Source organism: Denitratisoma sp. DHT3 (assembly GCF_007833355.1).
Classification (GTDB): Bacteria; Pseudomonadota; Gammaproteobacteria; order Burkholderiales; family Rhodocyclaceae; genus Denitratisoma.
This window is the reverse complement of record NZ_CP020914.1, coordinates 400,040-456,792: the sequence shown is the minus strand read 5'-3', so window position 1 is coordinate 456,792 and position 56,753 is coordinate 400,040. Positions and strand designations below refer to the sequence as shown.

Here is a 56,753-nt window from a genome sequence, read left to right as displayed (position 1 = left end):
CTTCGTCTCCTTCAGCTTCCATGCCAACAAGAACCTCACCACCATCGAGGGCGGCGCCCTGGTGCTGCCGGCGGATGTTGACGTTGCCCTGTGCGAGCGCCTGCGCCTGCAGGGGGTGCGGCGCTTCCCCGACGGCGGCATGGACGTGGATGTGCTGGGCGGCAAGTTCAACCTCACCGACGTGGCCGCCGCCGTGGGACTGGGGCAGTTGAAGCACCTCGATGCCTTCACCGCGCGCCGTCGCCAGCTCGCCCGCCGCTACTTCGAGCGTCTGGCCGAACCCGACTGCGCCGCGCTGGGCCTGGAACTCCCGCCTGCCGATTTCGCCAACAGCAACTGGCACATGTTCCAGCCGCTGCTCCCCAAGGGCACCGACCGCGGCGCCTTCATCGCCGCCATGAAGGCGCAGGGCATCGGCGTCGGCGTCCATTACCCGGCCCTGCACCTGTTCAGCCTCTACCGGAACCTGGGCTTCAAGCCCGGCCAGTTCCCCCATGCCGAGGACGTGGGCGCGCGCACCGTCACCCTGCCCCTGTTCCCGGCGATGTCGGACGGCGACGTGGATCGCGTCGTCGTGGCGCTCGGCAAGTCGCTGGCCGAACTGCCGTAAAACGACCCACGCCATGTTCTACCTCGACCTTTTTGCCGCCCTGGACAAGCACCGGGTCGCCTATGTCCTGATCGGCGGTCTGGCGGTTTCCCTGCACGGAGTCGAACGGGCGACGATGGACATCGACATTTCCGTCGTCATGTCGCGCGAAAACCTCGCCGCCCTGATCGCCGCCAGCCGCGAACTCGGGTTGACGCCGGCGCTGCCGGTCGCCATCGAATCGCTCGGCGATCCGGAACTGCTGGCGCAGTGGCACGAGCAGCGCAACATGGAGGTCTTCGCCCTGCGCGCGCCAGGTCTGGCCGGGGTCACGGTGGACGTGCTGCTGCACCCGCCGCTCGGTGCCTCCGCCTTGATCGAGCGCGCCATCGCCTTCGACGTGGGCGGCGTATCCGTGCGGGTCGCCGCCATCGACGATCTGATCACCCTCAAAGCCGCGGTCGGCCGCCCCATCGATCTCGCCGACATCGAGCATCTACGGCGCGTGAAGGAGAGGCAAGCGTGAGTTTCGACCGCGGCCAGCGCACCTACCAAGTCAGCGACGAGCGCCTGCGCGCCTTTGCCGCCCTGACGCCCGCCGAACGTCTGCGCTGGGTCGAGGAGCTGGCCGCATTCCTTCGCCTCGCGCACGCCTCGCGCGAGAGCGCCGTCGCTCCAGCCACTTTGAACCCGCCGGCATCGCCATGAGCACACCCGAACTCTCCATCGTCATCCCCGTGTACAACGAGGAGGCCGGTCTCCCCAGCCTCTTCGACCGGCTCTACCCGGCGCTGGACAGGCTGGGCGAGTCCTACGAGGTGATCTTCATCAACGACGGCAGCCGCGACCGCTCCGCCGCCCTGCTGCGCCAGCAGTTCGAGCGCCGGCCGGAGGTGACGCGGGTCATCCTGCTGGCGGCCAACGCCGGCCAGCACATGGCGATCATGGCGGGCTTCGAGCACGCGCGCGGGCAGGTGGTCGTCACCCTCGACGCCGACCTGCAGAACCCGCCGGAGGAAATCGGCAAGCTGCTCGCCAAGGTTCGCGAAGGCCACGACTACGTCGGCAGCATCCGCAGGAAGCGTCAGGACAGCCTGTTCCGCACCTGGGCCTCGAAGGCGATGAACCGGCTGCGGGAAAGGATCACCCGCATCAAGATCACCGACCAGGGCAACATGCTGCGCGCCTACGGCCGCAACGTGATCGACGCGATCAACTCCTGCAAGGAAGTCAGCACCTTCATCCCGGCCCTGGCCTACACCTTCGCCATGCACCCGGCCGAAGTGACGGTGGAGCACGAGGAGCGGGCCGCGGGCGAATCCAAGTATTCGCTGTACAGCCTGATCCGGCTCAACTTCGACCTGATGACCGGCTTCTCCCTGGTGCCGCTGCAATGGTTCTCGATGCTGGGCATCGGCGTCTCCCTGGGCTCGGCGGCCCTGTTCGTGCTGCTGATCGCGCGCCGCCTGATCCACGGCCCGGAAGCCGAGGGCCTGTTCACTCTGTTCGCGCTGGCCTTCTTCCTGATCGGCCTCACCCTCTTCGGCATCGGCCTGCTGGGCGAATACATCGGCCGCGTCTACCTGCAGGTCCGTCATCGGCCGCGCTACCTGGTCGACGCCGTGCTCGAACGGGACGAGCGATGAGCCGTCCTGCCAAAGCCATCGTTTTCGCCTACCACAACGTCGGCGCCCGCTGCCTGCGGGTGCTGCTGGCGCACGGCGTGGACGTGGCGCTGGTGGTGACCCATCAGGACAACCCCGACGAGAACATCTGGTTCGAACGCGTCGCCGACGTGGCGCGGGACTACGGCATTCCAGTGGCGATGCCGGACGACCCCAACACACCCGAGTTCGTCGCCCGGCTGCAAGCCCTGGCGCCCGACTTCTTCTTCTCCTTCTACTATCGGCTGATGCTGAAGCCCGCCCTGCTGGCGGTCCCGACGCGCGGCGGCTACAACATGCACGGCTCGCTGCTGCCCAAGTACCGTGGCCGGGTGCCGGTGAATTGGGCGGTGATCCACGGCGAGACGGAAACCGGCGCCACCCTGCACCGCATGGTGGAAAAACCCGACGCCGGCGAGATCGTCGCCCAACAGGCGGTGCCGATCCTGCCCGACGACACGGCCGGCGAGGTCTTCAACAAGACCACCCTGGCCGCCGAAATGGCCCTCGACCGCGTCCTGCCCGCCCTGCTGTCCGGCACCGCGCCCCACGTCATGCCCGATCTCACCCAGGGCGGCTACTTCGGCGGACGCAGGCCCGAGGACGGCCGCATCGACTGGACCCGGCCGGCGCGCGAGGTGCACAACCTGATCCGCGCCGTGGCGCCGCCCTACCCCGGCGCCTTTTTCGAGCTGCGCGGCCACCGCATCAAGGTGCTGGGCAGCCACTCGCTGCGCCTGCCCGACCTGGAATGGCCGGGCGCCGCCGAGGGTTTCGGCGGTCCGGCCCTGATGTCCCGTGAAGGGCGCCTTTTCGCCCGTTGCGGCGACGGCGGCATTGTTAGAATCACGTCCCTTGAATTGGACAGTCGGCCCGCGCATCCGGGCGATTTGCCTTCCCGCCTCGGCGGCAACCCGATTTCCCTGCTTCCCTAGCCCACCATGAGCAAAAAGATTCTCATCCTCGGCGTCAATGGCTTCATCGGCCATCACCTGTCCAACCGCATCCTCGCCACCACCGACTGGGAGGTGTACGGCATGGACATGAATTCCGAGCGCGTCGCCGACCTGATGGCGGGTGAACATCGTGACCGCTTCCATTTCTTCGAGGGCGACATCACCATCAACAAGGAATGGATCGAGTACCACGTCCGGAAGTGCGACGTGATCCTGCCCCTGGTGGCCATCGCCACCCCCGCCACCTACGTGCAGCAGCCGCTGCGGGTGTTCGAGCTGGACTTCGAGGCCAACCTGCCCATCATCCGCCAGGCGGTGAAGTACCGGAAGCGGGTGATCTTCCCCTCCACCTCCGAGGTCTATGGCATGAGCCAGGACCCCGAGTTCGACCCCGAGAACTCCCCGCTGATCTACGGCCCGATCAACAAGCCGCGCTGGATCTACGCCTGCGCCAAGCAGATGATGGACCGCGTGATCCACGCCTACGGCCAGCAGGAGGGCCTGCAATACACCCTGTTCCGCCCCTTCAACTGGATCGGCCCGGGCCTGGATTCCATCCACACCCCGAAGGAAGGCTCGTCCCGCGTGATCACCCAGTTCCTCGGCCACATCGTGCGCGGCGAGCCGATCAAACTGGTGGACGGCGGCGCTCAGAAGCGCTCCTTCACCTACGTGACCGACGGCATCGACGCGCTGATGAAGATCATCGCCAACCAGGACAACATCGCCAACGGCAAGATCTACAACATCGGCAATCCCAAGAACAACTACTCGATCCGCGAACTGGCCAACCTGATGCTCAAGCTCGCCGGCGAGTATCCCGAATACGCCGAAGGCCTGGCCAAGGTGAAGGTGCTGGAGACCACCTCCGCCGAGTACTACGGCAGCGGCTACCAGGACACCCAGCACCGCGTGCCCAAGATCGCCAACACCATGGCCGATCTGGGCTGGGCGCCCCAGGTCACCTTCGAGGACGCCCTGCGCGGCATCTTCGAAGCCTATCGCGGCGATGTCGCCGAAGCCCGCAAGCTGATGGATTGAGGCACCCGCCCGGATGCCTCAACTCGCTCTCAAGATCGACGTCGATACCTACCGCGGCACCCTGATCGGCGTGCCGCGCCTGGTGGAGACCCTGCGTCGTTTCGGGGCCCAGGCCACGTTCCTGTTCTCCCTCGGCCCCGACCATACCGGCCGCGCCATCAAGCGGGCATTCCGCCGCGGCTTCATGAAAAAGGTGTCGCGCACCTCGGTGGTGTCGCACTACGGCCTGCGCACCCTGATGTACGGCACGCTGCTGCCGGGTCCCAACATCGGCCGGCGCTGCGGCGGGATTCTGCGCGGCGTGCGGAATTCCGGCTACGAAGTGGGCATCCACTGCTGGGACCACGTGGTCTGGCAGGACCGGGTGGCGCGGGCCGACATGGCCTGGACCGAAGGCGAACTGAAGAAGGCCGTGGAGCGGTTCCAGAAAATCTTCGGCGATGCGCCGCGCACCCACGGCGCCGCCGGCTGGCAGATGAACCCCCACGCCCTGCGCCTGACCCAGCGCCTGGGGTTCAGCCATGCCTCCGACAGCCGCGGCACGCATCCCTTCATGCCGGTCTGGAACGGCGAGGTGGTGCACTGCCCGCAACTGCCCACCACCCTGCCGACCCTCGACGAACTGATCGGCACCGACGGCCTCACCCCGGACAACGTCCATGAGCGCCTGCTGCAACTGACGCTCGCCCCCCCGGCCACGGGCCATGTCTTCACCCTGCACGCCGAACTCGAAGGCATGAAGCTGATGCCGGTATTCGACCGCCTGCTGGCCGGCTGGAAAGCCCAGGGCTACGACCTGGTCAGCCTCGACGCCATGCGCGGCGGCCTGGATCTGAAAAACTTGCCGCGTCACGAAGTGGCCCTGGGTGAAATTCCCGGCCGCTCGGGCACCCTGCTGGTCCAGGGACCGGAATTCCTGGCCGATGCATAGTCGCACCCCGTGGCTGCTTGGGTTGCTGCTCGCAGCCCTGGCTCTGGGCTGGGGCATCTGGGAAGCCACCGGCCTCACCGGCAAGGACGAATACCTGCTGGGCCTGCGCATTCCCCTGGAGATGATGGAACGGGACGCCTGGTGGGTGCCCTTCATCGACGGAGCGCCGCGTCTCAAGAAACCGCCCTTCCTCTACTGGCTGGGACGCCTCGGCTACGAGGGCTTCGGCCCGTCCCTGCTTGCCGCGCGCGGCATCACCGTCGCCTTCGCGCTGCTGCTGCTGGGCTGCACCGCCTGGCTGGGCAAGCGGCTTTCCGGCAGCCTGACCACGGGCCTGCTGGCCGCCGGGGCGCTGCTGGGCATGAGCGGCATGGCCTCCGAATCGCGCCGCCTGATGCTGGACGTGCCGGTGGCGGCCCTGTCCACCGCCGCCTTCTGCCTCTATCTGGCCTGGCTCGACCGCCCCCGCGCCATCCTGCTGGCCGGTGCCGCCACGCTGATCGGCGCGGCCCTGCTGACCAAGGGTCCGATCGCCCTGGTGGCCTGCGGCGGCGGTCTGCTGGCGCTCTGGCTCACTCGGCCCGAATCCCGCGCCGCCCTGCTGCGCCATTGGCCGTCCCACGGCCTGGCGCTGACGGCCGCGCTGGCCCTGCCGCTCGCCTGGTATCTGGACGTGCGCCAGCACTACGGCGCCCAACTGGCCGCCGCGGCCAAGGACGAACTGGAGGCGCGGCAAGTGATGGCGCTTTCGCCGGACGCCCTCATCGGCATCGTCACGCTGGCCCTGCCCTGGAGCTTCGTCGCCTTGCACGCCCTGTGGCGCCGCCGCGGCGAAGCGCCGGTCCGCTTCCTCGGTCTGTGGCTGCTGTTCACCCTGCTGCCGTTCTTTTTCATCCGCAGCTTCGAACGCTACCTGATCGGCTCCCTGCCGGCGCTGGCCCTGCTCGCCGCGCTGTCCCTGGCGTCCGGCGCCGTGCCGGCCTGGACCCGGCGCCTGGGCAGCGTGGTGCCGGCGCTGCTCGCCGGCGCCCTGGCGCTGCTGCTGTGGTGCTGGCGCACGGGTAGCGGGGACGGCTGGCTGCCCCCGCTGGCGCTGGCGGCGGCGCTGGCCGGCTTCCTGTTCTTCTGGTGGCGCCGCCGGACCTCTCCTCGCGGACTGATCCTCGGCGCCGTCCTGCTCTGGGCCGTCGGCTGGGGTCTGGCCTTTCCCCGCCTCGGCGTCAATGCCGTGCCCGCCGCCGTGGTCGACCTGGCGCGAGAGCGGCCGGTGATCCTGTTCGCCGGCCCGCAGCCGGCCATGCTGCCGATTCTCACCGGCCGCGCCCTGCGCCAGACCAGCCAGCTCGAAACGCTGCCGGCCGGCCAGCTCGTCGCCGGCACCCTGATCACCCTGCGCGCCGAAGACCGCCCGCAACTGGATCGCCAGTTGCGGACCCTGGGGCGCGAAGTCCGCGCCGTGCAGGAATTCCGCACCCTCAGCTCCGCCGGCTCCGGCATCCGCTTCGCCCGCCAGGGCGCGACGCGCGCCGACTGGCGCCAGGCCTGGCACGGACGCGACCCCACGCCGCTGATGTCCGCCATCCAGGTGCTGGAGTTGCTGCCGTGAAGCTGCCGGCCGTCCTCTTGCGTCAACGCGGACTATCCCGGTATCTCCCGCTCGGCCTGTTCCTGCTGGGCCTGGCCCTGGCGCTGCCGCGCTGGCTGACGCCGCCGGCCCCGGCGCGCTTCCTGCCCCCGCCGCAGACAGCCAGATTGCCCGCCATCCCCTTGCTGCCCGCGGAATCGCGCCTGCTGCCCAATCCACGGGCCAGCGCCCACAGCGTCAGCCTCGCGCCCCTGGGCGACGAGCGCATCGCCGCGGCCTGGTTCGCCGGCAGCCGCGAGGGCGCCGCGGACGTTTCCATCCTCTTCTCGATCTTCGACGGCCACGGCTGGAGCGAGCCGAGGGTGGCGGTCGAGCGCGCAGCCGCGCAGCGGGCGAGCGAGCGCCGCCTGCGCAAGCTGGGCAATCCGGTGCTCTGGCGCGATGCCGGCGGCACCCTGCATCTGTGGTTCGTCAGCGTCGGCTACGGCGGCTGGGCCGGCAGCGCCATCAACCATGTCCGGTCCGAGGATGGCGGCCGGCACTGGTCGCCGCCGCAGCGTCTGATCACCTCCCCGTTCTGGAACCTCTCCACCCTGGTGCGGGGTGTGCCCCTACCACTGGCCGACGGCGGCGCGGCCCTGCCGGTCTATCACGAGTTCATCGCCAAGCACGCCGAATGGCTCCGTCTCAACGCACAGGGCCGGATCGTGGACAAACTGCGCCTGCCGGGCTCGAACCGGCTGCTGCAACCCACGGCGGCCGCCCTGGATGAACGCCAGGCTCTGGTCCTGCTGCGCGACACGGGGCCGGCCCATCGCATCCACGCCAGCCGCACGGCCGACGGCGGCAATCACTGGCAGACCAGCCGCGCCACGGAGCTGCCCAATCCGAACGCCGGCATCGCCCTGCTGCGCCTGGACGACGGGCGCCTGCTGCTGGCCTACAACCCGCAGACCAGCGATCGCGACCGCCTGGCCCTGGCGCTCTCGGGCGACGACGGCAACACATGGTCGCCGCCCACCCTGGTCGAGCAGGGCGAGGCCGGCGCGGAGTTCTCCTACCCGGCCCTGGCCCAGGACGACAGCAGCATGATTCATCTGGCCTACACCTGGAAGCGCGAGCGCATCAAGCATCTGCGCTTTTCGCCCCAGGGGTTGAATGGGTTGCACGGATTGCGGGAGTTGCGCTGATGCTGCTCGGCCAGGCCCTCCTCATCGCCGCCCTGCTGGCGCTGCCATTCCGGGGCCGTCGGCGCTGGCTGGCGCTGCCGGCGGCGGCGCTCAGCCTGATCCCCCTGCAGGAAGGCGTTTCCGTCGCCATGATGCTGCGCGGGCTGTGGGGAGACTTCAGCATCACCGGCCTGCAACTGCTGGCCCTGAGCCTCGCCGGGCGGCCCGCCGCCGCGCTGGGCTGGCGCGGACCGGCCGTGATCGCCGCCGGCGGCCTCCTGTTCTATCCGCTGGCGCTGGGCCTGGGCGACTTCGATCCCTACCGCCTGGGCTACGCGGCCTGGCCGCTGCTGCTGCCGTGCGCCGTCCTCGCCCTGCTCGCCTGGTGGCGCGGCCAGGCCCTGTGGCTGTGGCTGCTGGCCGTCGACCTGATCGCCTATGCCGCCGGCTTGCCGGAATCCCCCAATCTCTGGGACACTCTGCTGGACCCGCTGCTGGTCCTTGCCATGCTCATCATCGCGCTGCGGAACGGCCGGCGCGCTTACCAGAACCGATCATGACCGACACCACCTCCGCCAAAGACGCCCAAGCCTGCGATGTCTCCATCGTCATCCCCGTGTACAACGAGGAGGAGAACCTGCCCGATCTGGTGGCCCGGGTCGGCGAGGCGATGGCGCCTTCCGGCTTCAGCTTCGAACTGATCTGCGTCGACGACGGCTCCCGCGACGACTCGGCAAGGGTGCTGCGCGACCTCGCGGCGGGGAACGACTGGCTCCAGCCGCGCTACCTGATGCGCAACTACGGCCAGACCGCCGCGCTCCAGGCCGGCTTCGACGCGGTGCGCGGCCGCTACACGGTGACTCTGGACGGCGATTTGCAGAACGACCCGCTCGACATCCCGGAACTGATCCGCACCCTGGAATCGCGCCCCGAGATCAACATGATCTCGGGCTGGCGCAAGGAGAGGCAGGACGCCGCGCTCAACCGCAAGATTCCGTCGATGATCGCCAACCGCATCATCGCCAAGGTGACCGGCGTCAAGCTCCACGACTACGGCTGCGCGCTGAAGGCCTATCGCACGGAGCTGGTGCGGCGCATCCGCCTCTACGGCGAACTGCACCGCTTCATCCCGGTGCTGGCCTTCGAGGCCGGCGCCAGGATCCTCGAAGTGCCGGTGCGCCACCACGCCCGCACCAAGGGCGTCAGCAAGTACGGCATCGACCGCACCTTCCGGGTGATCCTCGACCTCCTGCTGATGAAGTTCATGCTGCGCTACCTGCACCGGCCGCTTCACTTCTTCGGCGGCGCCGGCCTCTGGATGGGCGTGCCCGGCCTCCTCGTCTGCGGCTATCTGTCGGTGTTGAAACTCTTCGGCGAATCCATCGGCGGTCGCCCACTGCTGCTGCTGGGCATCATGCTGGTGCTGATGGGCGCCCAACTGATCGGCCTGGGCCTGCTGGGGGAAATCCTGATCCGCATCTATCACGAACCCGAGGGCCGCGACCAGTACCGCCTGCGGCCGCCGCCCCAGGATTGAGCAGGACAGACGCCAATGCCGACGCCGCCCCCTCACGACGACACCAAGCCGCCCGCCTTGCCATCGGCCGCCTACTCCAACTACGTGCTGGCGCTGCTGTCGCTGGTCTACGTCTTCAACTTCATCGACCGGCAGATCCTGTCGATGCTGATCGAGCCGATCAAGCAGGAGTTCGGCGTCTCCGACACGGCGATGGGCATTCTCACCGGCTTCGCCTTCGTCGTGTTCTACACCCTGGCCGGCATCCCGATCGCGCGCTGGGCCGATCGCGGTTCCCGCAAGTTCATCATCACCCTCTCGCTGACGATCTGGAGCGCGATGACCGCGGCCTGCGGGCTCGCCCGCAACTTCGCCGAGCTGGCGCTGCTGCGCGTCCTGGTGGGCATCGGCGAGGCGGGCGGCAACCCGCCGGCGCATTCGCTGATCGCCGACTATTTTCCGCCGGCACGCCGGGCCACGGCGTTGTCCATCTACGCCTGGGGCGTCTATATCGGCGCCGCCATCGCCTTTCTCGCCGGCGGCTACCTGATCAGCCATTACGACTGGCGCGTCGCCTTCTACGTGGTGGGGCTGCCGGGCATCCTGCTGGCGGCCGTGGTGGCGCTGACGGTGCGGGAAGTGCCACGCGGACTATCCGAGCAGCGCACGGCCCAGGCGCAAGCGCCGAGCGTTCCGCTGCGGGAAGTGATCCGCTACCTGCTGGGCCGCCGCGCCTTCGTCTTCATCGCGCTGGGCGCCTCGGTGCAGTCGCTCTCCGGCTACGGCGTGCTTACCTGGGGCCCGACCTTCCTGGCCCGGGTCCACGCCATGTCCTGGACCGACATCGGCGTCAGCCTGGGCTGGATCATCGGCCTGGCCGGCTGTCTCGGCACCCTCATCGGCGGCCGTCTGGCGGACCGCATGGGCGCCAGGGATGCCCGCTGGTACATGCGCCTGCCGGCCTTCCAGTCGGCGCTGGCGGTGCCCTTCGTCACCGGCTTCACCCTGCTGCCCGACCAGTCCATGGCCCTGCTCTGCTTCATTCCCTTCTACGCCCTGGGCGCCATGTACGTCGGGCCGATGTTCGCGATGGTGCAGGGCCTGGTGCAGTTGCGCATGCGCGCCACGGCCTCGGCCATCCTGCTGTTCGTGGTGAACATGGTGGGTCTGGGGCTCGGCCCGCTCACGGTGGGCCTGCTCAACGACCACTATTTCGGCCCCACCCACGGCCCCCTGGCGATCCGCTACTCGATGCTGGTGGTGGGCCTCCTGGGCGGCCTGGCCAGCCTGCTGTTCTGGCAGGCCGCGCGCACCCTGCGCGAAGACCTGGCCAGCAGCAACCCCAATCCCTGAGCGACTACAATTTATTACACTCGCTTACCGGAAGCGCCTATCGGCAGCGGCGCAATCGGGCTATCTTTATCCGGTCAATCACCAGAGAAGGAGCCTGTCATGAAATTGTCCCAAACCCTGCTGTCCCTCGGCCTGGCCGGCATGATCACGGCCGGTCTCTCCGCCCAGGCGGCCGAACCCGCCGCGGCCAGGAAAGACGCACCCGCCGGCTACGGCATGCCCTGCCACGAGGCGGACGGCCATTGGATGGCGCAGCGCTGGACCGAGCGACGCGCCGCGCGGCACCAGGCGCTGCACGACAAACTCAAACTGAATGCCCAGCAGGAGGAATCCTGGAAGGCCCTGCAGGCCGCCCACCAGCCGCCTGGTGCGGAGCAGCGCCCCAACCGGGCCGAGTTCGAGAAGCTGACCGCGCCGGAGCGCATGGAAAAAATGCTGGAGCACATGAAGCAGCGCCAGGAACACATGACCGCCGGCCTGCAGGCGCTGAAAACCTTTTACGCCAAGCTGACCCCGGAACAACAAAAGATTTTCGACAGCGAAACACGCATGATGCCGCAACGCGGCGGCAAGGACCGGATGGGGCCCAGTGGACCACGGGGTCCGCGCGCTGAGCGTGGTGAGCGCAGAGGGCCGGGCGCCGGCATGATGCCGCCGCAGTAGGCTCCCTCGATAAAAACTGCCTGGGAAAGCCCTGGCGCCAGGAGATGGCGCCAGGGCTTTTTGCCATTTTGCTGACCTCAAATGAGCCATCTTCGTCCCCACGGGATATCTCTGATGCGAAAACGCTGAATCACGGGAGATGTGGAACGGATTTACACTGACTTATACAAAACAACCGAGGAGACGCCGTGAAGATCGAAGCCACCATCACCGCCCCGCCTTCCATCCCGGCACTGGCCCGCCATGCCAGGGAGCTGGACGAACTGGGCTACGACAGCATTCTGGTGCCGGAAGCCGGCCATGATCCCTTCCTGCCGCAGATGATCCTGGCGGAACACACCCGGCGCGCCCGCATCGGCACCGGCATCGCCATCTCCTTTCCGCGCAGCCCCTTCGTCACCGCCCAGATGGCCTGGGACCTGCAACGCTTCTCCGGCGGACGCTTCGTCCTCGGCCTGGGCACCCAGGTCAAGGGCCATAACGAACGGCGCTACTCGACGCCCTGGCCCTCGCCTCCCGGGCCCCGGCTGCGGGAATACATCCTCTGCATGAAGGCCATCTTCCGCCACTTCAGCACCGGCGAGAAACCCGATTTCAAGGGCGAGCACTACCAGTTCACCCTGTGCAATTCGTTTTTCAATCCCGGTCCGATCGAGGGCGTCGACACGGTGCCGATCCATGTCGCGGCGGTCAATCAATACAACTGCCGGCTCGCCGGCGAACTGGGCGACGGCGTGCGCATGCATCCGCTCAACACGCCGGCCTACATCCGCGACGTGATCCGGCCCGCCGTGGCCGAGGGCGCGGCCCGCGCCGGCCGTGACATCGGCGCGGTGGAATTCGCGATCAATCCCTTTTTCATCACCGGCAGGACCGAGGAGGAGTTCGAGGAGTCCAAGCGGCTGATCCGCAAGCACATCTCCTTCTACGCCGCCACCCGCACCTACTCCGCGGTGATGGAGCACCATGGCTGGGGCGGGATCGGCGAGGAGCTGGTGAAGCTGTCCCAGGCCAACCGCTGGGAGGAGATGCCGGCCCTGGTCAGCGACGAAATGCTCGACACCTTCGCCATCATGGGGCTCCATGATGAATTGCCGGCCAAGCTGGCGGCCCGCTATTCCGGACTCGTCACGACCGTCAATGTGGTCTTCGGCCCGCCCTACGCCGAACTGCAGGAACGCCAGCGCCGCCAGTTCGTGGACCTGGGCCGGGTACTGCCAGCGCTGAAGCAGGTCGCTTAAATAAGAACGGCGCTCCCGGGTGGGGCGCCGTTTGGCTAAACGTACGGGTCGCGGGGACCCGCTGTTGAGTCTCAGATGACGCGATCGTTGCGGAGCTTCTGGAGGAGCTGCTGAGCGAGCTCGGCGGGGGAGGCGCCGGAGAGGAACTCGCAATTGCCCTGCACCTCGGGGACGAACTGCTGGGTCAGCACCACGGCCGGCTGCAACTGGTCGGCGGGCAGCAGCGCGGACGCGGCGAGCTCCGTCGGCGCCATCTTGCGCGCCGCCATCTTCGCCTTCGCCGACGGGAAACGCGGCGTGCCCAACTCGTTGCTCACCGTGATCACCGCCGGGGTGCTGCCTTCCACCACTTCGTCGCCGTCCGGCGTGGCGCGCGTCACCTTCAGCACGCCGCCGTTGTATTCCACCGCCCGCGCCAGCGGCGCCACCGCCATCCCCAGCTGTTCGGCGATCAGGATCGGCACCACGCCCTGGTCGTCGTCCGAGGCCTGGCGGCCGCACAGCACCAGGTCGGCGCCGCCGCTGCTCTTGATGTAGGCCGCCAGAAGGTTGGCGATCACCTGGCCGTCGATCTCGGCACCGCCGGCATCGATCGACACGATCTCGTCGGCGCCCAGCGCCGCGCAGTGCTTGAGCAGATCCTTCAGGTCCTGACCGATGGACACGGCCACGATCCTGCAATCCACGCCCGCATCCCTCAGGCGCAGCGCGGCTTCCATCGCCTGCTCGTCGAAGCCGTTGATCAGCCTCGGCACCGCCGCCACTTCCGGCGTCTTGCCGTCCGCCGCGAACTTCAGGTTGCCCGCCAGCACGTAGTTGTTCACCGCGTTGGGGTCCAGCACTTCCTTCACACACACCACGATACGCATACAGAGAATCTCCGGGATAAAAAGCGCTTCCGGGGAAGCAGTCAAAGTCGGGATCGATCGGTCATCCAGGGGCCAAGCTCATTCCAGGCCGGCATCCAGGGGGCGGCCGGTCTCGTCGATCAGGGTCAGGCTGTCGGCGTCGCACCAGACGGCATCGTAGGCAAAACCGGGAGGCTTGCGGGTCAGCTCGCCGAGCAGGTACCAGCGCCAGGGATAGGGACCGAAGTCCCGGTAGTCCCCGGTGAGGGTGCCGGTGAATTCCTGGCGGCCGGCGTACTTGGTGCCCTCCACGGGGCGCCCGCCGTCGCACTCGGCCCGCTGACCCTTCAGCGCCGGCGTGAAGCCGGCGACGAAGGGCTGGTCATCGACCGCCGGCTCAGGCGCCGGCGAAGCGGTCGAAGACATCGAGGGCTTCCTCGACGATGTCGGACAGGATCTGGCGCGCCGGCTTCATTTCCTTCACGTAGTGGATGCCCTGGCCCGCGGCTTCGGTCATCAGGTCCTTGCGCTGGTAGTCCAGCGAGCCCTGGATGTAGTTCGAGGACAGGATCATCTGCAGGGGCGGCTTCAGCGGCTCGGGGGCGCCCTCGGCGAGCCACTCGTTGTGCCACGGGCAGCGCGTGGTGCGCATGGTGTAGCCGGAGATGCAGTTGGAGTAGACGGTGTCGTCGGTCTCGGCCTCGATCAGGCGTTCCTTCAGCGGCAGATTGACGTCGGATTCGCGCGAGGCCAACCACAGGGAGCCGGTCCACACGCCGTCGGCGCCCAGCGCCAGGGCGGCGGCCAGGTGGCGGCCGGTGGTGACGCCGCCAGCGGCGATCACGGGCACGCCGGTGCCGCGGGCCTGGTCAACCACCTGGGGCACGATGGAGAAGGTGCCGATGTTGCCGGTGTGGCCGGCGGCATCGAAGCCCTGGGCGATGATGACGTCGGTGCCGGCCTCGATCTGCTTCTTGGCCTGGCGCGGCTTGCCCACCAGACCCCAGACCTGCATGCCCAGTTCATGGGCGCGCTTGAGCAGGAAGGCGGGGGAGCCCAGGCCGGAGGCGAAGACGGGAACGCGCTCGTCGAACACCACGTCCAGCTGGGCCAGGGCGCGCTTCTGGTCGAGGCCGCCCCAGTGGTGGATGTCGGGCGCGATCTTGGGATCGGGCACGTTGTACTTCTGCTTGATCATCTGCTCGAAGTCGCGATGGCCCGGGGGGATCATCGCCAGCAGTTCGTCGACGGTCTTCTCTTCCGGCACGGAGGACGGCAGCACCAGGTCGATGCCGAAGGGCTTGCCGCCGATGCGCTCCTTGATCCACTTGATGTCGGCCGCGATCTGGTCCGGGGTGTGCAGGGCTTCGCCCAGCACGGCGAAACCGCCGGCGTTGATCACGGCCACCGCCACGTCCTTGCAGTGGGTGAAGGCGACGACGGGATATTCGATGCCCAGTTTCTCGCACAGTTGGGTATGCAGCGGACCGCTCATGAAACACTCCTTACGGGTTCGGTGAATTCAGTGGCGCATGCTCTGCGACCGCGCCTCGATCAGCTCGACAATCTAGCGGCTCCCACCCAAAAAATGAAGCCCCTTCCCCCGCTCACAACCCCCACCCACGCCCCTCTGGCCCAAAATGAACCACGATAGGCCTGATCCGATTCGAGGCCGGTTTTCAGGGGAGGGCCTGCGGCCTGGGCTGCACGGTGGCGACTCTGTTGCGCCCCTCCTGCTTGGCCTGGTAGGCGCCTTCATCGGCGCGCTTGAGCAAATCCTTGGGTTCGGCCATGTCCTGCTCTCTGACGGCTACGCCAATGCTGACGCTGATCGTTCGGTTCACACTCTCAATCGTGCCGGACAACGCAGCCACCCGCTGGCGCACCCGTTCGGCACAGACCAGCGCCGCCTCCAGACTGGTGTCCGGGCAGATGACGATGAATTCATCGCCTCCCAGGCGGCAGATCACGTCGGGCGCACGGATCGCGCTGTGAATCGCGCTCGATATCCGTTGCAAAACCAAGTCGCCAACGTCGTGACCCAGCGTATCGTTGATGGGTTTGAAATCATCCGAGTCCAGGATCATGCAGGACAAGGAACGCCCGCTACGCTTGGCAAGTGACCATTCCTGGTCCAGGCGGTCCATGGCATAACGCAAATTGGGAAAACCGGTCAGTGCGTCAGTCATCGCCATCTCATGCAGGCGCCTGTTCGCCAGCGACAGTTCTTCTGCAAAACGCCGCAACTCGGCCTGGTCCCGTTCATTATCCCGTTGCAGGGCGATCATGCGCTGCCCGGCGGTCAGGCGGGCCGAGATCGTCTTTGGCCGCAGCGGCTTGCTGATGAAGTCGTCCGCGCCGGCCTCGAAGGCTTGCACCAGGTCGTCTTCGTTCTCCTTGGTGGTCAACAGGATGATATAGATCCCTCGCCCATCCTTGGTCTTGCGCAGGGCGCGGGTCAATTCCAAACCGTTCATGCCCGCCATCATCCAGTCGGTGATGACGATGTCCGGCCTTTGCTCGATCGCGATTGCAAAGCCCTCTTCACCATCAGCGGCAAGCAGGACCTGATGGCCGTCATTTTCGATGATCGCCTTGAGCAGCAAGCGGGACGACTTGTCATCTTCAACGATCAGTAACCGCAGCGGTTTGCGCTTCTCGGCGCCATCCATGACGCCATCCGGCGCTTGACTGGCCAGGGTGCCGAACGAGGGCAACGGAATCGACTTGAGATTCAGCATTTCCGCCCACTCGGGCCAGGCGGCGGTCACCTGATCGCACAATTCATTGAGTGTGCCGGCATCGATGGAAAGCCATGCCCCCATGCGATAGAGCTGAGGCAGCTTGGCCTTGCGTTCTGTCGCGGGACTCAGGCATATATCGGCAATGTGGCGAGCCAACGCCAGTGCATGACAAAGAACGTAAGACCGGCTCCCCTCGGGAAATGGGGACATCTCGGATTGATCGTGGAAAAAGACGGCATCCACATATATCTGAGGAATGCCCCATTCATGGAGCAGAGCGGACGATAGCTCTGCATGGTTGAGCAGGAATACCGACCGTTCTAGAGCGATGAGCGATTGATTCCTCTCGTTCTGCGCTCGCGTCAACAGCTCGTCGTACTGTTCCGGGTAGAGGATGGCGAGCGCCAGTTCGCCGACCCGACAGAGCAGGCCGATGCTGAACGCCTCATCCAATTGAGCAGCACGGGTGTGTTGGTTGATGGCCTGGAAGGCGAGGGCTGTGACCAGACTGTGGGACCAGAACGCCGGAAAATCGAAATGCCGGCAGCGCCCCTGCTGAAAATTGGAAATCAGGGAGAAACCCAGGGACAGGTTCCGCACCGAAGAAATGCCGAGGATCATCAATGCTTCGCGTACCGAAACGATCGCCCGAGCCGCGGGGCCGTTGACCAGATTGGCCGCTTTGATCAAACGGCCCACGAAAGCCGGATCGGTGCGGATTACCCGCTCCAGTTCGAGCAGAGTGACATCGTTTTTCTGAGTCAACCGGATGATGTTGAGCGCCGCTCCCTTGGGTGAAGGAAGCTGGCCGGCGCCTTTGACCTTCTCATACTTGGCGGGATCGAAATTGGCCATGTTGTTTTGCTGCATTCAATGGGAAGTGCCGATGAAATCGATCAGGGCCTGATCCAAGGCCTGCAGCGCCTGATTGAGTGCAGCCAGACACGGTGTGGCCTGCTCGAAGTCGCCCTGGGTGGCCAGAAGCTCCAACTTCTGGGCCAGGGCTTCCGCCGGTTCCGCGCCGAAGTTGCCCAGCAGGCCTTTTATCGTGTGAGCGTTGCGTAAAAGCTGCTCCCGGTCCTTACGGGCCAAGGCATCGTGCATGGCATGAATCTGGCGAGGCCAATCGTCACGAAAGGCCTCGCTGATGATATCGATCACCCAGCGGTCCGCCTGTTCCAGCGCCAACCGGTAGTCGAAGGCGGTTGAAGCCGGCGGCGGCGCCACTTCTTCGGTTGAAATCGACGATGCTCCATCCAGCAGGCGATCGAGCAGTGCCTTGAGAGAATCCTGCCTGAGAGGCTTGGACAAATAGTCGTCCATTCCGCCGGCAAGGCAGGCCTCGCGGTCTCCGGCCATGGCGTTGGCCGTCATGGCGACGATGGTCACATGTCCACCCCGCTGCCGCTCCTGTTCGCGAATTCGTTGTGTCGCCTCCATGCCACCCATTTCCGGCATTTGCACGTCCATCAGGATCAGGTCGAAGGTTTCGTGCGAAGCCAGGGCACACGCCTCCCGGCCGTTGTTTGCCACTTGTACGCGATGTCCCCATTTTTCCAACAGGGTCACCGCCAGCTTCTGGTTGACCGGGTTGTCCTCCGCCAGAAGGATGGACAGGGAGCGGGAACAGATGGCGGGTTCGGTCAGGGACGGACGCGGGGGAGGCGCTGAATCCTCCTGCCTGTTGAGACCAGCCGAGATGCGCAAGGCGCCTAGCAGTTCATCGGGGTTGATCGGCTTGCTCAGGTAAGCGTTCAACTCGATCTGCCGCAATTGCTCACTATTATCCCCACGCATGCCGCTGGAAGCCAGCATGATGATTCCAAGCTCCTGGGACCGCTTGTCCGAACGAAGGCGGCGTGCCACTTCAAATCCATCCATGCCGGGCATCATGACATCGAGCAGCACGATGTGATAAGGCTGACCTTCCGCGTCGGCCTGGGAAATTGCCGCCAGAGCGCCTAGACCGCTGGTGGCCAATGTCGGCTGGAGCCCCCATTTACCGAGAAGACTGGTCAGCAATTTGCGATTTGTCTCATTGTCGTCCACGACCAGGATTCGGCTACCCGCCAATTCCGTCAGGAAAGCGGGTTGGCTGGCCTTCTGTTTGCCAGTCCCGAGGCGGACGGTGAAATGGAAGGTGCTGCCTTTGCCCTCGACGCTTTCGACGCCGATCTCGCCGTCCATGATATGCACCAATCGGGCGCAGATCGCCAAGCCGAGGCCAGTGCCACCGAAGTGGCGGGTCGTGGACGTGTCGGCCTGGGTGAAGGGGTCGAAAATGACTTGCTGCTTGTCGAGCGGAATGCCGATGCCCTGGTCGCGCACGGCAAAACGCAAAACGACTTCATTTCTTTGACACCCCACCAGACCGACCGTGACGCGCACCTCGCCATTGCTGCTGAACTTGATGGCGTTGCCAACCAGATTTACGAGGATCTGACGCAGCCGCCCCGGATCGCCCACCAAACTGTCGGGAATCTCCGGGTCCGCGTTGTAGGTCAACTCCAGGTCATGCTGTGTAGCGCGCAGACCAAGCGGACGCAGGGTGGTGCTCATCAATTCGTGCAGCTGGAAGGGAATGTTTTCCAGTTGCACGTGGCCCGCCTCGATCTTGGAAAAGTCGAGAATGTCGTTAATGATCTGCAACAGGCTATTGGCGGAACTTTTGACCAGGGACAGGTATTCGCGCTGTTCAGGAGTGAGGTCGGTATCCAGCGCCAGATCCGTCATGCCGATGATGCCGTTCATCGGGGTACGGATTTCATGACTCATCGTCGCCAGGAAATCGCTTTTCACCCGACTGGCCTGCTCAGCCACATCCCGCGCATTCACCAGATCCGATTCAAATCGCTTGCGTTCAGTAATGTCCTGGAACGCCGCCACCGAACCGACTATCCGATCACCATCCAGCAGCGGCGAGGCAACGATGGAAATCGGGAAGATGGATCCGTCCTTGCGCGTGAAGACGTCTTCCACCGACTGGTACACCTTGCCATCACGGATGGCGAGATACGTCGGGCACTCCTTTCGGGGCAGGGGGCTACCATCCGCCTTTTGGAAATGAACCAGATCATGCAGATTGCATCCTTCCATTTCTTCCCGTGTCCAGCCAAGCATGACTTCGGCTTCGCGGTTGATGAAGGTGCATGATCCTTCCTCGTCCAGGGTATAGACGCCTTCGCCCAGGGTGTCCATGATGCCCTGGAGAAAGCGCTGTTCTTGCTGGAAACGCGCCTCGAGCCGCTTTTGCTGGGTGATGTTGGTACGGACCGAGATGTACTGCACCGGCTGACCGTGATCATCGAGAATCGGCACGATCGTCGCCGCCACCCAGTAGAGGGAGCCGTCGCGTGCCTGGTTGCAGATTTCGCCATGCCACACCTTTCGGGCCGTGATGGTCGCCCACAAATCGCGATAGAAGGCGGGATCATGCTGGTTGGAACGGACGATGCGATGATTCTTTCCGAGCAACTCCTCCGCCGTGTAGCCGCTGATCTCGCAGAACCTGGCATTGGCGTAGGTGATGCAGCCGTCGGCATCGGTAATGCTCAAGATGGCATGCTGATCCACCGCGAATTGGCGATTGCTCAACTCCTTGAGGGTGTGTTCCAGTTTGCGTCGGGTCTCAAGCAGATCGGACACCACGTCGTCGAGGTGCCAGGTTATGGTCTGAATGCCATCCGCTTCGTCGATATGGCGGCCGATGGGCGCCAGGAGACGATTGGCGGTTTCACGCAAGGCATTCAGGGTTTGCTCGCGCAGGCTGGACTCCTGACGCAGCTTGCTGTTGGTTTCGATCAACTCGGTGGAACTCAGTTCCAGACTCCGCCGAGCGAGTTCCAAATCCCGGTCGGCGTGGGTGTAAGCATCATTCACCTGCGAGAAAAAAGCGTCGAGGCCAGCGACAAAGGTCTGCAACTCGACCGGGCTCCCGGCCGCCAGACTCCTCAGTTCTCCTAAGCGTGCAGCCAACGCATCCTGGTCATTGATGCCGAGCAACCGACGTAGTTGCCGCTCAAATAATCGATGAGTCACGACAGTCCTCGTGGATGCTGGTGATGGTCATGGTCTGGTTGTGCAGGGCGCAGCCTCCCTCAGGTGTCACGGGACTGATTTCGCCATAGGAGTAAAAGCCGGTCAGGGTGGATTGTTTGCCCAGCGTCAGCGCCACGGCCTCCAGTTCCTCGTCGACGCGTCCACCCATGACGAGCTTGCGGCCAACGCAACTCACCAACAACGCCAAGCTTGGCCCCCTGCCGCTGTTGCCTTGGCTGACGATCCGGTCGGCTGCAGTTTCGGCGCCGCTCACCAGCCCATCGGTGTTGGAGTGCATCAGGCGCAGGAAGCCATCCGGCTCCACCTCCCCGGCAAGCACCAGGGCGCCGGCCGTCTCATCCACCCCGAGGATGGTACGGATGAGTCCGGTGGACTGACCTTCCCGACGCAGCATTTCGAAGGGGAACAACAAACCGGCGGCAGGCAGCTCTTTGGCGTAATCCCCAAGGTAACGTTTGTACACTGCGAGGGCCGGTTCATTGTCGAGCTCATACAGCACATTGCCGACGCAGCGCGTAACCTTGCGTGTCGGGCCGAACGCCTTCCAGCCGCCGAAACATCCATGGCTCACCGTCAGCTCGTCGCCAACCAGGCCCACCGCCACGATACGGCCACTCGAAGGACCGGCGTTGTCCAGCGTCCATGTTTGAACGAAGGCCCCGCCGTCACCTGCCAGGCCGCCAGAAATCGGTACTTCATCGCCCAGGATTGACGCCATTCCATCTACCAGGGCGGTGCCGTTGATTGCGACCCCTGGACCGAACACGATGGCGGCCTTGAGGCCGGGACCTGCCAGCGCTTGTCCGAGGCGCACACCGGCGGCGCGTGAATCGTTCATGCCTGCCAGCGTTGTAGCCGCTGGGATTGCCCGGCCATGGGAAAACTTGATCGCTGTGACGACTGCGCTGCCATCGCATACATGCTCGCCGGCGATTTCGCCGGCGGTGGAGCATCCAAGGTGGACGGACTGTGCAAATCTGGCTTTCAGCGTTGCGGTCAAGGCGGGCACCGTCATCATGGCAACGCTGCCGAAGACAAGCAGCAGATCCGGCATCCACGATAAACCATCCGCAAAGGCCGTCAAATCGTCAGGCAGAGTCCTCAGTACGGTTTGAGAAATCTTCATTGCACCCTCTGCGAATATCTAGGCATCTTGGAATCGACGACGTATTTCCTCTACCTCCGTCAGGCGGCTAAGGAAGGCATCCACACAGTCGGGATCGAAATGGGAATTCCGGTTGTCTTCCAGAAAGGCCATCGCCCGTTCCGTTTCCCAGGCCTTTTTGTAGGGACGAGTGGATGTCAGGGCGTCGAAGACATCGGCTACGGCGACGATGCGTCCAGGAAGTGGAATCGACGTTCCCGCCAATCCGGCGGGATAGCCGCTGCCGTCAAATTTCTCATGGTGGCTCAAGGCGATCTCGGCAGCCATTTGCAGAAGGGAGGAATCGCTGCCGGACAGAATCTGATGGCCGATGGTGGAATGCTGCTTCATTATGGCGAATTCGTCTTCGTCGAGCCGCCCCGGCTTGAGCAGGATGGAGTCTGGAATCCCGACTTTGCCGACATCGTGCATGGGCGCCGCTTCCAGCAGAATATCCAGCTGTTCCATGGGAAGACCGAGGCGGACTCCGATCAACCAGGAAAAATGGGCCATGCGCTGGATGTGAGCTCCGGTTTCAGGATCTCGGAATTCGGCTACGCGAGCCAGGCGAAAAATGGTCTCCCGCTCCCGTTGTACGATTTCCTCGGTGGCCTTGACGACCTCTTCCGCGAGCCAGCTGGCACGATCCTCCAGCCGCTTTTGACTGGTGCGCAAAGCCAGCATGTTGCGCGCCCTGGCAAGAAACTCGGTCTTGTCGATGGGCTTCGAGAGAAAGTCATTCGCGCCATGTTCGAGCGCCCGATGGCGCACCGCAGTCTGATCGTTGGCGGTGATCATCAGGACGGGAATATCCGCGCATCCAGGCGTGGCGCGAAAACGGCGTATCAGCTCCACGCCATCCAGGTCCGGCATCATGTAGTCGACGATGACCATGCCCGGAATCGACGTCTGGCAATGTCGCAATCCGGCAATCGGATCGGCAAACAACTGCGTGGTGCATCCCTTCAGCAAACCGACCAGATGGCGCAAAAGCACCAGATTGACTTCGGCATCATCAATGATTACAACCTGCATACGATTCCTGAACTCAGTGGTATCTCTATGTCTTTAGTTATACTTTCAACATGATCATCCACCACCGATCTTCGAATCAAGTTCGCAGAACCGCGAATTTACGCTGATGGGAGCACAAGCAATCGGTGTTTCAGCGCGCTTTTGGCGAGCCACCCCACGCTTGGCAATATACAGAAGCGTGCCGACGGGTGCCGGCGGCGTCCGTTGTTGCGTCATTCGTTTTCGTTGTCATCCGAGTCGTCCGGATCGTCATCGAGTTCATTGTCTCTGAAGTCGGTGAGTTTTTTGCCGGTCCAGCCCTTGAAGGCACGGCGGAAGTTGGAGACGGAGGAATAGCCGAGGATGAAGCCGATCTCCTTGGGGGTGAGGGAGGTGTATTGGAGGTACTGGATGGCGAGTTCGCGGCGGGTGTCGTCGAGGATCTGCTGGTAGGTGACCGCCTCCCGGACCAGCCATCGGCGCAGGGTGCGCGAGCCCATGTTGAGGCGCTCGGCCATCTCCTCCAGGGAGGGGAACTTGCCGGGGTTCTTCACCAGATAATTGCGGATCCGGTTGGACAGGAGATCGCGGTCCTCCTTCTGCGACACCAGCAACTGGCACTGGCGCTCGCACAGCTTGAAGACCTCCTCGTTGGCCAGGCTGATCGGGTCCTGCAGCCGGTTGACGTCGAACACCACGATGTTCTTCGGCTGATTGAAATACAGCGGGCAATTGAAGCGCCGCATGTACGGCGTCAGGTCCGCCGGCGCCGGATAGGTCACGTGCAGCTCCAGCACCGGGAAGGGCCGGTTGGTCAGGCTCGACGACAGCTCCATGGTGCGGCTGACGAACTCCTCCACCGCGAAGCGCATCAGATCGCCCAGCAGGAAGGAATCGCGCACCTCGAAGAACCAGCGCCCGCCCTGGATGTGGCCCACGGCATGGACGATCATGTCGTTCAGGGCGCCGTACTTGTTGAACACCTCGCTGGACTGCTTGAGCGTGGCCGAACTGAGCGCCGCATAGCCCAGGATGCCCAGATTGCTGATCTTGAACTCCGCGCCCAGCATGATGCCCAGGTAGGGATCGCCGGTCAGGTCCAGCATGTTCCGGATCATGCGCCGGAACTGCTCGGGCAGGATGCGCCGCGAACCGTCCTGGAGCCGCGCCTGGTCCAGTCCCGTGCCCGCCAGCACCTGTTCGGCCGAGAACCCCCGGCTGCGCATGCGGTCCAGGTAGAAGCTGAGCCGACTGGGAGATTTCAGATGATCGGACATGGCAACCGGAAGTCGAGGACAGGGAAGCGGTACAGTGGCCGGCGGGGCCGGGAAACACCGAACCCAGGGCCCATGAGAGACCATGAGGCGCGGGGAATATACCGCGCCCAGGCCACGGATGTCCAGATATGACACAAGTTCGCCGCGAGACATGCCCCCCGCACACCGCGTCGGCCGGGGGCGTCCGGGGTGCGCGGGAAACGGCCAAAGGGAGCGCCGGCCTGAGCGGATAAAATCGGCACGGGCGCCGGCCGGAGATCGGCCGCTGCCGGGGCTGTCCGCAAATGAACTGTCAAAGGCCGAATTGGAGGCGCGCGGGCGGCAAGGGCGCCGGGGGAGTCCATTAGACTCCGGGATCGGGTAATTTCTGCAAGGGATCCGCATCATGACCGTGGTTCTATGTACCTGGGGTAACACCCTCGAAGGGGGCACCGAAGAAGCCCTCACCCTGGCCCACCAGTTCGCCGCCGCCAACGGCGCGGCCCTGAACTGGGTGGTGATCGGCCCGGCCGCCCACGACGCGGCGCAGATCGCCGGCCAGTACGGCGTGGCCAGCCTGGACGTGATCGGCGACGCCAAGCTCGCCGGCTTCGGCCCCGACGCCCTGGTGGCCGCCCTGGCCCAGTACTGCGACCAGGTCAAGCCCGCGACCATCCTCTTCAACCAGACCGTGCCCGCGCGCCTGATCGCGCCGCGCCTGGCCGGCCGCCTGGGCGTGCCGGTGGTGATGAACGCCTTCGCCCTGGCCCAGTCCGGCGGCACCCTGTCCCTGACGGCCACGGCCTTCGGCGGCGACACCCACGTGGTGTATCAGGTGGCCGCGCCGGTGAAGGTGGTCTCCGTCGTCACCACCTCCCTGGTGGCCGAGGCCGCCGCGGCGGCGACGAGCCCGGCCCGGCGCGACATCGCCGTGGATCTGTCCGCCGTGGAAGAGCGCTTCAAGGTCACCTCCGCGCCGCGCGCCGAGGGTCCGCGTCTGGAGGACGCCGAGATCATCGTCTCCGGCGGCCGTGGCCTGGGCAGTTCGGCCCACTACGACGCCCTGGTGAAGCCCCTGGCCGAGGCCCTGGGCGGCATGTGGGGCGGCTCGCGCGCGATCGTGGACGAAGGCTGGATCGATTCCTCGCGCCAGGTGGGCCTGACCGGCAAGATCACCCGTCCGGGCCTGTACCTGGCGGCGGGCATCTCCGGCGCCAGCCAGCACATGGCCGGCTGCTCGGCGGCCAAGACCATCGTCGCCATCAACAAGGACAAGGACGCCTCCATCTACCGCTACGCCCGTTACGGCATCGTCGCGGACTGCCTGGAGGTGCTGCCCGAACTGATCAAGGCCATTAAGGCTTAACGAGGAGAACGTAATGAGCGAACAACGCGTGCCCGCGGTACCGGGGCTGTTCACGGAAGAAGGCGGCGCCCGGGTGCTGGGCAACCGCTGCACCGGCTGCAACACCCCCTATTTCCCCAAGGCGGCGGCCTGCCACAATCCCCGCTGCGCGGAGTCGAAGATGGAAGACGCCGCCTTCGGCGGCAAGGGCGTGATCTGGAGCTACTCGGTGGCCGACTTCGCGCCGCCGCCGCCGCACAAGTTCGACAAGCCCTTCAAGCCCTACGCGATCGGCGTGGTGGATCTGGAGTGCGGTCTGCGCCTGGTGGGCCAGATGGTGGATGCCCCCGAGGCGGTGAAGGTGGGCGCCCCGGTGGAACTGGTGATCGACACCCTGTACCACGAGGATGACAAGGCGTTCACCTCCTGGAAGTTCAAACTGGTGTGATGAAACTCGCCCCCCTTCGCCCCCCGCCGGGGGGTTCGAGTTGGCTCGCTGCGCTCGATATCACGGGGGACTCCGTCGCAGTACCGACGGGTTGCGGCTTCGCCGCGTGCCGCTTTTCCTGGGGACGGCCCGGCGGAAAAGCTGCTCTTTCACGTTAACCGTAAGGTGACAAGGAGAATTCAAATGCAAGAAGTTGCTGTTCTGGGCGTCGGGATCCATCGCTTCGGCAAGACCGGGGACGATATCGTCGGCACCAAGTCCGTGACCGAGCTGTGCCGTGCCGCCGTGGACATGGCCCTGAAGGACGCCGGCGTGTCCTGGAACCAGATCCAGGCCGTGGCCGCCGCCAGTTCCCGCTTCTCCGGGGGCAAGGGCTGGGGCCTGAACGGGAACGACATCGTCGAGGACATGGGGTCCACCGGGATTCCGGTCTACAACATGTCCGCCGGCTGTGCCGCCGGGGGCAATGCCTTCAACGTGGGCTATGCCCTGGTGGCCGGCGGGATCTACGACATGGTGCTGGTGATGGGTGGCGAGGTGATGCCCAAGGGCATGATCCAGACCTCCGGCGTGGAAGAGGCCACCGATCCGGAGTTCCTGCGCCAGCGCTGCATCGGCATGCCCGGCCCGTCCTTCTGGGCGACCCTGGCCAAGCGCCGCATGTTCGATTACGGCACGACGGAGGAGCAGTACGCCAAGATCGTGGTGAAGGCCCGCAAGAATTCGGTGGGCAATCCCTTCGCCCGCTTCCAGAAGGAGGTGTCCCTGGCCGAGGTGCTGGCGTCGCCCTACGTGAGCAATCCGCTGCGCCTCTTTGAGATCTGCCCGGTGTCCAACGGCGCCGCGGCGGTGGTGATCTGTTCCCAGGCCAAGGCCCGGCAGTTCTCGGCCAAGCCGATCACGGTGGCGACCTCGACGGTGGCGACGGTGGACTTCAGCGATGCGCTGCCGCGCGGCCTCTCCGGCCCGGTGCCGGCCGGCCCGAGTTTCCACACGGAGTCCAAGGGCGTGGTGCTGAAGGCGTTCGAGCAGTCCGGCATCGGCCCCCAGGACGTGAGCTTCACGGAACTGCAGGACAACTGCTGCTACTACGAGCTGGCCTATCCGGAAGAGTGGGGCCTGTGCCAGCCCGGCGAGGCGGAGCGTCTGCTGGATGCCGGCGAGTACGCGCCCACCGGCAGGATGCCGATCAATCCCTCCGGCGGCTTCGTCTCCTTCGGCGAGGCCACCACCGCCATGGGCGTCTGGCAGATCGCCGAAATGACCCTCCAGCTCCGCGGTCAGGCCGGCTCACGCCAGGTCCCCAACGCCAAGATCGGCCTCGCTCAGACCAACGGCCTCGGCGGCAATGCCACCGCCGCCATCCTTAAACGCTGAGTTCTATTGGTGTAAGCTCCAAAAAGATAGCCCTTGACCATTTAAACGGAGGACAAGACATGACAAGCGCAAATCGTGAAAACATGGTGAAGCCGGAGTGGCTGGATGATGCAGGCTGGGAAATGCTCAAGGCGCAGACTGCAACGCTGGAGCGCATCCGTGGCGATGCCAAGGCGGATGTGGAACGCTATCTGGCCAACCCCGACGGCTGGTCCACGGGCAAGGGTTCGCCTTCCGGATTGCCGACCCTGTTGCTGACCGTGATTGGCCGCAAGTCGGGCGAGAAGCGCACCACGCCTCTGGTCTTCATGCAGCACGGCGAGGACATGGTGATTGTCGGCTCCCTGGCCGGCCATGACAGCAACCCCACCTGGTACACCAATCTCAGCACCAGCTGGCAATGCTGGGTACAGAAGGACAGGGAGAAGATGACCTGCGTGGCACGCGACGTGACTCCGGAAGAGCGGGAAACCCTGTGGCCCCAGCTTGACAAGGTATTCCCGGCCTGGCGCTATTTCCAGCACCAGACCGACCGCCTCTTCCCGATGGTCATTCTCAAACCGACGGGTCCGGCCTGATCGTCTGATTCCCGGGTTTGAGGCCGGACTGCGACCAAGTTGCGCGGATATCGCGGCTTGGTCGCTTTTTACTTGCCATCGCTAAAACAATGAGGAGAGCAGCACCATGAGTAACGTGCAATTCGAACACTTATTCTCGCCCCTGCAAGTGGGCCCCATGCGGGTGCCGAATCGCATCTGCGAAACCACCAACACCATCAACTCGTCCATGACCCCCGGGCTGATCGACGACAATTTCATCGCCCATCATGGTGCCAAGGCCAAGGGGGGAACGGGCTGGATTGGCAGCGAGACCTGGTTGCTCAACGTACCTTTCCCGCCCGAGACCGCTCCCGAGATTGGCCTTTCCATCGGTTTTGCATCTCCCTTTGCCGCTTATCAGAATCCCGAATTCCTCAAGGGGATGACAAAATTCTGCGACGAGATACACAAAACCGGTTCCGTGGCGGTGGTGCAGTTGACCCATCTCTGCTCGGCCTGGGGTCCGTCCCCGGTGCCCGTCATCGGTGCCCAGGACTACACGCCTCATGTGCTGGGCGAAGAAGAAATCGAGTTCCTCCTCAATTCCTATGCCGACGCCGCCGAGGCGGCCAAAAGCGTGGGTGCGGACGGCGTCGAGATTCACTGCGCGCACGAGACCATCGGCTATTCGTTCCTCTCACCGGTGACCAATCGGCGCACCGACAAGTGGGGCGGTGGCCCCGAACAGCGCATCCTCTACGTCGTGGAGGCCCTGAAGCGCATCCGTGCGCGGATCGGTGACTCGATGGCCGTGGGTATCCGCATCGCCGGCATGGAGTTCCGGGAGGGGGGCTACGACAATCTCCAGATGCGAGAGATGCTTTACCTGATCGGCGAAACCGGTCTGCTGGATTTCGTGGACATCGACGTCGGTCACTGCTGGGGAGCGCCTTCCTATGTGCCCAACTCCTACTACGGCCATGGACAATTCCGTGATTGCGGCAAGGGTGCGCGGGTCGACCTGGACCCGAAGATCAAGGTCCTGTTCACGGGACGCATCAACGATCCGGTCGTGGCCGAGGAACTCCTCAAGAACGGTTATTGCGACCTGGTCGGCATGGTGCGCGCGGGCATCGCCGACCCCGAGTTCGCCAACAAGGCCAAGGAGGGCCGCCTGAGCGAGATACGCCGTTGCATCGGCTGCACCCGCTGCATCGATGAGGCATCGGAGGCCCTGATCATGCCTTACACGCCGACCTGCTCGATCAATCCGGTCATCGGCAACGAACTACGTTGGGAGCAGCAATTCAAGGCCGCTGAAACTCCCAAGAAAGTGGTGGTGGTCGGTGGTGGCCTGGCGGGCTGCGAGGCGGCCCGCATTGCGGCGTTGCGTGGTCACAAGGTCACACTGCTCGAGAAGGGCAAGCGCCTGGGGGGGCAGTTGCTGATCGCTTCTCGCGTGGCCGGCCGCGATTCCTTCGAAGACCAGATCTACTTCGAGGAAAACGAGATGATTCGCACCGGAGTCGAGGTAAGGCTCAACGCGGTTGCGGATATGGCCGCCATCAAGGCGCTGTCGCCCGATGCCGTGGTGATCGCCACCGGCTCCCTGCCCCGCGTACCCCATGATGTGGCCGGCCTGGAGCAGGCGCACGTGGTGCAGGGCTGGGATGTGATGCAGGGCAAGGCGCAGACGGGCAAGCGCGTCGCCGTCATCTCCCAGGAAGACTATTACGAGACGCCCTGCGTTGCCGAGTATCTGGCCAGCCAGGGCAAGGAAGTGACGGTGTTCCACAAGTCCGTTCATCTGGGCACGGAGATCGCACGCTACTCCATCGGCATGGTGCAGAAGCGCATGGAGGAGTTCGGCGTGACCATCAGGACGGGCCTGGTCCTCAAGGCCATTGACGGCAATGCCATCGAACTCGTCTCCTCCTGGGGGGACAAGAATTACCGCGAGGAAGGGTTCGACAGCGTGGTGCTGGTATATGCCTCCACGCCTCAATGCGCGCTTTACGACCAGCTCAAGGCCGAGGGCAGCATCAAGCAACTCTATCTGGCCGGCGCCGCTTGGCTGCCCCGCCACATGGCGGAGTCGACGCGACATGGCGCCAACATTGGCCTGGTGATCTGACGCGCCGCCAGTGTCCTTGCGGGCTGCCCTCCGGAGGGAGGGCAGCCCGTTTTGTTTCCGTACCGTCCTTCAGACCTTGGCGATCACCTGGTCGGCGTAGCGCTTGATCGCCTCCAGCTTCACCTCCAGGGGCGGCTGCTGCTGCATGATGGCGCCCACGCCCATTTCCGCGAGAATGCCGGGATGCGCCCAGGGGGTGACCTGCAGGTCGGTGACGCCCAATGCTTCCAGGCGACGGATGTCGTCGAGGGAGGCCGCATCCGGGCAGTGCATCATGATGTCGAAAGGCTCGTTCTCGCGCCCGTATTCGCGGCGATAGCCGTTCAGTTCAGCGATCACGCCGGGTACGTCCTCCTTGTCGTGGATCACGCTGACCCAGCCGTCACCCAGCCGTGCGGCGCGCCTCAGGGCCGGCGGCGTCGTCCCGCCGACATAGATGGGAATGGGTTTCTTCGGCACCGGCGCCATGGTCAGGCGGTCGAAATCGTAGTGCTTGCCGTGGAATTCCTGCATCCCGCCCTGCATCAGCAGGCGGATGATCTGGATGGCCTCGTCCTGGCGCGCGCCCCGCGTCTTCATGTCCATGTTGAGCCATTTGAACTCCTCCGGCATCCAGGCCAGGCCGACGCCCAGGGCCAGGCGGTCGTTGGCGACCGCCGCCACCGAGAACATGCTCTTGGCCTCCAGGAGCGGCTGGCGGATGGCCAGCCGCAGCACGGAGGGCAGAAAGCGGACGCGGCGGGTCACCACCGCCATGTTGGTGATCGCGATCCAGGGATCGAGCACGTCCATGTCCAGCGGCCAGAAGCGCGTGCCATCGGGAGTGTAAGGATAGGGAACCGAGATCACCTCGGGAAAAAACGGGGCATCGGCCACCTGAATGCTGTCCCAGCCCCAGGCATCGGCCGTGCGGGCGATTTCCTGATGCTCCGCCGGCGGGACCATGAACATATGAAACCCGAATCGCATGACGTTGCTCCTCCTGTTGATGTTGTTGTGCCCACTGAATCAGCCACGGCGACAGTCCGTCTTGGCTGGTCGGAAGTCCCATTTTCCCACTCTATCTGCAAAGCATCCATTCGGACCGGGAAAATGAAGGACAGCCTGCTGGCTTCCATTGCCTTGTTTAAGGACGTTTTTGAGTCTGTTTGTCGCTTGCGGCCGCTACCATAAACCGCTATCTTTTTGCGCTCCTCCGGTTTCGGCGCAGGCTTTCAGCGCTGGCGGCCGGTCTATCCAGATCGAATCAATTTCGGGCAGCCAATGTATTCCATTTCCGCCATCAACTACGCGATCCTGACGGTACTGCTTTGCGGTGCCCTGTACAGCCTTTATCTCGGATTGCGCAAATACTGGGGCCGGATCGCGCAGGGCAAGCCCTATTTCGGCAAGGAAATCACCCGGGAAGCGGTGCTGGCCAAGGTGAATTGGCACACCTTCCTGCAGCGGGGACTGCTGCTGTCGCGGCTGATGAAGCGGCCCGCATCGGGGATCGCGCACCTGCTGCTATTCTTCGGCGCAGTGATCGAAATTCTGGGTCATGGCCTGTTCCCCTTGTCCTTCATCGGCATCGATATCTACGGCGGCTGGTTCGGCCATTTCGTCATGGAACTGGGCCGGGAAGTGGCGGGCATCATGATGCTGCTGGGCATTCTGTTCCTGCTCGTCCGGCGCCTGGCGCCGCCGGATCGGCTGACGGTGCACAAGACCCGGCGCGGCTTCGAGTCCATGGAGATCCTGCTGCTGCTGATCGTGCTGGCCGGCTTCACCGCCGAGGCCTTCCGCCTGACCGATCCAGCGGCCAAGAGCCAGGTGGAGTTCTTCGGCCGGGCCATCGCCTCGCTGCTGGGTGGACTGGACAGTGGCGTGCTGGCCGGCGGCAACCAGGCGATGTGGTGGGTCCATGGCCTGATGGGCCTGGCCTTCATCGCCCTGATCGCCCATACGCCGATGTCCCACATGGTGTTGGGTCCGACCAATTCGGCCCTGGCCAACAAGCGCTCGGGCATCAACATGCCACCGATCGATTTCGAGGCGGAGGAAGAGGACGGCAAGGAAGTGGTGTTCGGCGCGGCCAAGCTGTCCGATCTGACCCAGAAGCATCTGATGGATTTCTCCACCTGCCTCTGGTGCGGCCGCTGCCACGAAGCCTGTCCGGCGGCCCAGACCGGCAAGCCCCTGTCGCCCAAGAACATCATGGCCGTCTGCGCCGAATATCTGGAACAGGGCAAGATGGACGATGCCGGCCTGATCGACACCCTGGGCCAGGAGGCCATCTTCAACTGCACCACCTGCGGCGCCTGTGTCGAGCAGTGTCCGGTGAGCAACAGCCCGGCGGAGGCCATCCTGGAATTCCGCCGCAACTTCGTCATGGACCGCTCGGAGATGCCCGACACCATGGCCGCCGCCAACGCCAACCTGGAAAAGCGCGGCCATCCCTTCATCGGCACCGGCGCCAATCCCGACGACTGGAAGAAGGGGCTGGATGTCCCCGTCTTCGAGCCGGGCGAGACCGAATACCTGCTCTGGATCGGCTGCTCGGTGACCTACGAAGAGCGCGCCCAGCAGATCGCCCGCGCCATGGTCAAGATTCTGGAAACCGCCGGCATCTCCTACGGCGTGTTGGAGGAATCGCGCTGCACGGGCGACCCCGCGAAGATGATGGGCAACGAGATGCAGTTCCAGGAAATCGCGATGACCAACATCGAGGAATTCCAGGAAATGAGGATCCAGAAGGTCATCACCATGTGCGCCCACTGCTTCAACAGCTTCGACCGCTACTATCCAGAGCTGGGTGCCGACTGGCAGACCATTCCCCACTCCGTGCTGATCGACCAGCTGATCCAGGCCGGCAAGCTCACCGTGGTGCAGAACAGCGACGAGAAGATCACCTTCCACGACCCCTGCTATCTGGCCCGTCACAACGACATCGTGGACGAGACCCGCAGCGTTGTCTCCGCCGTCGGGCAATTGATCGAAATGCCGCGCAACCGCAAGGACAGCTTCTGCTGCGGCGCCGGCGGCGGCAACTACTGGGGCGGCAAGGGCGGCACCGCGCGCATCAGCGACGTGCGCACGCAGGAAGCCTTCGACACCGGCGCCGACAAGATCGCCACTTCCTGTTCCTTCTGCCTGCTGATGCTGACTTCCAGCGCCACCCGGCATACCGAGGAACGCAAGGTGTTCGACATCGCCGAACTGGTGGTGGCGGCGCTGCCGCCGACCCAACCGCCGGCGCAGCAGTAAGCTGGTAACGATCGACGCCGTTAAACAATGGCGTCGATCAACCCCCATTCGAGCGCCGTCGTCGCCTTGATGCGGCGCCCGGACAGCACCCAATAGGCCATGCGCTGGCGCCCGATGCGGCGCAGGATGCCGACCGTGCCGCCGGCGCCGGGGATCAGCCCCATCGCGACTTCCGGCAGCTGGAAGAACGTGTCGGCCGTGGCCGTCACCCGCCCGGCGAAGGCCGGCAGCTCGATCCCCGAGCCGATGCAGGCGCGGTGCACGTGACATTCAATCCGCTGCGCCAACCGGGAAATCAGTAGCCCGACCGGCCGCGACATGCGGACCAGATGGGCCTGCGCGGGGTCGGTGGCCAAGCCGAACTCATCCAGGTCGCCACCGGTGCAGAAGCAGCTTCCCGCACCCCGGATCTCGGCCCGCGCCAGCGTGTCGTCCGCTTCCAGCCAGCGCAGCGTTTCGTAGAGCGCATCCCGCATCCCCGCTGAGTAGGCGTTGCGCTTTGCCGGTCGATTGAGGGTGATGTGCAGGATGTCACCCTGCCTTTCCGTCAGCAGGGGATGCTCGTCGCGGTCCAGGAGCGGCGCGGGCCGCCCGGCCAGAAAGCGCCGGAACTCCTGGCTGCCCTGCAGGGTCGCGTAGGCGAGGGATTCCGCCAGCAAGCCGTCCTCGATGCCGGCATGGCTGTTGTGGCGCAGCACGTGCGCCAGCGTGGCGGCGGCCAGCGGATTCGCCTGGATATTGCGCAGCAACCCCGGCAACTCGTCCGGGCTTTCCAGCACCACATCCAGTGCCGCGACTATGCCATCGGGTTGAGCTGCCGAAGGTGAAGCACCGAACCCCAAGGTCGGGCATGGCATCCCGAGCAATGCGCGCACTGCTTCGTCAGTCCGTTCCATCGGTACGGGGCGGCTCAGGTCCAGCAGCAGGCAGGGATGCCCGGTGAGCGGCGAATAGGCGTCCAATCCCCAGGGATTGGCGCAGGCATCCAGCAATTCATCCACCGACAGGATCGGCACCGGGAAAGTCATGGCAGTCCTCGAAAGTTTTTGCGCCGCTCAATGCTAGCGGAAAGGCTTTCACGCGTCGCGGCAAATCCCGGTACCGTTGTGTAATCCCGCTGCCAGCGCCGCTTGGCGGCTGTTCCCCATCCGTCCCTAAAAGAGACCGAGGTGTCCGGAAATGCATCGTAGAGGGGGATTGTGATTGATTGTGATGGTGATGCAGTGGGTTTATTCTTTGGAATTGATTTGAAACGTGAAACCGAGTCGACCGGAGTCGACCGCTGACAGCGGAGGATAGGGCGAAGGCCGCGCTACCTCCGAGAGGAGAGCCCATGAGCCGTGCGCTAGAAGACGTCATCGTCCTGGACCTGACCCGGCAATTCTGCAGCGCCCTGTCGTCCGCCTTCCTGGCGGATTTTGGCGCGCGGGTGATACGCCTGGACCTGTTGCCATTTGCTGCCCCGCCGCAAACCGAAACGCCGCCGGGCTGGAACCACGAAGCCGACCTGATCCACCGCAACAAGGAGAGCCTGGCGCTGGAGCCGAGGAGCGAGCGGGGCCAGGCCCTGCTGCGGGAACTGCTGGCCAAGGCCGACGTCATCGTCACCGACTGGCAGCGGGACGAACTGGCCGCCCTGGGACTGGACTACGCCAAAGTCGCCGCGCAGCGCGGCGACATCATCTACGGCCGGCTCTCCGGCTTCGGCCCCGTCGGGCCGGACGCCGACCTGCCGGCCATCGACGAGTTGGCGGCGGCGCGCACCGGCATGATGCCCATCCTGCAACAGCCCGGCCAGCCGCCCGTGTATACCGGCGCCGGCGCCATGCACGCCGCCGTCATGCTCGCCTTCGGCGTCGTCACCGCGCTCACCCACCGCCTCGACAGCGGCGAAGGCCAGGAAGTCGACGTCTCCCTGTTCGGCGCCAACATGTACGGCGCCGCCCTCGACCTCCAGGCCTTCCTCGCCATCGGCAAGGGCGAGCGCCTCCTGAACCCCATCTCGCGCCTGGACGTCTCCAACCCCATGTCCGGCGCCATGTACCCCAGCGCCGACGGCCGCTGGGTGACCCTGACCATGCCCGACACCGACCGCTGGTGGCCGGTGTTCTCCGCCATGATGGGCATCGCATCGGACGACCCGCGCTTCGACACCCACGACAAGCGCACCGAGATCAACCGCCTGGCCCTGATCCAGGAACTGGAGCGGGCCTTCCAGAAGCAAAGCGGCGCCTACTGGCGCCAGGCCTTCATGGACAACCAGATGTCGGCCGACGTCATCGAACAGTTCGACTACCCGGCCAACGACCCGCAGGTGAAAGCCAACCGCTACATCCTCGAACTGGAGCACCCCAGCCACGGCAAAATCAAAACCCTGGGCTTCCCCATCTTCATGAGCGCAAGCCCGGCGCGGCTGGAGAAACTGGCGCCGGCCCTCGGCCAGCACAGCGCCCAGGTGCTGAGCGAAGTCCTGGGCTACAGCGAAGACGCCATCTACCAACTGACGTCCGCCGGCGTCGTCGCCTGAGTCGGGAGGAACACAGCACATGGCAAAGAAAGCATTGGACGGCATCCGCGTCATCGACCTGACCGTCTGGTTCCAGGGCCCCGTCTCGGCCCAATACCTGGCCGACTTCGGCGCCGACGTGATCAAGGTCGAACGGCCCCAGGGCGGCGACCAGGGGCGCGGCGTGCGCAGCATCAAATCCCTGGAAGTGGGCGACTGGAACCAATACTTCCTGGTGATCAACCGTAACAAGAAAAGCATCGCCATCGACCTGAAGAAACCCGAAGGCCAGGAAATCCTCTACCGGCTGGTGGAGAAATCCGACGTCTTCCTCTCCAACCTGGCGCCGGAAATGCTGAACGGCTGGGGCCTGTCCTACGAGAAACTGTCGTCGATCAACCCCAGCCTGATCTACGCCACCAACACCGGCTACGGCCGCTTCGGCGGCGTCTCCAAGCCCTCCTTCGACATGACCGTGCAGGCCCTGACCGGCGCCATGGCGCGGCTGGGCGAACCGGGCCAGCCGCCCATCTACCTGGGCATGGGCTCGGGCGACGCCTACGGCGGCATCATGTCCGCCCTGGGCATCCTGCTGGCGCTGTACCAGCGGAAGCGCACCGGCCAGGGCCAGAGCCTGGACGCGTCGCTGTACGGCGCGCAACTGTACCTGGCGGCGCCCTACCTGCAATCCTTCCTCGCCGGCCACCCGGAGGCCGCCCTGCAGCACTCGCGCAAGGAAGTGGAGAACCCCCTGTGGAACCTCTACCCCACCGCCGGCAAATGGGTGTACCTGTGCGAGAAGAACGAAGACGTGCGCTTCGCCGCCCTGTGCCGGGCGCTGAAGGCGGACGACCTGGGCAAGGACAGCCGCTTCGCCACGGCGGAGGGCCGGCGCCGGCACAACGAGGCGCTGATCGAAGTGATCGAGGCCCACACCCTCAAATTCGACCATGGATCCCTGATGGCGGCCCTGCAGGCCGAAGACCTGATCGCCAGCCCGATCAACAACCTGGCCGACGTGATCAAGGACGAACAGGCGTGGCAGAACCGGTACTTCATGAAAGCCTACTGCGAGGAAGTGCAACGCGAAGTGGAGGTGCGCGGCCTGCCGGTGACCCTGTCGAAGACGCCGGGCGAGATCAACAGCCTGGGCCCGCAATTGGGCCAGGACACCGAGATCCTGATGATGGAGCTGCTGGGCTACGAATGGGAGGAAATCGAGGCCCTGAAGGCCAAGGGCGCCATCCCCTGAGTGTGTTCCTGAGCGCCGCACCGCGGCGCACGACCGTGGTTGCGCAAAACAACAAAGGCCCCGATCGGGGCCTTTGTTGTCGATGGGTGGGTATTACCGTTTAAGGATGGCGGCGGTGGCATTGCCGCCGAGGCCGTTGGTCTGGGCGAGGCCGATCTTGGCGTTGGGGACCTGGCGTGAGCCGGCCTGACCGCGGAGCTGGAGGGTCATTTCGGCGATCTGCCAGACGCCCATGGCGGTGGTGGCCTCGCCGAAGGAGACGAAGCCGCCGGAGGGATTGATCGGCATCCTGCCGGTGGGCGCGTACTCGCCGGCATCCAGCAGACGCTCCGCCTCGCCGGGCTGGCACAGGCCCCACTCTTCCGGATAGGCCAGCTCGTAGTAGCAGCAGTTGTCCTGCAGTTCCGTGAAGCTCACGTCCTGGGGGCCGATGCCGGACTGCTCGAACGCCTTCAGCACCACGCCCTTGGACTCCGTGTGGAAACTCGGGCCGGCCGGCACCGGGCCGGAGAGGCCGCGCGGCAGCGCATCGCTGAAGTCCACCGTCGCCACCGTCGAGGTCGCCACCGTGATCGGCTTGGCCGAGAACTGCCGGGCCTTGGCCTGGGAACAGATCACCACCGCCGCGGCGCCGTTGGACACCGGGCAGATCTCAAAGAGGCGCAGCGGATTGCTCACGTAGGGCGACGCCAGCACCTCGGCCAGGGACACCTCCTTCTGGAAGCGGGCGAAGGGATTGCCCACCGAATTCTTGCGGGCCTTCACCACGATCTTGGCGTACTGCTCCTCCGTCGTGCCGTAATCGAACATGCGGCGCTTGGCCAGGGTCGCCCAGAAGGACGGGCCGGGCATGCCGATGCAGCGCTGGCGCAGGAACTCCGGATCGGTGGCCTCTTCCACGCCGGAGGTCTGGATCATGCCCTTGGGCATCACCTCGCCACCCATCACCAGCACCATGTCGTAGATCCCGCCGGCCACCAGGGCATAGCCCACGTTGAAGGCATTGCCCCCGGCGGCACAGCCGGCGGACATGTTGTAGACCGGAATCCCGGTGGACCCCATGTCCTCGACGATGTCGTTCCCGTTCAGGCCCCAGCCCTTGCCCCCGGAGAAGCGGGAACTGGCGGCGGCCACGGCCTGGATCTGGTTCCAGGACACGCCGGCGTCCTTCAGGGCCATGTCCACGGCGGCACGGCACAGCTCGGTCACGGACTTGGTGCCGACGATATCGTCCCCGGTCTTGCCGAAGCGATGGATCCCGACGCCCAGAACAGCAACTTCTTGCATTTGAATTCTCCTTGTCACCTTACGGTTAACGTGAAAGAGCAGCTTTTCCGCCGGGCCGTCCCCAGGAAAAGCGGCACGCGGCGAAGCCGCAACCCGTCGGTACTGCGACGGAGTCCCCCGTGATATCGAGCGCAGCGAGCCAACTCGAACCCCCCGGCGGGGGGCGAAGGGGGGGCGAGTTTCATCACACCAGTTTGAACTTCCAGGAGGTGAACGCCTTGTCATCCTCGTGGTACAGGGTGTCGATCACCAGTTCCACCGGGGCGCCCACCTTCACCGCCTCGGGGGCATCCACCATCTGGCCCACCAGGCGCAGACCGCACTCCAGATCCACCACGCCGATCGCGTAGGGCTTGAAGGGCTTGTCGAACTTGTGCGGCGGCGGCGGCGCGAAGTCGGCCACCGAGTAGCTCCAGATCACGCCCTTGCCGCCGAAGGCGGCGTCTTCCATCTTCGACTCCGCGCAGCGGGGATTGTGGCAGGCCGCCGCCTTGGGGAAATAGGGGGTGTTGCAGCCGGTGCAGCGGTTGCCCAGCACCCGGGCGCCGCCTTCTTCCGTGAACAGCCCCGGTACCGCGGGCACGCGTTGTTCGCTCATTACGTTCTCCTCGTTAAGCCTTAATGGCCTTGATCAGTTCGGGCAGCACCTCCAGGCAGTCCGCGACGATGCCGTAACGGGCGTAGCGGTAGATGGAGGCGTCCTTGTCCTTGTTGATGGCGACGATGGTCTTGGCCGCCGAGCAGCCGGCCATGTGCTGGCTGGCGCCGGAGATGCCCGCCGCCAGGTACAGGCCCGGACGGGTGATCTTGCCGGTCAGGCCCACCTGGCGCGAGGAATCGATCCAGCCTTCGTCCACGATCGCGCGCGAGCCGCCCCACATGCCGCCCAGGGCCTCGGCCAGGGGCTTCACCAGGGCGTCGTAGTGGGCCGAACTGCCCAGGCCACGGCCGCCGGAGACGATGATCTCGGCGTCCTCCAGACGCGGACCCTCGGCGCGCGGCGCGGAGGTGACCTTGAAGCGCTCTTCCACGGCGGACAGATCCACGGCGATGTCGCGCCGGGCCGGGCTCGTCGCCGCCGCGGCGGCCTCGGCCACCAGGGAGGTGGTGACGACGGAGACCACCTTCACCGGCGCGGCCACCTGATACACCACGTGGGTGTCGCCGCCGAAGGCCGTGGCCGTCAGGGACAGGGTGCCGCCGGACTGGGCCAGGGCGAAGGCGTTCATCACCACCGGCACGCCCAGGCGGCCGGCCAGGCGCGGCGCGATCAGGCGCGCGGGCACGGTCTGGTTGAAGAGGATGGTCGCGGGCTTGACCTGGTCGCAGTACTGGGCCAGGGCGGCCACCAGGGCGTCGGGGCCGAAGCCGGCGAGCTTGGCGTCGCCGATCACGTCCAGGCTGGCCACGCCGTACTGGCCGGCGATCTGCGCCGCGTCGTGGGCGGCCGGGCCGATCACCACCCAGTTCAGGGCCGCGCCGTTGGCGGCGGCGAACTGGTGGGCCAGGGTGAGGGCTTCTTCGGTGCCCCCTTCGAGGGTGTTACCCCAGGTACATAGAACCACGGTCATGATGCGGATCCCTTGCAGAAATTACCCGATCCCGGAGTCTAATGGACTCCCCCGGCGCCCTTGCCGCCCGCGCGCCTCCAATTCGGCCTTTGACAGTTCATTTGCGGACAGCCCCGGCAGCGGCCGATCTCCGGCCGGCGCCCGTGCCGATTTTATCCGCTCAGGCCGGCGCTCCCTTTGGCCGTTTCCCGCGCACCCCGGACGCCCCCGGCCGACGCGGTGTGCGGGGGGCATGTCTTGCGGCGAACTTGTGTCATATCTGGACATCCGTGGCCTGGGCGCGGTATATTCCCCGCGCCTCATGGTCTCTCATGGGCCCTGGGTTCGGTGTTTCCCGGCCCCGCCGGCCACTGTACCGCTTCCCTGTCCTCGACTTCCGGTTGCCATGTCCGATCATCTGAAATCTCCCAGTCGGCTCAGCTTCTACCTGGACCGCATGCGCAGCCGGGGGTTCTCGGCCGAACAGGTGCTGGCGGGCACGGGACTGGACCAGGCGCGGCTCCAGGACGGTTCGCGGCGCATCCTGCCCGAGCAGTTCCGGCGCATGATCCGGAACATGCTGGACCTGACCGGCGATCCCTACCTGGGCATCATGCTGGGCGCGGAGTTCAAGATCAGCAATCTGGGCATCCTGGGCTATGCGGCGCTCAGTTCGGCCACGCTCAAGCAGTCCAGCGAGGTGTTCAACAAGTACGGCGCCCTGAACGACATGATCGTCCATGCCGTGGGCCACATCCAGGGCGGGCGCTGGTTCTTCGAGGTGCGCGATTCCTTCCTGCTGGGCGATCTGATGCGCTTCGCGGTGGAGGAGTTCGTCAGCCGCACCATGGAGCTGTCGTCGAGCCTGACCAACCGGCCCTTCCCGGTGCTGGAGCTGCACGTGACCTATCCGGCGCCGGCGGACCTGACGCCGTACATGCGGCGCTTCAATTGCCCGCTGTATTTCAATCAGCCGAAGAACATCGTGGTCTTCGACGTCAACCGGCTGCAGGACCCGATCAGCCTGGCCAACGAGGAGGTCTTCAAGCTGTGCGAGCGCCAGTGCCAGTTGCTGGTGTCGCAGAAGGAGGACCGCGATCTCCTGTCCAACCGGATCCGCAATTATCTGGTGAAGAACCCCGGCAAGTTCCCCTCCCTGGAGGAGATGGCCGAGCGCCTCAACATGGGCTCGCGCACCCTGCGCCGATGGCTGGTCCGGGAGGCGGTCACCTACCAGCAGATCCTCGACGACACCCGCCGCGAACTCGCCATCCAGTACCTCCAATACACCTCCCTCACCCCCAAGGAGATCGGCTTCATCCTCGGCTATTCCTCCGTCTCCAACTTCCGCCGTGCCTTCAAGGGCTGGACCGGCAAAAAACTCACCGACTTCAGAGACAATGAACTCGATGACGATCCGGACGACTCGGATGACAACGCATGAAGGACGGTCCGGCGGCTTAAGGATGGATTAAGGAAGCGCGGGCAGTCTCCTGGCCTTCCGCGCATAGCGCTTGCCACAAGGAGCTTTCATGTTTTTCAAGAGGATTCTGGGCCTGCTCGCCGCCGTCGGACTCTCGCTGGGTGGCGCGCTGGCCGCGGAACATCATCATGGCCACGATCATCACGCCGCCGCGCCGGCACGGCCGACCCTCAAGGCGGACGGCACGAAATGGACCACCGATGCGCCGCTGCGCAACGGCATGGAGCAAATCCGCACGCGGATGGGCGCAGCGCTGGCGGACATCCATGGCGGCAGGTTGACCGCCGCCCAATACCGCAAGCTGTCCGGGGACGTGCGCGGCGAGGTCAATACCATCATCGCCAGTTGCAAGCTCGACCCGCAAGCCGACGCGCAGTTGCACACCGTCATCGGCGAGATGCTGGCCGGCGCCGAGAAAATGACGGAGAAATCGAAGGCGGGCCGGCAGCGGGGCGCCGTCGCGGTCGTCAAGGGGCTGGAGGATTACGCGGCGTATTTCGAGCACCCCGGCTGGCAACCGCTCACCGCCGAGTCGCACTGATCAAGGCGCCGCGCGGACGCCCAGCCGCCAGAGCGAGGTGACCTCGGCGCTGCGTGCCGCGTACAGCGGGTCCTCGCGGTCGCCCGCCTTGGGATGGCGAGGCCGCACGTCGCTTCGCCCCAGCACCGTCAGACCTGCCGCGGCGAAGGCGGCGAGCAGGTCTTCCCGCGTGCGCAGACCCAAGTGTTCCGCCAGGTCGGAGAGAATCAGCCAGCCTTCGCCATCCGCCGTCAGGTGATCGGGCAGGCCCTTGAGGAACCCCAGCAGCATGCGGCTGTCGGGGTCGTAGATCGCGCTTTCGACCGAAGAACTGGGTCGCGCCGGCAGCCAGGGCGGATTGCAGACGACCAGGGGCGCACGGCCCGGTGGAAACAGGTCGGTCTCCAGCACCTCCACCTGTTGCTCCAGATTCAGCCGGACGATGTTCTCGCGGGCGCAGGCCAGCGCGCGCGGGTCCAGGTCGGTGGCGACGATGCGCGCCACGCCGCGCCGGGCCAGTAAGGCGGCGAGCACGCCGGTGCCGGTGCCGATGTCGAAGGCCAGGGACGTCGTCGGCAACGGCGCCTGCGCCACCAGGTCCAGATATTCGCCGCGAAGCGGCGAGAACACGCCGTAGTGGGGATGGATCGCCGCCCCCAGGGCGGGAATCGCGACGCCTTTCCGGCGCCATTCATGGGCGCCGATCAATCCCAGGATTTCCCGCAGCGACACCAGGGCGGGGCCGTCCGGTGAGCCGTAGGCTTCCAGGCAGGCTTGCCGCACGTCCGGCGCCCGGCGCAGGGGAATGCGGTAATCCGCATCCAGCGGCAGCAGCAGCATCCCCAACACCTGGGCGCGCTGGGCCTGGGCCTGGCGGTGGCGGTGAAACGCCGTGCCGGCATCAGCCTGGGATGCCTTACTGGCAGCGGATTTGCGGCGGTGGCCCTTCTGCTCGAGACGCCGCGCCAGCGCCTGCAGCAACTGGCGGGCGTTCTGGTAGTCGCCCCGCCACAACAGGGCGCTACCCTCGCAGGCGAGCCGGTAGGCGGCGTCCGCCTTCAGGCTGTCGTCTGCAATCACCACTCGGCGCGGCGGCGGCACGCCGCGCTCGGAACGCCAGCGGGCGGAATGCTCCACACCGCCCTCGCTCCAGCACACCACGGGCACTGTGAGCGTGGCCAACGCCTCTGTCTTCGCCATCGCGTAGGCTAGGACAATGACGTGAAAATGGAGCTTCCCCACCGGGCCGCCCCAAGGGAAAGCGGCACGCGGCGAAGCCGCAACCTATCGGTGCCGCTACAACGTTCCCCCAAACATCCGAGCGCAGCGAACCGTATCGCCCCCCCCGGAAGGGGGCGAAGGGAGGCGAGCCTTTTCATCAGCCCTGCTGGGCTTTTTTCTTCGCCTTGCGCTCTTCCCGGAGGCGCAGCAGCTCGGGCCGGTCGGCGGCCAGGCCGGACTTGATCAGAGCGTCGATCTCGGCGGCGCCGTAGCCCAGTTCGGTCAGGATTTCGCGGGTATGTTCGCCCAGCATCGGCGGATGCTTCCTGACTTCACAGGGAGTGTTGTAGAAACGAATCGGAATGCCAGTCACCTGCAACTCACCCAGTTCCGGGTGCTGGGTGGAGACGATCATCTTGTTGTGCAGGATCTGGGGATCCTTGATCACGTCCTCCACTTCGTTGATCGGCGCGGTCAGCACGTCGGCGGCGACCAGCTTCTCGACCAGCTCGTCGCGGGTGAACTGGCTGGTGCGCTCGCCCACCACCCGATCCAGTTCGTCCTCGTTGGCCAGGCGGGCGTCGATGTCATGGAAGCGGGGATCGGTGTCCCAGTCGGCGTCCAGGGCGCGGCAGACTTTGCCGAAGAACTTCTCGCCCGGGGTGGTGATCACCACGTGCTTGCCGTCCTTGGTGGGATAGACGCCGGAGGGGGCGAAGTAGAGGCTGCGGTTGCCGGTGCGCACCGGGCGGTCGCCGGTGGCCAGGTAGGTGCCGATGGAGCTGGCCTGGGCGTGCATCAGGGCGTCGAGCAGGGACACCTCGATGCGCTGCCCCTCGCCGGTCTGGTCGCGCACCCGCAGCGCCGCCATGGCGGCGTTGGCCACCAGCAGCGAAGTCATCACGTCCACCGCCGGGAAGCCGGTGCGCACCGGGCCGCCCTTGGGCTCACCGTTGAGCGTCAGCACGCCGGTGTAGCCCTGGGCCAGGAAGTCGATGCCGGGACGGCCGTCGTAGGGACCGTCGGCGCCGAAGGCCGTGACCCGAATCCAGATGATGTCGGGCTTGTGGGCCTTCACCTGCTCGTAGGCCAGGCCCAGCTTGGACAGTGCCGGCTCGCGGATGTTGGTCACCAGCACGTCCGCCGTGGCGGCGATCTTGGCGAACACCTTCTGGGCTTCTTCCTGCTGCAGGTCCAACACCAGGTCGCGTTTGCTGCGGTTCAGGCTCAGGTAGGGGCCACGCTGGTCGCCCCGCATCGGGCCCAGGTGGCGGCTCTCGTCACCGTAGTGGGACTCGATCTTGATCACGTCGGCGCCCAGGTCCCCCATCAGCGTCGCCCCGTAGGGGCCCGCCAGCATGGTGGACAGGTCCAGCACCCGCAAACCGGCCAGGGGGCCGGCGGCAAACTTTCCGTCGCTCATGGTGTTTCCTCGTTGACTCCGTCAGTACGTTGAAATCTTCAGGCCTGGTGCAGCTTGGCCACGGTCTCGCGCAGCAGGTCCAGGTCGTTGCGGGCCTCGCCCAGCAGCACCAGCACCACGGTCTGGAAGAGGCCGTCGCTCTTGGCCTTGATCGCCTCCGCCAAGCGGTCGTAGGTGGCGATCACCGCCCACTCTTCGAGCATCTCGTCGCTGATCAGGGCCGGCATCTTCGCCCATTCGCCGGCCACGGAGAGGCGGTGCAGCTCCAGGCCGATGTCTTCCCAGCCGTGGTGGGCCAGCACCGTGTGATAGGAACGGGTCGATGCGTAGAAGGCGATCTGCTTGCGCAATGCTTCCTTGGAGGCATGCAGTTCCGCATCGTTCCTGCCCAGGGCCATGAAGGGGGCGCCGATCAGGTCGAAATCGGCCATGGCGCGGCCGCCCTTGGCGGCGCCCTCGGCCACCGCCGGCAGGATCACCTCCTTGGTGTAGCGGAAGGTGGCGATGGGATGCAGCCGCAATCCTTCGCACATCTCGCCCGCCAGCCGGGCCATGTAGGTGTTGGCCGCGGCGGCGTAGAGGGGTACCTTGGGATGTTCGATGGGCCCCGGATTGAAGAAGGGCGGCAGCATGGTGAAGCGGTAGTGCTGGCCCTCGAAGTAAGTGGGCTGCTCCGGGTTCTGGAAGCTCTGGAAGATGGCGCGCAGGCACTGGAAGTATTCGCGCATGCGCGGGCCCGGCGCGCTGGTCCAGGGCGTGCTGTAGCGGCGCTCGTTGTGGCCCTTGACCTGGGTGCCCAGGCCAAGGGTGAAGCGCCCGCCCGAGAGGTTCTGCAAGTCCCAGGCGGACTGGGCGGCGATCATCGGGCTGCGCGGAAAGGACACCGCGACGTTGGTGCCGAGGGTGATCTTCGAAGTGTGCTCGGCGGCGATGGCCAGGGGAATGAAGGGGTCGTGGCCGGCTTCCGGCGTGGTCAGGCCGTCGAAACCCAGGTCCTCCATCTGCCGGGCGATCTGGGCCAGCCGCGCCAGGGTCGGCCGGTTCTGGCCGTTGCCGGCGTATTGATCGGTATCCGGCCCCATCAGGGCCGTTTCGACACGCAGTGCCATGGGGTCATCCTCGGATTGGTTGGCGAAAGGCGCGCGCCGCACCTTCGGGGTGCGGCGCGGTGCGGCATCTTATTGCTTGGCTTGCTGCAGCAGCTTCCACACCCGGTGGGGCGAGGCCGGCGTCTCCCGCACCGCCACGCCGAGGGGAGCCAGGGCGTCGTTGATGGCGCAGACCACGGCGGCCGGCGCGGTGTGGATCGCCCCCTCGCCGCAGCCCTTGGCGCCCAGGGGCGAGAAGGGGGACGGCGTGACCACGGCGGCTTTTTCCGTCATGGGCACTTCGTGGATCGTGGGGATCAGGTAGTCCACGAAGGTGGTCACCAGGGGCTGGCCCTGGTCGTCATAGACGTACTCCTCGAACAGCGCCGCACCCACGCCCTGGGCCACGCTGCCCTGGAGCTGGCCTTCCACCATGGCCGGGTTGATGCGGGTGCCGCAGTCGTCCACGATGCAGTACTTGAGGATGTCGGTGCGCCCCGTGTCCTTGTCGACTTCCACCAGCACCACGTGGGTGGCGGCGGCGGCCGTGAGGTAGCTCTTGCAACGGCCCTGGTCGTCGGGCGCGGTGCGGCCGGGGCCGGTCCAGACGAAGGTGGCCTCGGGACAGGGTTCCATGCCCGGCGGCAGCAGGTCGCTGCGGGAGAGCATCAGGCCCGCGACTTCGGCCAGGCTCATGCCGACTTCGGGATTGGCGCGCAGGCGCAGGCGGCCGTCCATCAACTCGATCTGATCCGGCGTGGTGTGCATCATGTGGGCCACCACCTGGCAGAAGGTCGCCCGCAGCTTCTCGCAGGCGCCGAGGATGGCGCCGCTGACCGACACGCCCAGGCGGCTGCCGCCCTGGCCAAAATGGGGCATCGCGACGTCCGTCGGGGCCGAGGCCACCTTCACGGCGTTCATGTCCACGCCCAGGTAATCGGCCACCACCTGGGCGGCCACGGTGAACTGACCCTGGCCCTGGAGCTGGAAGCCCACCGCCACGGTGACGTTGCCCAGCACATCCACGGCCACCTTGACGCCCTCGGGCACGCCCACGCCCGGCACGCCGACGGTGGCGTAGGCGTTCCAGTCGAAGACGCCGGGCTCGACCGTACTCACCACGCCGATGCCCACCAGCCGGCCTTCGGCGCGAGCCTTGGCCTGCTCGGCCCGCAGCGCGGGGTAATCGGCCAGCGCCAGCACCTTGTCCAGCACGGCTTCGTAATCGCCGCTGTCGTATTCGTTGCCGCTGGGGATGGTGTAGGGGAACTGGTCCTTCCTGATGTAGTTCTGCCGGCGCAGGTCCGCCGGGTCGCGCCCCAGCGTGCGTGCCGTCTTGTCCATCAGGGATTCGAGGACGAAGAAATGGGGCGGAGGGCCATAGCCACGGTAGGGGTAGGTGGGCGCCCGGTTGGTGGCCACCAGGGTCAGGTCGTAGAAGGCGGCCTCGATCCGGTAGGCGCCGGTGAAGGCCGCCAGGGGCTTGGCGGCGGAGATGGTGCCATAGCCTTCGGCGCCGGCGCCCTGGTCGTCCACCAGCTTGACGCGGAAGCCCGTCACGGTGCCGTCGGCCTTCACGGCCAGGGACGCTTCGTAGTAGCGGTCCCAGGACTGGCCGCCGCCGGCGAGCAGGTATTCCATGCGGTCTTCGATGTATTTCACCGGCCGGCCGAAGGCCTTGCGGGAAAGCAGGGACGCGATGTCGGTGCCGCGCGGGCCGCCCTTGCCGCCGAAACCGCCGCCTTGCGGATGGGTGATGATCTTGACCTTGTTGGCCGGCAGGTTGAGCGCGCCGCCGCGGCCCAGGGACATGAAGCGCGGCGTCTGGTAGGAGCCGCGGCAGGTCAGGCTGTTCTCGACCAGATCCCACTGGCAGATGCAGCCGAAGGTCTCGGTCGGATTGGCGCCGACGCGGTTCCAGCGGAAGCTGTCGCTGATGATGTGGTCGGCCTCGGCAAAAATCTTGTCCACCTCGCCCCAGGTGTAGGTGCGGCTCTGGATCACGTTGGTGCCCCGATCCTCGAAGAGGATGGGCGCGTCGGGCGCCATGGCTGCGGCGGGATTGACCACCGGGGGGAGCACCTCGTATTCGACCTGGATCAGCTCCAGGGCGTCCTCGGCCAGGTAGCGGCTCTCGGCCGCCACCGCGGCCACGGGCTCGCCGACGAAGCGGACCTTGTCCACGGCCATGCAGTAGGCGCCCCAGCCTTCCGGCGCGGTGAAGACCGGATTGCTCCAGCGCTTGACGTCCTCGCCGGTGAGCACCGCGTGGACGCCGGGCATCTCCAGGGCGGCGCTCGCGTCGACGCTGACGATGCGGGCATGGGGGTGGGGGCTCCTCAGGATCGCGCAGTGGAGCATGCCCGGCAGCGAGAGGTTGTCGATGAACTCGACGGTCCCGGCCACCAGGCCCGGGTCCTCGATGCGCTTGACTTCCTTGCCGACGAAGCGCGGCGCCGTGGTCGGTAACTGTTCCGGCAGTTTGGGTATCTCGATCGCCATGATGTGCTTTCCGCCTCTTCTCTCTCGGGCCAGGTGTCGGGCTCAGGCGCCCTGGGTTTCGCGCAGCTTCGCCGCCGCCAGCTTCACCGATTCCAGGATGCTCTGGTAGCCGGTGCAGCGGCACAGGTTGCCCCCCAGGGCTTCCTTGATCTCCTCCTCGCTGGGGTCCGGATTCTCGCGCAGGAGTTCCAGGGTCGTCATGATGAAGCCGGGGGTGCAGAAACCGCATTGCAGGCCGTGGGCCTCGACGAAGGCCTGCTGGATCGGGTGCAGGCCGCCGGTCTCGCGGTTGCGCAGGCCTTCCACGGTGGTCACTTCGGCGCCGTCGATCTGGACCGCCAGGGTCAGGCAGGAGCGCGCGGAGCGGCCGTCGATCAGCACGGTGCAGACGCCGCAGATGCCGTGCTCGCAGCCGACGTGGGTGCCCCCCAGGGCCAGTTCGTGGCGCAGGAAATCGGCCAGTGTCAGGCGGGCCTCCACTTCGCGTTCGTAGCGAATGCCGTTGACCTTGACGCTTACGGGATGTTTGGTTGTCATCGGTGGAATCCTCTTGTCAGTCTCAGGCGGAACGCCCGACCGCCTCGGCGAGGCAGCGCTCGGTGAGAACCTTCACCAGGTGCCGCCGGTAGTCCGCCGAAGCGTGAATGCAGGTCATGGGCTCTTCCAGTGCCTCGGCCCCGGCCGCCGCCGCCCGGGCGAAGAGCGCGGCATCGGCGGGCTGGCCCTCCAGGGCCTCTTCCGCCGCCGTCAGCCGCACCGCCGTGGCGTTCACGCCGAAGGCCGCGATCCGCGCATCGCTGCACAGGCCGCCTTCCATCCGCAGGGTCAGCGTCACGCCGGCCAGCGCCAGGTCGCCGTTGCGCCGGGCCATTTCCTGGATCGCCCAGCGGGTGCCTGGCGCCATGACGGGAATCCGTACCTCGGCCAGCACCTCGGTGCTCTCCAGGGCCGTGGTCATGTAGGTGACGAAGAATTCGTCGGCGGGAATGATCCGTTCGCCGTCAGGCCCCACGGCTTTCATCTCCATCCCCAGCACCAGGGCCACGGCGGGATATTCGGAGGCGGGATCGGCATGGGCGAAGGAGCCGCCCACGGAGCCGCGGTTGCGGATCTGACGGTGACCGACCCATTCGGATGCGGCCTGGAACAGGGGTTGCCTCTGCCGTACCAGGGGAGCGTCCACCATGGTCTGCTTGGGTTCCATCGCGCCGACGACGAGCATGCCGTCTTCCTCGCGGACGCCGGTCAGCCCCGCCACCTGGCGCAGGTCGATCAGCACGTCGGGACGCGCCACCCGCAAGGCCAGCATCGGCATCAGGCTCTGGCCACCGGCCAGGATCTTGGCGTCGATGCCGTCGTCTTCATATTGCTGCAGGAGATTCACCGCCTCGGCCAGGGTGGCCGGAGCGTGGTATTCGAAAGGAGCCGGCTTCATCGTGATTTCCCGAGTCAATCAAGGCCAATCGGAAGAAAGGGCATCCGCCGCCCGCAATTCCCCGCGAAACGGAGCAGCAGACCGGGCCGACGGACGACAGGCTCGCTAGTCTACTGCCATCGAGCACCACGGCCAAATGCCCCTGAAAACCGGCCTCGAATCGGATCAGGCCTATCGTGGTTCATTTTGGGCCAGAGGGGCGTGGGTGGGGGTTGTGAGCGGGGGAAGGGGCTTCATTTTTTGGGTGGGAGCCGCTAGATTGTCGAGCTGATCGAGGCGCGGTCGCAGAGCATGCGCCATTGAATTCACCGAACCCGTAAGGAGTGTTTCATGAGCGGTCCGCTGCATACCCAACTGTGCGAGAAACTGGGCATCGAATATCCCGTCGTCGCCTTCACCCACTGCAAGGACGTGGCGGTGGCCGTGATCAACGCCGGCGGTTTCGCCGTGCTGGGCGAAGCCCTGCACACCCCGGACCAGATCGCGGCCGACATCAAGTGGATCAAGGAGCGCATCGGCGGCAAGCCCTTCGGCATCGACCTGGTGCTGCCGTCCTCCGTGCCGGAAGAGAAGACCGTCGACGAACTGCTGGCGATGATCCCCCCGGGCCATCGCGACTTCGAGCAGATGATCAAGCAGAAGTACAACGTGCCCGATCCCAAGATCGCGCCCGACATCCACCACTGGGGCGGCCTCGACCAGAAGCGCGCCCTGGCCCAGCTGGACGTGGTGTTCGACGAGCGCGTTCCCGTCTTCGCCTCCGGCCTGGGCTCCCCCGCCTTCCTGCTCAAGCGCGCCCATGAGCTGGGCATGCAGGTCTGGGGTCTGGTGGGCAAGCCGCGCCAGGCCAAGAAGCAGATCGAGGCCGGCACCGACGTCATCATCGCCCAGGGCTTCGATGCCGCCGGCCACACCGGCAACATCGGCACCTTCTCCATCGTGCCCCAGGTCGTTGACCAGGCCCGCGGCACCGGCGTGCCCGTGATCGCTGCCGGCGGCGTCACCACCGGCCGCCACCTGGCCGCCGCCCTGGCGCTGGGCGCCGACGGCGTGTGGACCGGTTCCCTGTGGCTGGCCTCGCGCGAATCCGACGTCAATCTGCCGCTGAAGGAACGCCTGATCGAGGCCGAGACCGACGACACCGTCTACTCCAACTGCATCTCCGGCTACACCATGCGCACCACGCGCTGCCCGTGGCACAACGAGTGGCTCGCCGAGGGCGCCCCCGAGCCGCTGAAGCCGCCCCTGCAGATGATCCTGTCCTCGAACTACATCCAGGGCTCGCTGGACTACCAGCGCAAGGACCTGATGACCGAAGCCGCGGGCCAGGGCATCCACTACGTGAAGGAAATGAAGCCGGCGCGCCAGATCCTGTCCGACATCGTCGAGGAAGCCCTCGATGTCTTCGACCGCTTCGCCGACGCCTGAGCCGGCGGTCGATGACCAGCCCTTCGTCTCCGGCTTCACGCCGGCGCTGAAGGGTCAGCGGGCCGAGTGCGACGGCGGGCGCCCCGTGGAGGGCACCAAGTACGCCGGCCGCCAGGAATTCACCGGCACCCTCACCGGGGACTACCGGGACTTCGGTCCCTATCCCTGGCGCTGGTACCTGCTCGGCGAGCTGACCCGCAAACCTCCCGGTTTTGCCTACGATGCCGTCTGGTGCGACGCCGACAGCCTGACCCTGATCGACGAGACCGGCCGCCCCCTGGATGCCGGCCTGGAATGAGCCTGGCCCCTGGATGACCGATCGATCCCGACTTTGACTGCTTCCCCGGAAGCGCTTTTTATCCCGGAGATTCTCTGTATGCGTATCGTGGTGTGTGTGAAGGAAGTGCTGGACCCCAACGCGGTGAACAACTACGTGCTGGCGGGCAACCTGAAGTTCGCGGCGGACGGCAAGACGCCGGAAGTGGCGGCGGTGCCGAGGCTGATCAACGGCTTCGACGAGCAGGCGATGGAAGCCGCGCTGCGCCTGAGGGATGCGGGCGTGGATTGCAAGATCGTGGCCGTGTCCATCGGCCAGGACCTGAAGGATCTGCTCAAGCACTGCGCGGCGCTGGGCGCCGACGAGATCGTGTCGATCGATGCCGGCGGTGCCGAGATCGACGGCCAGGTGATCGCCAACCTTCTGGCGGCCTACATCAAGAGCAGCGGCGGCGCCGACCTGGTGCTGTGCGGCCGCCAGGCCTCGGACGACGACCAGGGCGTGGTGCCGATCCTGATCGCCGAGCAGCTGGGGATGGCGGTGGCGCCGCTGGCGCGGGCGGTGGAATACAACGGCGGCGTGCTGAAGGTGACGCGCGCCACGCCGGACGGCGACGAAGTGGTGGAGGGCAAGACGCCGGCGGTGATCACGGTGAGCAACGAGCTGGGCACGCCGCGCTTCCCGTCGGCGAAGGCGAAGATGGCGGCGCGCAAGATGGCGCCGACGGAGCTCGCCGCGTCCGCGCTGCTGCCCGCCGACCAGCTGCAGCCGGCCGTGGTGCTGACCCGGCAGTTCGTCCCCGAGGTGCAGGGCAATTGCGAGTTCCTCTCCGGCGCCTCCCCCGCCGAGCTCGCTCAGCAGCTCCTCCAGAAGCTCCGCAACGATCGCGTCATCTGAGCCGCTGCGCAGTTCCAGTTCAAAAAACGGCCGCCCGAAACTGGGCGGCCGTTTTTTTAATCAGTTGGGCGCAGCAGCTGACAACAGCTGACTCAACGCCCGCCAGGGCAGCGTCACGCAGCCATGGCGGCTGGGATGGGCGGCTACCGGCGTGAAGACCTCCAGTTCGATCCAGCTCGGTTTTTCCGTCCCGCCCGCCAGCAGGGCGTCCAGTTCGGCGGCCGCCCGGCGGATATCCTCCACGCCGCAACCCGGCGCCCGCAGGCCGAGGATGGAGGCCGACGCCCGACACAGCAGGCAGCCCTTGGTCTCGTGGGCCAGGGCGACGATGCGGTCACCATCCCAGCGCAGATGCAGATCGATGCGATCGCCGCACAGGGGGTTGTCCAGACGCAGGCTGACGTCGGCAGCCTCCAGACGACCCGCCCCATGGGCGGCCTGGGCCAGGGCCTTGAGGGCTTCGTGATACAGGGCGGCACTCATCGCAGCACTCCGATCGCCGCGTCGAGCCCGTTCAGCAGGGCATCGATGTCGGCCACGTCGTTGTAGAGGGCGATGCTGGCGCGGGTCGCCCCCTCCTCGCCCAGATGCGCCAGCAGCGGCCGGGCGCAATGGTGCCCGCCGCGCAGCGCCACGCCACGTTCTCCCAGCACCTGGCAGAGGTCGTGGGGATGGATGCCGTCGATGGCGAAGGACACCACCGGCAGCCGCTGCGCCAGATTCGCCGGTCCCAGCAGGCGCAGGCCGTCGACCGCCGCCAGCCCGCGCAGCAGGCGCTCCGTCAACATCCGTTCGTGGCGCTCGATCGACTCCCAAGGCAACTCCGCCATCCAGGCCAGGGCCGCGCCCAGGCCGACGGCCGGGGCGATGGGCGGCGTGCCGGCCTCGAAACGTGCGGGCGGATCGAGGAAGACCGGCGGCTCGATGCCCTGCGGGTCTAGCCGTTGCACCATGCCGCCGCCGGTCATGAAGGGCGGCATTCCCGCCAGCAGGTCGGCGCGTCCCCAGAACACGCCGATGCCGCCGGGGCCGAAGCACTTGTGGCCGGAGAAGGCGTAGAAATCCACGCCCAGCGCCTGCACATCCACCGGCCCGTGCGGCACCCGCTGGGCGCCGTCGAGCAATACCCGCGCGCCCACCCGCCGGGCGGCCGCGACCACCGCCGCCACGTCGGTGACGGCGCCGGTGACGTTGGATGCGTGGGTCACCGCGATCAGCCGGCAGCGCTCGCCGACGCAGTCGGGCAGCGCCGCCAGGTCGAGCCGACCCTCGTCGGTGAGAGGCAGCAGGCGCAGGGTGATGCCGCGCCGGGTCTGCAACTGCTGCCAGGGCAGGAGGTTGCTGTGATGCTCCGCCATCGACACCAGCACCTCGTCGCCCGGCCGCAGCGATGCGCCGAGGGAGGCGGCCGCCAGGTTCAGCGCCGCCGTGGCGCCGGAGGTGAACACCACCTCGTCGGCATCCGGCGCGTTGAGGAAGGCGGCGGCCTGGCGCCGCGCCTCGGCATAGGCGGCGCTGGCGGCCTCCGCCAGCGGATAGCTGCCCCGCTGCACATTGGCCCGGGCCGTGGTCTCGTGCCGGACCAGCGCCCCCAGCGCCGACTGGTGGATCTGGCTGGTGGCGGCGTTGTCGAGATAGTGCAGCCCGCCGTTTCCGGTCAGCAGTGGGAATTGCAGGCGAATCTGGCGCGGATCGAAGCTCATGGGCGCACCGTCTCCGCCAGCGCCTGGGGCGTATCCACGTCGGCGAAGATCGCGTCGGAGGCGAAGCGGACGCCCCGCACCCGTTCCTCGTGACGCTGCATCAGCACGCGCCCGCCGACGTCGCCCTCGATCCGCTCCAGTTCGGCGAAGTCATGCCGCGGCCAGAGCACCGGATTGCCGCGCCGGCCGTCGCGCTCGGGCACCAGGATCTCGGGCCGTGCCGGATCGAAGGCGGCGATCAACTGGTCGAGATGGGCGGCGGCGACCCAGGGCATGTCGGCGAGCAGCACCAGCACCCCGTCGGTATCGGCCGGCAGCGCCTGCAGGCCGACCCGCAGCGAACTCGCCATGCCCGCGGCGTAGTCGGGATTGAACACCCGGGAGACGGCGCAACCCTCGAGCGCCGCCAGTACCTCGCGCGATTGATGGCCGCTGACCACCATCACCTGAGCGCAACGCGACGCCAGCGCCGACTCCACCGCCCGCCGCACCATCGGCACGCCCTCCACCGGGCAGAGCAGCTTGTTCCGTTCCCCCATGCGGCTGGAGCGCCCCGCCGCCAGCACCAGGGCGGCGATGCGCGGCGGCGCGGCGCCCTGCGGCAGCGGCGCGGGCGTCTCGCCACCGCTCTCGTCCACCTCGAAGGGACTGCGGATCAGGCCGCCCACGCCCATGCCGCGAATCTCCGGACTGCCCAGGGGCAGGTCCGCCAGCAGCCGTTGCAGCACCCAGTCCAGGCCATTGCGGCGGCGGGAGCGGGCGCAGCCGGGCATATTCACCACCGGCACCGCCCCCACCCGCCCCAGCAGCAGCATGTTGCCGGGCTCGACCGGCATGCCGAAGTGCTCGACCTGGCCGCCGGCGGCGACGATGGCGGCCGGCACCACGTCGCCCCGATCCTTGGTCACGGTCGCGCCGGAAACCAGCACCAGTTCGCAGCCGGCCGCGAGCACCTGGCCGACGGCCGTGGTCACGGCCGGAACCGTGTGGGCGCAGCGCAATTCCAGCTCCAGCGTGCTGCCCAGGCCCGCGAGGCGCTGGCGCGTCACCGCCGCGGTGCTGTCCAGCAGCCGCTCCGGCGGACCATCCCCACGACTCAGAATCAGGGCCGCGCGGCGCGGCGCCAGCGCCGCCAGGCGCAGCGGCGGCCGGCCGCCGAGGATCTCGCGCCAAGCGGCGAGCAAGGCGCGGGAAACGGCGAAGGGAATGATCTTGACGCTGGCCACCACTTGGTCGCGCCGCGCCAGCGCGTAGGGCGGCAGAGTGCCGACGGTGATGGCCTCGTCCAGCCGGTTCAGGGCGTCGATGCGCTCCCGGTCCACCACCAACACCCCCGCCGCGCGGGCGTGGAGATTGCAGCGGCCGGTGTAGGCGTTGCGCGGCGCGAGCAGGTCGCCGGCCAGCAACTCGGCGATCGCGGCGGCGGCCTCATTCTCGTTCAGCTCATCGGGCTCCAGGCGCGCGCCCGTTACCCGTTCGACGCCGGCCGCCGCCAGTGCGGTGATGTCGGCGGCGCTCAGGACGCGGCCCTTGCGCAGCGACAGGCCGGGGCGTTTCAGAGTGTGCGCCAGGCGCAGCCCCTCGGCCTGCGGCAGGTCGAATTCACCGAAGATCACACCGCGGCCCCGTGGTAACGGCAATGGACGATCTGAGCCAGCACCGCAACCGCGATCTCCGCGGGAGAGCGCCCGCCCAGATCGAGGCCGGCCGGGCCGTGAATGCGCTCCAGGTTCGCGGCGCCCTGCTCCCGCAACCGCTCCAGGCGCTTGGCGTGGGTGCGGGTGCTGCCCAGGGCGCCGATGTAGAAGGCCGGACTGGCCAGCGCCGCCAGCAGCGCCGGATCGTCCAGCTTGGGGTCGTGGGTGAGCGTCACCACCGCGGTGCGGGCATCCGGCGCCAGGCGCTCCATGGCCTCGTCCGGCCATTCGTCGGACAAGGCCACGTCGGAAAAACGCTCGTTGCTGGCGAAGGCCCGGCGCGGATCGATCACCGTCACCGCATAGCCCGCCAGGCGGGCCATCGGCGCCAGCGCCTGGGCGATGTGCACCGCGCCGACGATCAGGAGCCGCGGCGCCCCCAGGTAAACCCGCACGAAGAGGTTTTCGTCGCCGGCCAGGAAGCCGCTCTGTTCACCCTTCAGGCGGTCGCCCACGGCCGCCAGCTGCGCCGCGTCCAACGCCAGGTCGCCGCTCGCCGCGCCGCCCGCCAACAGGGCCTGGCGGCCATCGTCCAGCCGCGTCACCAGGGCCACCGCGACGTTGTCCGCGCGGGCCGCCAGCAGGCCGTCGAGCAAAGGTCCCGACATCGGCTGCACCAGCACCTGGACCCGGCCGCCGCAGGCCAGCCCCACTTCCCACGCCTGCTCGTCGCTGACGCCGAATTCCAGCAGGCGGGTACGGCCGTCCGCCATGGTCGCCCGCGCCTCGCCGATCACCGCCCCCTCGATGCAGCCGCCGGAGACCGAGCCGACGAAGCCGCCGCCGGACTCCACCGCCAGATGGCTGCCCACCGGCCGCGGCGAGGAGCCCCAGGTGCGGATCACCGTCGCCAGGGCGGTGCCCTGCCCTGCCCGTTGCCAGTCGCGCAACTGCCGGAGAATGTCGTCGCAATCGTTTGTCATCAGAGAATACCCGAGCGATTCAGCGAATCTTTTTTTATCGCATCCAGGAGGAAAAATCCATGCTGCCAGCGCCAAAAAAAACGGCCATCAGCGCACGCCGATGGCCGCTTCCAAGGAGCGGGAATCGCCGTTACCGGGCGTCCTTGAACTCCTGCTTGATCACCCGCCGCAGGATCTTGCCCATTTCGTTGTAGGGCAGGCTGTCCTTGAACATCAGCGAGGACGGCACCCGCGAGGAGCGCAGCCGGTCCTTGACCCAGTTCTGCAATTCCTCGGCGCTGGCCTGTGCGTTCTCCTTCAGCACCACCGCGGCGCCCACGGCCTCGCCCCACTGCTCGTCGGGCACGGCCACCACGGCCACGTCCGACACCGCCGGATGGGTCAGCAGCACGTCCTCGATTTCGCCCGGGGAGATGTTCTCGCCGCCACGGACGATCACGTCGTCGGCGCGGCCGTCGAGGTACAGATAGCCGTACTGGTCCACATAGCCGCGGTCACGGGTGGGGAACCAGCCGTTGGCGTCCAGCATGCTGCCCAGGCCCAGGTACTCGCCGGCCACCTGGCCGCCGCGGACATAGATGTCGCCCGCTTCGTCGGGGCCCAGGGGCTTGCCGTCCTCGTCGCGGATCTCGATTTCGATCGTGCCCAGCGGCTTGCCCACGGAGGCCAGACGCTTGCGGATCGCCGGCTCCTGGCTGG

General features: G+C 66.2%; 51 protein-coding genes (2 of these 51 running past the window's edge). 27 read left to right on the top strand and 24 right to left on the bottom strand.

The genetic code is table 11. The features are described from left to right. The 14 genes from B9N43_RS02060 to B9N43_RS01995 all read left to right on the top strand — a co-directional run. On the top strand, window positions 1–610 hold the 3' portion of the coding sequence (locus B9N43_RS02060; protein ID WP_145840681.1) for a DegT/DnrJ/EryC1/StrS family aminotransferase. 515 nt of this gene lie to the left of the window's left edge; the window shows 610 of its 1,125 coding nt (coding positions 516–1,125); its start codon lies off the left edge, out of view; its stop codon occupies window positions 608–610. A gap of 13 nt (window positions 611–623) precedes the next feature. Further along, a complete protein-coding gene (locus B9N43_RS02055) occupies window positions 624–1,115 on the top strand; it encodes a hypothetical protein (protein ID WP_145840680.1) in 492 nt (163 codons plus the stop codon). After that, entirely contained in the window at window positions 1,112–1,297 is a 186-nt protein-coding gene (locus B9N43_RS02050; RefSeq protein ID WP_145840679.1) for a hypothetical protein, read from the top strand. Before B9N43_RS02055 ends, B9N43_RS02050 begins: the two co-directional genes overlap by 4 nt. Beyond that, window positions 1,294–2,235: a glycosyltransferase gene (locus B9N43_RS02045; protein WP_145840678.1), complete on the top strand. Its 942-nt coding sequence runs from the start codon at window positions 1,294–1,296 to the stop codon at window positions 2,233–2,235. Before B9N43_RS02050 ends, B9N43_RS02045 begins: the two co-directional genes overlap by 4 nt. Then, a complete protein-coding gene (locus B9N43_RS02040; protein ID WP_145840677.1) occupies window positions 2,232–3,188 on the top strand; it encodes a formyltransferase in 957 nt (318 codons plus the stop codon). Before B9N43_RS02045 ends, B9N43_RS02040 begins: the two co-directional genes overlap by 4 nt. A gap of 6 nt (window positions 3,189–3,194) precedes the next feature. Next, complete coding sequence (locus B9N43_RS02035) at window positions 3,195–4,250, top strand: bifunctional UDP-4-keto-pentose/UDP-xylose synthase (protein WP_145840676.1); 1,056 nt, start codon at window positions 3,195–3,197, stop codon at window positions 4,248–4,250. Window positions 4,251–4,263: 13 nt separating this feature from the next. Next, entirely contained in the window at window positions 4,264–5,181 is a 918-nt protein-coding gene (locus B9N43_RS02030) for a polysaccharide deacetylase family protein (protein ID WP_145840675.1), read from the top strand. Next, a complete protein-coding gene (locus tag B9N43_RS02025; protein WP_145840674.1) occupies window positions 5,174–6,787 on the top strand; it encodes an ArnT family glycosyltransferase in 1,614 nt (537 codons plus the stop codon). Before B9N43_RS02030 ends, B9N43_RS02025 begins: the two co-directional genes overlap by 8 nt. Then, window positions 6,784–7,956, top strand: a complete 1,173-nt coding sequence (locus B9N43_RS02020; RefSeq protein ID WP_186453943.1) for a sialidase family protein — start codon at window positions 6,784–6,786, stop codon at window positions 7,954–7,956. The genes B9N43_RS02025 and B9N43_RS02020 overlap by 4 nt, the downstream gene beginning before the upstream one ends. Continuing rightward, entirely contained in the window at window positions 7,956–8,495 is a 540-nt protein-coding gene (locus tag B9N43_RS02015; protein WP_145840672.1) for a hypothetical protein, read from the top strand. The genes B9N43_RS02020 and B9N43_RS02015 overlap by 1 nt, the downstream gene beginning before the upstream one ends. Next, window positions 8,492–9,472 (top strand): glycosyltransferase family 2 protein, encoded by a 981-nt coding sequence (locus B9N43_RS02010; protein WP_145840671.1) that lies wholly within the window; start codon window positions 8,492–8,494, stop codon window positions 9,470–9,472. The genes B9N43_RS02015 and B9N43_RS02010 overlap by 4 nt, the downstream gene beginning before the upstream one ends. Window positions 9,473–9,487: 15 nt before the next feature. Further along, window positions 9,488–10,804, top strand: coding sequence for a spinster family MFS transporter (locus tag B9N43_RS02005; RefSeq protein WP_145840670.1), 1,317 nt, complete (start codon window positions 9,488–9,490; stop codon window positions 10,802–10,804). Window positions 10,805–10,903: 99 nt separating this feature from the next. Beyond that, window positions 10,904–11,467 (top strand): Spy/CpxP family protein refolding chaperone, encoded by a 564-nt coding sequence (locus B9N43_RS02000; RefSeq protein ID WP_145840669.1) that lies wholly within the window; start codon window positions 10,904–10,906, stop codon window positions 11,465–11,467. Window positions 11,468–11,655: 188 nt separating this feature from the next. Continuing rightward, window positions 11,656–12,708 (top strand): TIGR03617 family F420-dependent LLM class oxidoreductase, encoded by a 1,053-nt coding sequence (locus B9N43_RS01995; RefSeq protein WP_186453942.1) that lies wholly within the window; start codon window positions 11,656–11,658, stop codon window positions 12,706–12,708. A 71-nt stretch (window positions 12,709–12,779) separates the two neighbouring features. Here the strand turns inward: B9N43_RS01995 and B9N43_RS01990 are convergent, their stop codons facing one another. The 8 genes from B9N43_RS01990 to B9N43_RS01955 form a co-directional block, all read right to left on the bottom strand. Then, window positions 12,780–13,577, bottom strand: a complete 798-nt coding sequence (locus B9N43_RS01990) for an electron transfer flavoprotein subunit beta/FixA family protein (protein WP_145840667.1) — start codon at window positions 13,575–13,577, stop codon at window positions 12,780–12,782. Window positions 13,578–13,655: 78 nt separating this feature from the next. Beyond that, on the bottom strand, window positions 13,656–13,982 hold the full coding sequence (locus tag B9N43_RS01985) for a hypothetical protein (RefSeq protein ID WP_145840666.1): 327 nt from the start codon (window positions 13,980–13,982) through the stop codon (window positions 13,656–13,658). Then, a complete protein-coding gene (locus tag B9N43_RS01980) occupies window positions 13,954–15,051 on the bottom strand; it encodes a nitronate monooxygenase (protein WP_145840665.1) in 1,098 nt (365 codons plus the stop codon). The genes B9N43_RS01985 and B9N43_RS01980 overlap by 29 nt, the downstream gene beginning before the upstream one ends. 184 nt (window positions 15,052–15,235) lie before the next feature. Next, window positions 15,236–17,155, bottom strand: coding sequence for a diguanylate cyclase (locus tag B9N43_RS01975; RefSeq protein ID WP_145840664.1), 1,920 nt, complete (start codon window positions 17,153–17,155; stop codon window positions 15,236–15,238). A gap of 15 nt (window positions 17,156–17,170) precedes the next feature. Next, window positions 17,171–20,338 (bottom strand): response regulator, encoded by a 3,168-nt coding sequence (locus B9N43_RS01970; protein WP_145840663.1) that lies wholly within the window; start codon window positions 20,336–20,338, stop codon window positions 17,171–17,173. Next, window positions 20,319–21,485: an FIST signal transduction protein gene (locus B9N43_RS01965; RefSeq protein WP_145840662.1), complete on the bottom strand. Its 1,167-nt coding sequence runs from the start codon at window positions 21,483–21,485 to the stop codon at window positions 20,319–20,321. The genes B9N43_RS01970 and B9N43_RS01965 overlap by 20 nt, the downstream gene beginning before the upstream one ends. An 18-nt stretch (window positions 21,486–21,503) precedes the next feature. Then, window positions 21,504–22,538: an HD domain-containing phosphohydrolase gene (locus B9N43_RS01960; protein ID WP_145840661.1), complete on the bottom strand. Its 1,035-nt coding sequence runs from the start codon at window positions 22,536–22,538 to the stop codon at window positions 21,504–21,506. A 212-nt stretch (window positions 22,539–22,750) separates the two neighbouring features. After that, window positions 22,751–23,794, bottom strand: coding sequence for an AraC family transcriptional regulator (locus tag B9N43_RS01955; protein WP_186453941.1), 1,044 nt, complete (start codon window positions 23,792–23,794; stop codon window positions 22,751–22,753). 385 nt (window positions 23,795–24,179) lie between these two features. Between B9N43_RS01955 and B9N43_RS01950 the strand changes: the two genes are divergently transcribed. The 5 genes from B9N43_RS01950 (at window position 24,180) to B9N43_RS01930 (ending at window position 29,616) form a co-directional block, all read left to right on the top strand. After that, window positions 24,180–25,139 carry an electron transfer flavoprotein subunit alpha/FixB family protein gene (locus tag B9N43_RS01950; protein ID WP_145840649.1) on the top strand — a complete coding sequence of 320 codons (960 nt, stop codon included), beginning with the start codon at window positions 24,180–24,182 and terminating at the stop codon, window positions 25,137–25,139. A 13-nt stretch (window positions 25,140–25,152) separates the two neighbouring features. Further along, complete coding sequence (locus B9N43_RS01945; RefSeq protein WP_145840650.1) at window positions 25,153–25,566, top strand: Zn-ribbon domain-containing OB-fold protein; 414 nt, start codon at window positions 25,153–25,155, stop codon at window positions 25,564–25,566. Window positions 25,567–25,749: 183 nt separating this feature from the next. Beyond that, on the top strand, window positions 25,750–26,943 hold the full coding sequence (locus B9N43_RS01940) for a thiolase C-terminal domain-containing protein (RefSeq protein WP_145840659.1): 1,194 nt from the start codon (window positions 25,750–25,752) through the stop codon (window positions 26,941–26,943). Between the two features lie 59 nt (window positions 26,944–27,002). Continuing rightward, on the top strand, window positions 27,003–27,521 hold the full coding sequence (locus tag B9N43_RS01935; protein WP_145840658.1) for a nitroreductase family deazaflavin-dependent oxidoreductase: 519 nt from the start codon (window positions 27,003–27,005) through the stop codon (window positions 27,519–27,521). 106 nt (window positions 27,522–27,627) lie between these two features. Beyond that, window positions 27,628–29,616, top strand: a complete 1,989-nt coding sequence (locus tag B9N43_RS01930; RefSeq protein ID WP_145840657.1) for an FAD-dependent oxidoreductase — start codon at window positions 27,628–27,630, stop codon at window positions 29,614–29,616. A gap of 69 nt (window positions 29,617–29,685) precedes the next feature. Here B9N43_RS01930 and B9N43_RS01925 read toward each other — a convergent pair whose 3' ends face one another. Next, window positions 29,686–30,585 (bottom strand): TIGR03619 family F420-dependent LLM class oxidoreductase, encoded by a 900-nt coding sequence (locus B9N43_RS01925; protein WP_145840656.1) that lies wholly within the window; start codon window positions 30,583–30,585, stop codon window positions 29,686–29,688. Between the two features lie 294 nt (window positions 30,586–30,879). Between B9N43_RS01925 and B9N43_RS01920 the strand changes: the two genes are divergently transcribed. Further along, the gene (locus B9N43_RS01920) at window positions 30,880–32,862 is read left to right on the top strand and encodes a heterodisulfide reductase-related iron-sulfur binding cluster (protein WP_145840655.1); all 1,983 of its coding nucleotides are present in this window, start codon (window positions 30,880–30,882) and stop codon (window positions 32,860–32,862) included. A 20-nt stretch (window positions 32,863–32,882) separates the two neighbouring features. Here the strand turns inward: B9N43_RS01920 and B9N43_RS01915 are convergent, their stop codons facing one another. Continuing rightward, complete coding sequence (locus B9N43_RS01915) at window positions 32,883–33,890, bottom strand: enoyl-CoA hydratase/isomerase family protein (RefSeq protein WP_145840654.1); 1,008 nt, start codon at window positions 33,888–33,890, stop codon at window positions 32,883–32,885. 305 nt (window positions 33,891–34,195) lie between these two features. On the opposite strand from B9N43_RS01915, the gene B9N43_RS01910 reads away from it, so the two are divergent. Continuing rightward, window positions 34,196–35,389 (top strand): CaiB/BaiF CoA transferase family protein, encoded by a 1,194-nt coding sequence (locus B9N43_RS01910; protein WP_145840653.1) that lies wholly within the window; start codon window positions 34,196–34,198, stop codon window positions 35,387–35,389. A gap of 19 nt (window positions 35,390–35,408) precedes the next feature. After that, a complete protein-coding gene (locus tag B9N43_RS01905; RefSeq protein WP_145840652.1) occupies window positions 35,409–36,620 on the top strand; it encodes a CaiB/BaiF CoA transferase family protein in 1,212 nt (403 codons plus the stop codon). A gap of 93 nt (window positions 36,621–36,713) precedes the next feature. Here the strand turns inward: B9N43_RS01905 and B9N43_RS01900 are convergent, their stop codons facing one another. From B9N43_RS01900 to B9N43_RS01890, 3 genes are all read right to left on the bottom strand, one after another. Next, the gene (locus B9N43_RS01900) at window positions 36,714–37,907 is read right to left on the bottom strand and encodes a thiolase C-terminal domain-containing protein (protein ID WP_145840659.1); all 1,194 of its coding nucleotides are present in this window, start codon (window positions 37,905–37,907) and stop codon (window positions 36,714–36,716) included. A gap of 184 nt (window positions 37,908–38,091) precedes the next feature. Further along, on the bottom strand, window positions 38,092–38,505 hold the full coding sequence (locus B9N43_RS01895) for a Zn-ribbon domain-containing OB-fold protein (RefSeq protein WP_145840650.1): 414 nt from the start codon (window positions 38,503–38,505) through the stop codon (window positions 38,092–38,094). A gap of 13 nt (window positions 38,506–38,518) precedes the next feature. Further along, window positions 38,519–39,478, bottom strand: a complete 960-nt coding sequence (locus tag B9N43_RS01890) for an electron transfer flavoprotein subunit alpha/FixB family protein (protein ID WP_145840649.1) — start codon at window positions 39,476–39,478, stop codon at window positions 38,519–38,521. 385 nt (window positions 39,479–39,863) lie between these two features. Here B9N43_RS01890 and B9N43_RS01885 point away from each other — a divergent pair, with 385 nt between their 5' ends. Continuing rightward, window positions 39,864–40,901, top strand: a complete 1,038-nt coding sequence (locus tag B9N43_RS01885; RefSeq protein ID WP_186453940.1) for an AraC family transcriptional regulator — start codon at window positions 39,864–39,866, stop codon at window positions 40,899–40,901. 88 nt (window positions 40,902–40,989) lie between these two features. Further along, the gene (locus tag B9N43_RS01880) at window positions 40,990–41,481 is read left to right on the top strand and encodes a hypothetical protein (RefSeq protein WP_145840647.1); all 492 of its coding nucleotides are present in this window, start codon (window positions 40,990–40,992) and stop codon (window positions 41,479–41,481) included. Here the strand turns inward: B9N43_RS01880 and B9N43_RS01875 are convergent, their stop codons facing one another. From B9N43_RS01875 to B9N43_RS01850, 6 genes are all read right to left on the bottom strand, one after another. Continuing rightward, window positions 41,482–42,660 (bottom strand): 50S ribosomal protein L11 methyltransferase, encoded by a 1,179-nt coding sequence (locus tag B9N43_RS01875; RefSeq protein ID WP_145840646.1) that lies wholly within the window; start codon window positions 42,658–42,660, stop codon window positions 41,482–41,484. Window positions 42,661–42,838: 178 nt separating this feature from the next. Continuing rightward, window positions 42,839–44,104 (bottom strand): CaiB/BaiF CoA transferase family protein, encoded by a 1,266-nt coding sequence (locus B9N43_RS01870; RefSeq protein ID WP_145840645.1) that lies wholly within the window; start codon window positions 44,102–44,104, stop codon window positions 42,839–42,841. A 38-nt stretch (window positions 44,105–44,142) separates the two neighbouring features. Further along, a complete protein-coding gene (locus B9N43_RS01865) occupies window positions 44,143–45,213 on the bottom strand; it encodes a TIGR03617 family F420-dependent LLM class oxidoreductase (protein WP_145840644.1) in 1,071 nt (356 codons plus the stop codon). 69 nt (window positions 45,214–45,282) lie between these two features. Further along, on the bottom strand, window positions 45,283–47,694 hold the full coding sequence (locus B9N43_RS01860; protein ID WP_145840643.1) for a xanthine dehydrogenase family protein molybdopterin-binding subunit: 2,412 nt from the start codon (window positions 47,692–47,694) through the stop codon (window positions 45,283–45,285). 42 nt (window positions 47,695–47,736) lie between these two features. Further along, window positions 47,737–48,231, bottom strand: a complete 495-nt coding sequence (locus B9N43_RS01855) for a (2Fe-2S)-binding protein (RefSeq protein WP_145840642.1) — start codon at window positions 48,229–48,231, stop codon at window positions 47,737–47,739. 22 nt (window positions 48,232–48,253) lie between these two features. Then, window positions 48,254–49,129 (bottom strand): FAD binding domain-containing protein, encoded by an 876-nt coding sequence (locus tag B9N43_RS01850; protein ID WP_145840641.1) that lies wholly within the window; start codon window positions 49,127–49,129, stop codon window positions 48,254–48,256. 330 nt (window positions 49,130–49,459) lie between these two features. On the opposite strand from B9N43_RS01850, the gene B9N43_RS01845 reads away from it, so the two are divergent. The 3 genes from B9N43_RS01845 (at window position 49,460) to B9N43_RS01835 (ending at window position 51,731) form a co-directional block, all read left to right on the top strand. Beyond that, window positions 49,460–50,557, top strand: coding sequence for a nitronate monooxygenase (locus B9N43_RS01845; protein WP_145840640.1), 1,098 nt, complete (start codon window positions 49,460–49,462; stop codon window positions 50,555–50,557). Next, window positions 50,529–50,855, top strand: coding sequence for a hypothetical protein (locus B9N43_RS01840; RefSeq protein WP_145840639.1), 327 nt, complete (start codon window positions 50,529–50,531; stop codon window positions 50,853–50,855). The genes B9N43_RS01845 and B9N43_RS01840 overlap by 29 nt, the downstream gene beginning before the upstream one ends. Before the next feature lie 78 nt (window positions 50,856–50,933). Next, window positions 50,934–51,731 (top strand): electron transfer flavoprotein subunit beta/FixA family protein, encoded by a 798-nt coding sequence (locus B9N43_RS01835; RefSeq protein ID WP_145840638.1) that lies wholly within the window; start codon window positions 50,934–50,936, stop codon window positions 51,729–51,731. Window positions 51,732–51,791: 60 nt separating this feature from the next. Here B9N43_RS01835 and B9N43_RS01830 read toward each other — a convergent pair whose 3' ends face one another. From B9N43_RS01830 to B9N43_RS01810, 5 genes are all read right to left on the bottom strand, one after another. After that, window positions 51,792–52,214, bottom strand: coding sequence for an iron-sulfur cluster assembly scaffold protein (locus B9N43_RS01830; protein ID WP_145840637.1), 423 nt, complete (start codon window positions 52,212–52,214; stop codon window positions 51,792–51,794). Continuing rightward, window positions 52,211–53,434 (bottom strand): aminotransferase class V-fold PLP-dependent enzyme, encoded by a 1,224-nt coding sequence (locus B9N43_RS01825; RefSeq protein WP_145840636.1) that lies wholly within the window; start codon window positions 53,432–53,434, stop codon window positions 52,211–52,213. The genes B9N43_RS01830 and B9N43_RS01825 overlap by 4 nt, the downstream gene beginning before the upstream one ends. Next, entirely contained in the window at window positions 53,431–55,050 is a 1,620-nt protein-coding gene (locus B9N43_RS01820) for an NTP transferase domain-containing protein (protein WP_145840635.1), read from the bottom strand. The genes B9N43_RS01825 and B9N43_RS01820 overlap by 4 nt, the downstream gene beginning before the upstream one ends. Continuing rightward, window positions 55,047–56,054, bottom strand: coding sequence for an XdhC family protein (locus B9N43_RS01815; RefSeq protein WP_145840634.1), 1,008 nt, complete (start codon window positions 56,052–56,054; stop codon window positions 55,047–55,049). Before B9N43_RS01815 ends, B9N43_RS01820 begins: the two co-directional genes overlap by 4 nt. 130 nt (window positions 56,055–56,184) lie before the next feature. After that, window positions 56,185–56,753, bottom strand: partial view of a class I adenylate-forming enzyme family protein gene (locus B9N43_RS01810; protein WP_145840633.1) — the final stretch only. Its footprint extends 940 nt past the window's final position; the window shows 569 of its 1,509 coding nt (coding positions 941–1,509); its start codon lies beyond the right edge, outside the window; its stop codon occupies window positions 56,185–56,187.

Coding starts and splice junctions, on each gene's coding strand:
- B9N43_RS02055 (WP_145840680.1), top strand. CDS start 624: ATGTTCTACCTCGACCTTTTTGCCGCCCTGGACAAGCACCGGGTCGCC.
- B9N43_RS02045 (WP_145840678.1), top strand. CDS start 1,294: ATGAGCACACCCGAACTCTCCATCGTCATCCCCGTGTACAACGAGGAG.
- B9N43_RS02040 (WP_145840677.1), top strand. CDS start 2,232: ATGAGCCGTCCTGCCAAAGCCATCGTTTTCGCCTACCACAACGTCGGC.
- B9N43_RS02035 (WP_145840676.1), top strand. CDS start 3,195: ATGAGCAAAAAGATTCTCATCCTCGGCGTCAATGGCTTCATCGGCCAT.
- B9N43_RS02030 (WP_145840675.1), top strand. CDS start 4,264: ATGCCTCAACTCGCTCTCAAGATCGACGTCGATACCTACCGCGGCACC.
- B9N43_RS02025 (WP_145840674.1), top strand. CDS start 5,174: ATGCATAGTCGCACCCCGTGGCTGCTTGGGTTGCTGCTCGCAGCCCTG.
- B9N43_RS02015 (WP_145840672.1), top strand. CDS start 7,956: ATGCTGCTCGGCCAGGCCCTCCTCATCGCCGCCCTGCTGGCGCTGCCA.
- B9N43_RS02010 (WP_145840671.1), top strand. CDS start 8,492: ATGACCGACACCACCTCCGCCAAAGACGCCCAAGCCTGCGATGTCTCC.
- B9N43_RS02005 (WP_145840670.1), top strand. CDS start 9,488: ATGCCGACGCCGCCCCCTCACGACGACACCAAGCCGCCCGCCTTGCCA.
- B9N43_RS02000 (WP_145840669.1), top strand. CDS start 10,904: ATGAAATTGTCCCAAACCCTGCTGTCCCTCGGCCTGGCCGGCATGATC.
- B9N43_RS01990 (WP_145840667.1), bottom strand. CDS start 13,577: ATGCGTATCGTGGTGTGTGTGAAGGAAGTGCTGGACCCCAACGCGGTG.
- B9N43_RS01985 (WP_145840666.1), bottom strand. CDS start 13,982: ATGTCTTCGACCGCTTCGCCGGCGCCTGAGCCGGCGGTCGATGACCAG.
- B9N43_RS01980 (WP_145840665.1), bottom strand. CDS start 15,051: ATGAGCGGTCCGCTGCATACCCAACTGTGCGAGAAACTGGGCATCGAA.
- B9N43_RS01975 (WP_145840664.1), bottom strand. CDS start 17,155: ATGGCCAATTTCGATCCCGCCAAGTATGAGAAGGTCAAAGGCGCCGGC.
- B9N43_RS01965 (WP_145840662.1), bottom strand. CDS start 21,485: ATGAAGATTTCTCAAACCGTACTGAGGACTCTGCCTGACGATTTGACG.
- B9N43_RS01960 (WP_145840661.1), bottom strand. CDS start 22,538: ATGCAGGTTGTAATCATTGATGATGCCGAAGTCAATCTGGTGCTTTTG.
- B9N43_RS01955 (WP_186453941.1), bottom strand. CDS start 23,794: ATGTCCGATCATCTGAAATCTCCCAGTCGGCTCAGCTTCTACCTGGAC.
- B9N43_RS01950 (WP_145840649.1), top strand. CDS start 24,180: ATGACCGTGGTTCTATGTACCTGGGGTAACACCCTCGAAGGGGGCACC.
- B9N43_RS01945 (WP_145840650.1), top strand. CDS start 25,153: ATGAGCGAACAACGCGTGCCCGCGGTACCGGGGCTGTTCACGGAAGAA.
- B9N43_RS01940 (WP_145840659.1), top strand. CDS start 25,750: ATGCAAGAAGTTGCTGTTCTGGGCGTCGGGATCCATCGCTTCGGCAAG.
- B9N43_RS01935 (WP_145840658.1), top strand. CDS start 27,003: ATGACAAGCGCAAATCGTGAAAACATGGTGAAGCCGGAGTGGCTGGAT.
- B9N43_RS01930 (WP_145840657.1), top strand. CDS start 27,628: ATGAGTAACGTGCAATTCGAACACTTATTCTCGCCCCTGCAAGTGGGC.
- B9N43_RS01925 (WP_145840656.1), bottom strand. CDS start 30,585: ATGCGATTCGGGTTTCATATGTTCATGGTCCCGCCGGCGGAGCATCAG.
- B9N43_RS01920 (WP_145840655.1), top strand. CDS start 30,880: ATGTATTCCATTTCCGCCATCAACTACGCGATCCTGACGGTACTGCTT.
- B9N43_RS01915 (WP_145840654.1), bottom strand. CDS start 33,890: ATGACTTTCCCGGTGCCGATCCTGTCGGTGGATGAATTGCTGGATGCC.
- B9N43_RS01910 (WP_145840653.1), top strand. CDS start 34,196: ATGAGCCGTGCGCTAGAAGACGTCATCGTCCTGGACCTGACCCGGCAA.
- B9N43_RS01905 (WP_145840652.1), top strand. CDS start 35,409: ATGGCAAAGAAAGCATTGGACGGCATCCGCGTCATCGACCTGACCGTC.
- B9N43_RS01900 (WP_145840659.1), bottom strand. CDS start 37,907: ATGCAAGAAGTTGCTGTTCTGGGCGTCGGGATCCATCGCTTCGGCAAG.
- B9N43_RS01895 (WP_145840650.1), bottom strand. CDS start 38,505: ATGAGCGAACAACGCGTGCCCGCGGTACCGGGGCTGTTCACGGAAGAA.
- B9N43_RS01890 (WP_145840649.1), bottom strand. CDS start 39,478: ATGACCGTGGTTCTATGTACCTGGGGTAACACCCTCGAAGGGGGCACC.
- B9N43_RS01885 (WP_186453940.1), top strand. CDS start 39,864: ATGTCCGATCATCTGAAATCTCCCAGTCGGCTCAGCTTCTACCTGGAC.
- B9N43_RS01880 (WP_145840647.1), top strand. CDS start 40,990: ATGTTTTTCAAGAGGATTCTGGGCCTGCTCGCCGCCGTCGGACTCTCG.
- B9N43_RS01875 (WP_145840646.1), bottom strand. CDS start 42,660: ATGGCGAAGACAGAGGCGTTGGCCACGCTCACAGTGCCCGTGGTGTGC.
- B9N43_RS01870 (WP_145840645.1), bottom strand. CDS start 44,104: ATGAGCGACGGAAAGTTTGCCGCCGGCCCCCTGGCCGGTTTGCGGGTG.
- B9N43_RS01865 (WP_145840644.1), bottom strand. CDS start 45,213: ATGGCACTGCGTGTCGAAACGGCCCTGATGGGGCCGGATACCGATCAA.
- B9N43_RS01860 (WP_145840643.1), bottom strand. CDS start 47,694: ATGGCGATCGAGATACCCAAACTGCCGGAACAGTTACCGACCACGGCG.
- B9N43_RS01855 (WP_145840642.1), bottom strand. CDS start 48,231: ATGACAACCAAACATCCCGTAAGCGTCAAGGTCAACGGCATTCGCTAC.
- B9N43_RS01850 (WP_145840641.1), bottom strand. CDS start 49,129: ATGAAGCCGGCTCCTTTCGAATACCACGCTCCGGCCACCCTGGCCGAG.
- B9N43_RS01845 (WP_145840640.1), top strand. CDS start 49,460: ATGAGCGGTCCGCTGCATACCCAACTGTGCGAGAAACTGGGCATCGAA.
- B9N43_RS01840 (WP_145840639.1), top strand. CDS start 50,529: ATGTCTTCGACCGCTTCGCCGACGCCTGAGCCGGCGGTCGATGACCAG.
- B9N43_RS01835 (WP_145840638.1), top strand. CDS start 50,934: ATGCGTATCGTGGTGTGTGTGAAGGAAGTGCTGGACCCCAACGCGGTG.
- B9N43_RS01830 (WP_145840637.1), bottom strand. CDS start 52,214: ATGAGTGCCGCCCTGTATCACGAAGCCCTCAAGGCCCTGGCCCAGGCC.
- B9N43_RS01825 (WP_145840636.1), bottom strand. CDS start 53,434: ATGAGCTTCGATCCGCGCCAGATTCGCCTGCAATTCCCACTGCTGACC.
- B9N43_RS01815 (WP_145840634.1), bottom strand. CDS start 56,054: ATGACAAACGATTGCGACGACATTCTCCGGCAGTTGCGCGACTGGCAA.